General features: G+C 43.2%; 45 protein-coding genes and 1 rRNA gene (1 of these 46 running past the window's edge). 36 read left to right on the forward strand and 10 right to left on the reverse strand.

Features of this window, described 5'->3' with window-relative positions:
* Positions 1-134 precede the first annotated feature (134 nt).
* The 12 genes from rrf (at position 135) to BN3283_RS14575 (ending at position 17,411) form a co-directional block, all read left to right on the forward strand.
* Positions 135-245 (forward strand): 5S ribosomal RNA (rrf, locus tag BN3283_RS00530).
* A 308-nt stretch (positions 246-553) separates the two neighbouring features.
* Positions 554-937 carry a fibronectin type III domain-containing protein gene (locus BN3283_RS14710; protein WP_059025299.1) on the forward strand — a complete coding sequence of 128 codons (384 nt, stop codon included), beginning with the start codon at positions 554-556 and terminating at the stop codon, positions 935-937.
* 61 nt (positions 938-998) lie between these two features.
* Positions 999-2,183 carry a hypothetical protein gene (locus BN3283_RS00540; protein WP_059025300.1) on the forward strand — a complete coding sequence of 395 codons (1,185 nt, stop codon included), beginning with the start codon at positions 999-1,001 and terminating at the stop codon, positions 2,181-2,183.
* Positions 2,184-2,210: 27 nt separating this feature from the next.
* Positions 2,211-5,414, forward strand: a complete 3,204-nt coding sequence (locus tag BN3283_RS00545) for a golvesin C-terminal-like domain-containing protein (protein ID WP_059025301.1) — start codon at positions 2,211-2,213, stop codon at positions 5,412-5,414.
* Between the two features lie 34 nt (positions 5,415-5,448).
* A complete protein-coding gene (locus BN3283_RS00550) occupies positions 5,449-5,829 on the forward strand; it encodes a hypothetical protein (RefSeq protein ID WP_147625507.1) in 381 nt (126 codons plus the stop codon).
* Positions 5,830-5,873: 44 nt separating this feature from the next.
* The gene (locus tag BN3283_RS00555) at positions 5,874-7,040 is read left to right on the forward strand and encodes a hypothetical protein (RefSeq protein WP_286137417.1); all 1,167 of its coding nucleotides are present in this window, start codon (positions 5,874-5,876) and stop codon (positions 7,038-7,040) included.
* A 197-nt stretch (positions 7,041-7,237) separates the two neighbouring features.
* A complete protein-coding gene (locus BN3283_RS00560; RefSeq protein ID WP_082667031.1) occupies positions 7,238-8,770 on the forward strand; it encodes a histidine kinase in 1,533 nt (510 codons plus the stop codon).
* A gap of 154 nt (positions 8,771-8,924) precedes the next feature.
* A complete protein-coding gene (locus tag BN3283_RS00565) occupies positions 8,925-11,495 on the forward strand; it encodes a zinc-dependent metalloprotease (protein ID WP_110688848.1) in 2,571 nt (856 codons plus the stop codon).
* 62 nt (positions 11,496-11,557) lie between these two features.
* Positions 11,558-14,884, forward strand: a complete 3,327-nt coding sequence (locus BN3283_RS00570) for a SusC/RagA family TonB-linked outer membrane protein (protein WP_059025304.1) — start codon at positions 11,558-11,560, stop codon at positions 14,882-14,884.
* Positions 14,885-14,897: 13 nt separating this feature from the next.
* On the forward strand, positions 14,898-16,256 hold the full coding sequence (locus BN3283_RS00575; protein ID WP_041504639.1) for a RagB/SusD family nutrient uptake outer membrane protein: 1,359 nt from the start codon (positions 14,898-14,900) through the stop codon (positions 16,254-16,256).
* Between the two features lie 136 nt (positions 16,257-16,392).
* Positions 16,393-17,127 carry a LytR/AlgR family response regulator transcription factor gene (locus BN3283_RS00580; protein ID WP_041501893.1) on the forward strand — a complete coding sequence of 245 codons (735 nt, stop codon included), beginning with the start codon at positions 16,393-16,395 and terminating at the stop codon, positions 17,125-17,127.
* A 77-nt stretch (positions 17,128-17,204) separates the two neighbouring features.
* A complete protein-coding gene (locus BN3283_RS14575) occupies positions 17,205-17,411 on the forward strand; it encodes a hypothetical protein (RefSeq protein WP_286137418.1) in 207 nt (68 codons plus the stop codon).
* Positions 17,412-17,548: 137 nt separating this feature from the next.
* Here the strand turns inward: BN3283_RS14575 and BN3283_RS00585 are convergent, their stop codons facing one another.
* The gene (locus BN3283_RS00585) at positions 17,549-18,586 is read right to left on the reverse strand and encodes a YeiH family protein (RefSeq protein WP_041501894.1); all 1,038 of its coding nucleotides are present in this window, start codon (positions 18,584-18,586) and stop codon (positions 17,549-17,551) included.
* Between the two features lie 514 nt (positions 18,587-19,100).
* On the opposite strand from BN3283_RS00585, the gene BN3283_RS00590 reads away from it, so the two are divergent.
* Genes BN3283_RS00590 through BN3283_RS00605 form a run of 4 tightly spaced genes read left to right on the forward strand, consistent with a single transcriptional unit; the run spans position 19,101 to position 26,609 of the window.
* The gene (locus BN3283_RS00590; protein WP_059025306.1) at positions 19,101-22,499 is read left to right on the forward strand and encodes a SusC/RagA family TonB-linked outer membrane protein; all 3,399 of its coding nucleotides are present in this window, start codon (positions 19,101-19,103) and stop codon (positions 22,497-22,499) included.
* Between the two features lie 18 nt (positions 22,500-22,517).
* Complete coding sequence (locus BN3283_RS00595; RefSeq protein WP_059025307.1) at positions 22,518-24,137, forward strand: RagB/SusD family nutrient uptake outer membrane protein; 1,620 nt, start codon at positions 22,518-22,520, stop codon at positions 24,135-24,137.
* 18 nt (positions 24,138-24,155) lie between these two features.
* Positions 24,156-24,908, forward strand: coding sequence for a DUF4843 domain-containing protein (locus BN3283_RS00600; RefSeq protein WP_059025308.1), 753 nt, complete (start codon positions 24,156-24,158; stop codon positions 24,906-24,908).
* A gap of 18 nt (positions 24,909-24,926) precedes the next feature.
* Complete coding sequence (locus tag BN3283_RS00605) at positions 24,927-26,609, forward strand: PKD-like family lipoprotein (protein WP_059025309.1); 1,683 nt, start codon at positions 24,927-24,929, stop codon at positions 26,607-26,609.
* A gap of 97 nt (positions 26,610-26,706) precedes the next feature.
* Here the strand turns inward: BN3283_RS00605 and BN3283_RS00610 are convergent, their stop codons facing one another.
* From BN3283_RS00610 to BN3283_RS14375, 6 genes are all read right to left on the reverse strand, one after another.
* Entirely contained in the window at positions 26,707-27,324 is a 618-nt protein-coding gene (locus tag BN3283_RS00610; protein WP_059025310.1) for an outer membrane beta-barrel protein, read from the reverse strand.
* Positions 27,325-27,362: 38 nt separating this feature from the next.
* The gene (locus BN3283_RS00615) at positions 27,363-28,025 is read right to left on the reverse strand and encodes a DUF4136 domain-containing protein (RefSeq protein ID WP_041501899.1); all 663 of its coding nucleotides are present in this window, start codon (positions 28,023-28,025) and stop codon (positions 27,363-27,365) included.
* A 158-nt stretch (positions 28,026-28,183) separates the two neighbouring features.
* Positions 28,184-28,576, reverse strand: coding sequence for an ExbD/TolR family protein (locus tag BN3283_RS00620; protein ID WP_070807428.1), 393 nt, complete (start codon positions 28,574-28,576; stop codon positions 28,184-28,186).
* Between the two features lie 71 nt (positions 28,577-28,647).
* Positions 28,648-29,340: a MotA/TolQ/ExbB proton channel family protein gene (locus BN3283_RS00625; protein ID WP_059025311.1), complete on the reverse strand. Its 693-nt coding sequence runs from the start codon at positions 29,338-29,340 to the stop codon at positions 28,648-28,650.
* Positions 29,341-29,455: 115 nt separating this feature from the next.
* Entirely contained in the window at positions 29,456-30,349 is an 894-nt protein-coding gene (locus BN3283_RS00630) for a LysR substrate-binding domain-containing protein (protein ID WP_041501902.1), read from the reverse strand.
* Positions 30,350-30,422: 73 nt separating this feature from the next.
* The gene (locus BN3283_RS14375) at positions 30,423-30,632 is read right to left on the reverse strand and encodes a hypothetical protein (RefSeq protein WP_147625508.1); all 210 of its coding nucleotides are present in this window, start codon (positions 30,630-30,632) and stop codon (positions 30,423-30,425) included.
* A gap of 219 nt (positions 30,633-30,851) precedes the next feature.
* Between BN3283_RS14375 and BN3283_RS00635 the strand changes: the two genes are divergently transcribed.
* From BN3283_RS00635 to BN3283_RS00710, 16 genes are all read left to right on the forward strand, one after another.
* On the forward strand, positions 30,852-31,460 hold the full coding sequence (locus tag BN3283_RS00635; RefSeq protein ID WP_041501903.1) for an ATP synthase subunit E: 609 nt from the start codon (positions 30,852-30,854) through the stop codon (positions 31,458-31,460).
* A gap of 110 nt (positions 31,461-31,570) precedes the next feature.
* Complete coding sequence (locus BN3283_RS00640) at positions 31,571-32,398, forward strand: DUF2764 family protein (protein WP_041501904.1); 828 nt, start codon at positions 31,571-31,573, stop codon at positions 32,396-32,398.
* A 69-nt stretch (positions 32,399-32,467) separates the two neighbouring features.
* A complete protein-coding gene (locus tag BN3283_RS00645) occupies positions 32,468-34,231 on the forward strand; it encodes a V-type ATP synthase subunit A (RefSeq protein WP_041501905.1) in 1,764 nt (587 codons plus the stop codon).
* A gap of 75 nt (positions 34,232-34,306) precedes the next feature.
* Positions 34,307-35,632 (forward strand): V-type ATP synthase subunit B, encoded by a 1,326-nt coding sequence (locus BN3283_RS00650; RefSeq protein WP_059025353.1) that lies wholly within the window; start codon positions 34,307-34,309, stop codon positions 35,630-35,632.
* 42 nt (positions 35,633-35,674) lie between these two features.
* Positions 35,675-36,040: a four helix bundle protein gene (locus BN3283_RS00655; protein WP_059025312.1), complete on the forward strand. Its 366-nt coding sequence runs from the start codon at positions 35,675-35,677 to the stop codon at positions 36,038-36,040.
* Positions 36,041-36,080: 40 nt separating this feature from the next.
* The gene (locus tag BN3283_RS00660; protein ID WP_059025313.1) at positions 36,081-36,680 is read left to right on the forward strand and encodes a V-type ATP synthase subunit D; all 600 of its coding nucleotides are present in this window, start codon (positions 36,081-36,083) and stop codon (positions 36,678-36,680) included.
* An 8-nt stretch (positions 36,681-36,688) separates the two neighbouring features.
* Entirely contained in the window at positions 36,689-38,521 is a 1,833-nt protein-coding gene (locus BN3283_RS00665; protein WP_286137420.1) for a V-type ATP synthase subunit I, read from the forward strand.
* A gap of 47 nt (positions 38,522-38,568) precedes the next feature.
* Positions 38,569-39,021, forward strand: a complete 453-nt coding sequence (locus BN3283_RS00670; protein ID WP_041501909.1) for an ATPase — start codon at positions 38,569-38,571, stop codon at positions 39,019-39,021.
* Between the two features lie 160 nt (positions 39,022-39,181).
* On the forward strand, positions 39,182-39,709 hold the full coding sequence (locus tag BN3283_RS00675; RefSeq protein WP_286137421.1) for an RNA polymerase sigma-70 factor: 528 nt from the start codon (positions 39,182-39,184) through the stop codon (positions 39,707-39,709).
* A gap of 297 nt (positions 39,710-40,006) precedes the next feature.
* On the forward strand, positions 40,007-41,158 hold the full coding sequence (locus BN3283_RS00680; protein ID WP_059025315.1) for a FecR family protein: 1,152 nt from the start codon (positions 40,007-40,009) through the stop codon (positions 41,156-41,158).
* A gap of 81 nt (positions 41,159-41,239) precedes the next feature.
* The gene (locus BN3283_RS00685) at positions 41,240-44,644 is read left to right on the forward strand and encodes a SusC/RagA family TonB-linked outer membrane protein (RefSeq protein WP_059025316.1); all 3,405 of its coding nucleotides are present in this window, start codon (positions 41,240-41,242) and stop codon (positions 44,642-44,644) included.
* Positions 44,645-44,647: 3 nt separating this feature from the next.
* Positions 44,648-46,102: a RagB/SusD family nutrient uptake outer membrane protein gene (locus tag BN3283_RS00690; protein WP_082667032.1), complete on the forward strand. Its 1,455-nt coding sequence runs from the start codon at positions 44,648-44,650 to the stop codon at positions 46,100-46,102.
* Between the two features lie 8 nt (positions 46,103-46,110).
* Positions 46,111-46,800, forward strand: coding sequence for a DUF4843 domain-containing protein (locus BN3283_RS00695; protein WP_082027463.1), 690 nt, complete (start codon positions 46,111-46,113; stop codon positions 46,798-46,800).
* Positions 46,801-46,820: 20 nt separating this feature from the next.
* Positions 46,821-48,425, forward strand: coding sequence for a PKD-like family lipoprotein (locus BN3283_RS00700; RefSeq protein ID WP_059025318.1), 1,605 nt, complete (start codon positions 46,821-46,823; stop codon positions 48,423-48,425).
* 1 nt (position 48,426) lies between these two features.
* A complete protein-coding gene (locus BN3283_RS00705) occupies positions 48,427-50,736 on the forward strand; it encodes a S9 family peptidase (RefSeq protein ID WP_070807431.1) in 2,310 nt (769 codons plus the stop codon).
* A gap of 142 nt (positions 50,737-50,878) precedes the next feature.
* Positions 50,879-51,481, forward strand: coding sequence for a rhomboid family intramembrane serine protease (locus BN3283_RS00710; RefSeq protein ID WP_059025320.1), 603 nt, complete (start codon positions 50,879-50,881; stop codon positions 51,479-51,481).
* A gap of 3 nt (positions 51,482-51,484) precedes the next feature.
* Here the strand turns inward: BN3283_RS00710 and BN3283_RS00715 are convergent, their stop codons facing one another.
* On the reverse strand, positions 51,485-52,975 hold the full coding sequence (locus tag BN3283_RS00715) for a lipopolysaccharide biosynthesis protein (RefSeq protein ID WP_059025321.1): 1,491 nt from the start codon (positions 52,973-52,975) through the stop codon (positions 51,485-51,487).
* A gap of 381 nt (positions 52,976-53,356) precedes the next feature.
* On the opposite strand from BN3283_RS00715, the gene BN3283_RS00720 reads away from it, so the two are divergent.
* Entirely contained in the window at positions 53,357-53,764 is a 408-nt protein-coding gene (locus tag BN3283_RS00720; protein ID WP_070807429.1) for a DUF6249 domain-containing protein, read from the forward strand.
* 187 nt (positions 53,765-53,951) lie between these two features.
* The gene (locus tag BN3283_RS14580) at positions 53,952-54,077 is read left to right on the forward strand and encodes a hypothetical protein (RefSeq protein WP_262509671.1); all 126 of its coding nucleotides are present in this window, start codon (positions 53,952-53,954) and stop codon (positions 54,075-54,077) included.
* A 72-nt stretch (positions 54,078-54,149) separates the two neighbouring features.
* Here BN3283_RS14580 and BN3283_RS00725 read toward each other — a convergent pair whose 3' ends face one another.
* Positions 54,150-55,145, reverse strand: coding sequence for a GGGtGRT protein (locus BN3283_RS00725; RefSeq protein ID WP_059025323.1), 996 nt, complete (start codon positions 55,143-55,145; stop codon positions 54,150-54,152).
* A gap of 93 nt (positions 55,146-55,238) precedes the next feature.
* Positions 55,239-55,931 (reverse strand): iron-sulfur cluster assembly scaffold protein, encoded by a 693-nt coding sequence (locus BN3283_RS00730; RefSeq protein ID WP_041501924.1) that lies wholly within the window; start codon positions 55,929-55,931, stop codon positions 55,239-55,241.
* 394 nt (positions 55,932-56,325) lie between these two features.
* Here BN3283_RS00730 and BN3283_RS00735 point away from each other — a divergent pair, with 394 nt between their 5' ends.
* Both BN3283_RS00735 and BN3283_RS00740 read left to right on the forward strand, forming a co-directional pair.
* On the forward strand, positions 56,326-56,874 hold the full coding sequence (locus BN3283_RS00735) for an RNA polymerase sigma-70 factor (protein WP_059025324.1): 549 nt from the start codon (positions 56,326-56,328) through the stop codon (positions 56,872-56,874).
* Positions 56,875-56,947: 73 nt separating this feature from the next.
* Positions 56,948-57,671, forward strand: partial view of a FecR family protein gene (locus BN3283_RS00740; RefSeq protein WP_059025325.1) — the 5' portion only. It continues 464 nt past the right edge of the window; 724 of the gene's 1,188 nt are visible here — the first part of the coding sequence; its start codon is at positions 56,948-56,950; its stop codon lies beyond the right edge, outside the window.

Genomic DNA, 57,671 nt, shown 5'->3' on the forward strand with positions numbered 1-57,671 from the left:
AGCCGAGCGGTACTAATAACCCGATAGACTCTGTCGGTTGTTTCATTTCTATGTTCGATGTCCCTCTCCATTCAACTAGCTTTAGGTTTGACGCTATAGACGTTGAATTTTTTTAAAGGTATTTAAAGGTATTAAAAGGTATCTACAGCGACGGTGATCCACCTCTTCCCATTCCGAACAGAGAAGTTAAGCCCGTTAGCGCCGATGGTACTGCCGCGAGGTGGGAGAGTAGGTCGATGCCGAATTTAGGAAGAAGCCACGAGAGATCGTGGCTTTTTTTATTTTAAATTGTAGATTGTAAATTAAAAACGGAATTCAATCTACAATTTAAAATCTACAATCTACAATCGTCAATCCTTTAATCTCCTAATCACGGAATCTCTCAATCCCTAAATCCTTTAATCTACCATCATCAATATTTCTAATATCAGATTTTTTCAATCTATACTTGTTATTATTTGGAATAAAATTCAATAGAATTTATTTGCAAATAACATATTTTTTTTAACTTTACAAGTGATATATTTATTATGAACTTATACACTTTAGGATTATGAAATCAAAAAAGTTAAAATTAATCTTGACCGTATGTATCGGTCTAACCCTTACGATCGTTGCTACTGCCGCTGTGTATGTACTTAATCCGCCTTCGCCTCCTCGAGCGCTTCAGATTGATGATATAACGGAAACCAGCTGTATGCTAAGCTTTTCTCCTCCTTCAAGTGATGGCGGATCACGTGTATTACGTTATATTATTGAAGTTAAGGATGCTCGTTGGGATTTCTCCTGGAGGCCTTACGCTTCAACTCCATCGACTAAATATCTAATTACGGGTAGAAAGCCGGGATCTGTTATGAAGATTCGAGTTTTCGCTGAAAACGCAGTTGGACTGAGTGAGCCATCAAAAATAGTAGTAGAATTCCCAAAAGTAAACTAAAATCTTTTATTTATATTTCGGATAATCCCATGCAAGATAATCCGAAATTAAATTTATAATCATGAAGAAGATGTATAGATTTTTATGGCTTTTGTTCGGCATTTTTATTTTCGATAGTCACCTTGCCGTTTGTTCTTCTCCCCCTACGCGTTTGGATATGAAAAGGGATTTCACGGTGGTTGAAAAAGTGGAACTGAAGCCTTTCAAAACATACGACGGTTTAAAAGCGTGGCATACCTGGATCATCGACGGCTCCCTGCTGTATGTCATAGACCATGATCCCAAGTATGATTTGGGAACTTGTTATGATTTCGACACGGGAAAGAAGTTATCCGTGCTTGCAAAACACGGGAAAGCTCCATACGAATTATCCGATTATATATCCTACAAGACCATTCACGTGACAAAAGATTTTATCGTGTTCGTGCCTGCTGAAACGATTGCAAAGACGGTTTCTCGTAAAGCCGTTTATACTCGAGAAAACGCGATAAAGGTTTTCGCCAAAAAAGATATGATCAACAATGTTCCCCTGAAAGACAGGAAAGTGATCATTCCCGCATTTCCGGACAGCGTTTGGGTAGAGCAGGCGACGATCCTCCCGAACGGGGCTATCGTGGCGATAATGCCTTCTCCTTTCTTTGACTTGCAAAAATTAGAAAAAGATGCCCGAACGGGTATGGAGAAGAAAACCCTGATGGTTCTCGGTCAGAAAGGGGTAACCTATCACGAAACACTCCCGGGTGAGGGTTTCCCGGAATACGAGATGTATTCGAAGCCGAATCCGTACATCTCGATGAAACAGGCTAACGCGAGAGGTCTTTTTAGAACGAGAGGCAACGATATGGCTGTTTTCGCCGTGGATGGTCAATTCATGTTGTACACGTTCGATTTCAACAGCGGGAAGGTCAAAAACGTGAAAAGGTACACGGATATTTTACCTTTGAATGGTGGAAATGAGGTAGGTAACGACATGGGATTGCGTGTCGTGTGCCTGGAAGTGACCGATAACCATATTTTCTGTCTGGTAAGCGGTTATTTTAGCGAGGCGGATAAACAATCGAAGACCGACAGAAGTGCCGTATTCGTGTTTGACTGGAACCTGAAACCTATTAAGAAGTTTGAATTGCCAAAGCTAACCAAGGGGTACTACACGATTCCCATGGATGGAAGCGCGGTTTACTTCAAACAAGTCGACAAGGAAAACGACAAAAACACGCTGTTGTATAAGGCCGATTTGAAAATATAACGACATATAGTCAAAAATCATAAACTTTTGAAAACCGCATTAAAAACAATTGTCACTCACGAGAGCAAACTGGTGAGAAGAAACTGGTTATTCTACCTGTTTATTCTCGGGGTGTTCGGATTCATGGTCGGGTTCTTGATCCCCTGGAATGCCCGAAGCCTCCAGTGGTGGCAGGTGGTCCTCGCCTCGTCCCTCCCCGCGTACGGGTTTTATTTCTTGAACCTCTTTCAATCCATAGTGATCACTTTTTTAGTTTGTGACATCCAGCGCAAGCGGAAAAAAGCCGAAACGCGAGAAGTTCTTTTCACCAGACCCGTTGATAACGAGGAGGTATTCCTCGGGGAGGTATTAGGCATACTGATCCCGTTTCTCGCGGTCGATGTTATCTTCATGATTTCCTGCGGGATTATCCATGTCATCATTCCCGATTCACCCGTGAATCCCGGGGTGTACCTGTTTTACCTGCTGGTGCGCGTGATTCCCGCGCTCGTTTTTATCACCGGGTTAGCGTCGCTCGTGAACCGCTTGACCAAACACCCCCTTGTCAGCTGGATGATCCTGGTTGGGGCGCTCTACTTCTCGTGCGCTTACCTGACAAAACCCCTGCACGGGATGCTGGATTTCCGGGGAAGTTCGCTCACGGACTCTTTTTCCACCCTCGTGGGGTTCATAGACCTCGACGAAACGTTGCTACACCGGGGTGCCTTCTTGCTACTGGGAATTTCCTTACTTTGCTTTGCCGCCCCTCTTGCTAAAAGATTACCCGGAAAACCCCGTCGAAAAATTTATTTCGCTGCGGCCGCTTCCCTCCTCCTCGTGCTTTCCGTGGGACTGGGGGGCATCTACTTGAACAAGTTCCAAAACCGGAAGGAGAACAGGAACGCGTACCGGGAAACTTTCGCCGGGTATAACAAGTACCCCACCGTCCGCGTACTCACCCATGACATCGCGTGTCAGCCCGGGGGAGACCGCCTCACGGCAACAAGCCGGATGGAGATACAAAATCAACGGAAAGTGAAAATGGAGCGATTTTTACTCTTCCTGAACCCGGGTCTTCGGATCAATAAGGTGGAATCCAACGGGCAGAACATTCCCTGGCACCGGGAACATCAAGTCGTGGTCATTGAACGCCCCCTGGAGCCCGGCGAGCGTGCTGAGGTGACGATGGAATACGCGGGAGGCATCGACGAGGAGGTTTACCAGGTGAACCTCCCCGACGAGGAGTTCTTTTCTCCCGTCAGTTACACCATGCACATCGAGAATTTGGGGAGGCGGTTGGGTTTCGTGTCGGGAGATTTCACGCTGCTGGTACCGGAAGTGATGTGGTACCCCATGGCCGTGCCCCCCGTGGGGTTGATGGCCTCCAGGGAGATGAATTTCACGCGTTACAGGCTACGGGTGAAGGAAGCGGGGAACAAGGTCGTTTTATCCCAGGGAAAAACCTCCAGGGAGGGGGAGTACGTCACGTTTGAGAACCTGCAAAACCTGACCGGGATAAGCTTGTGCATCGGTCAATTCGAAAAAAGAGCGGTTACTGTGGATTCCCTGACGGTGGAGCTTTACACCTACCCGGGAAACGACTTCTATATGAAAACCGTTGACGCGTATAAACCCCTGCGAAAAGGGGCGCCGGGACGGGAGCAAAGGATAGAGAGCATATTCCGTTCCTGTAAAGATATCATCGAAAAAGGCCAGGATTACCCCTATCCCTACAAGTATTTGAAATTAATCGAGGCACCGGCCTCTTTCCTGCATTACAACGGGCATTCTCTGTATCGTGATAACGCCCAGCCGGAAATCCTGTTCTTTAATGAGCGATGGCCTCAAGAGGTAGAAAAACCCGGGAGCGGTTGGGAAGAGTTGTTGTCAGACAAGTTGCCCTACGCCTTGAAACACACGGGTATCGACAAGGTTTTCTCGGGACACACCCGTAGCATGACATCCGACAAGTTCCGGGGGATGGATCTCCTGTACCGGCAAATGATGAACCCGCTATCGCAGAGGCTTACTGTAAAACCATACATGTTCGAGCGGATCGAGAAAAACGGCCTGGAAGGATGTATCACGGGAGAGTACAGCCTGGAACAGGAGGTTGCCATTTCTTTAAAGGTTTCCCACTTGTTGAGTTACTTGACGACGATAACCTCTTGGGACTCCTTGAGTCGGTTCATGGAAGAGTTTAACGCGCGAACCTGTTTCCAGGAAGTGAATTTCGATTCGTTTATCGACGAGTTCGAACAATGTTTCGGGAAAAATATCCGGAATTACCTGGACGAGTGGTACATGAGCCGTGAAATACCCCGGTTGCACGTCAAGGATCAATACAATAAAGTCACGGATCGATTAAAAATTATGGATTTTAAGGTGGGTAATATCAGCGAGACGGGTGGTATCGTCTCCGTCATCTCGTACGCGACTGATGACCTTGGAAGAAACCGGATATATCGTTGGCGGAGTTACCCGGTCAACCCCGGGGAATACAAGCGAATCGTCGTTCATGAAGATCGAAGGTATGGATTAATGCTCACGACAAATTTCTCGGGGAACCTGCCGGGAACTTTTTCATTTCAAAACGGGCAAACGATTAAATCCGGCACGATACCCGAAGAGGGGGTTACCCCGCTGAAGCGGGACGAATTCTATCCCCCGGGAGAGATTATCGTGGATAATGAAGATGAAAATTTCCATCTGATCGACTCCCCGGAGAAGCGGATGCAATTGGCGGATCTTATGAACCAAAAGAGAGGCGAGGGAGAATATAATTTGAGCTCTTGGAATACTAAAATAAACACGTGGGGTTCTCCTACTATTCCCATGTTGGTAAATAACTGTTACGGGAAATGTATACGTAGTCTCTATATCAAAAAAGCGGGTACCGGGAAGTTCAAGGCCGAATGGGTAGCGAACCTCCCGGAAGCGGGCAGATACGAGATCTTTATTCATCGACCTCATTTGCTGAGCCATACCCGCGAGAACGAGACATTTCTTGCCGACTACCCGGGGATGAGAAATTACTACACGGTACACACTCCCGAGGGAGAAAAGGAGGTTGTCCTGGAGGTTGAAGAGGGAGATCCCGCCTGGGTATCGCTCGGTGTATTCAGCTTGCCAGCCGGGGTCTCCCGCGTGGTATTGGACGACCGGGGAGCTCCTCCCATCACGGCCAAGAACGGAGTAACGTATGTTCAGCTGGTGGTGGCTGACGCTGTCAAATGGGTGAAGCAAGAGTGATGATAAAGAAAATGAATAGATAAAAAATAACGTTATGAAGAGAAACAACATGAAATCATGGTTACTTACTTGCTTAGGCATGGTTTTCACGATCGTGACAATAGCCGGGGTAAGTGGAGTACTTAAAGCACCCCGGGGATCCGGTGTTCCGGAATATAGACGGACAGAAACGAGTATCAATATCACGTTCAAACCTCTCCAGGGAGACGGCGAGGAACCCGTCTCCCACCGGTATGTCGAATCCCGGGGCCCTTGGAATCTGGCATGGAAGTTCAGGGGGATGACTTCGACGTCCGAATACGAGGTGACGGCGATAAGGAAAGGAGCTTTGGCTGAATATCGCGGAACCGCTTCCAATGCGGCCGGTATGAGCAAAAGGTCAACCGTGAGTACCAGTTTCATAAAAATTCAGTAGATTCATCAAGATTCAAGGTTCGTTGAATTTAACATCAAGTAATCATGAGAAAAAAAAACATACAATCACTTTTAGTTCTTTTAATCGGCCTCTTCATGTTCAGTTGCGACAACGCTGAAAAGTTCCCGCTGTCGAGCATAGACACGGATTTTGTTGTTGTCGGGAAGCTGGATTTTCAACGCTATAAAAATTTGACAGTCAAGCACGACAACTTTATGGATGACGTGATAACTACAAGCAATATTAACGTGATAGAAGACTCGGTGTTGTGGTTCGTCGAGCCCCTTGACCATGATGATTACGATGCTTGTATCTGTTATAACCTGAACACGGGGGAATCGTTGGCGTCGAGTGCGTCACCGGGGAGAGCACCCTACCAGATGGAAGGATTAACGGGGTTCAAGATTGCGGGGGATTCCGTCTACTTTTATGAAGGCCGGAACACGGTCAAGACCTTTAACAAGCAAGAGATTATTCGGGATGTTCCCATGGAGGAGAGGAAGTTCAGCGTAACGACTTTCCCGGATTCGGTTTGGGTATCCCGAATGACGAAATTGCCGAACGGCACGGTGATAGCTACCATTCGCCCGCCTTTTGAATTTGAAAAGAACAACGTGAACGGGATCAATAAAAACTCGGTGGTGGTTTGGGACCATCAAGCAATGAAGGGGTACCAGACCATCGACTACGCCAGTTTCGATGTCAAGAAAAGGAAGCGCACCGAGATCCCGGCGAACGACCTCATCAAGTGGACTTATGCGCAAGGCTTTATCGAGACACGAGGTAACGACTTGGCCGTGATCGCCTCCAGCGACCAGTTCATGTTATACACGTTCGATGTGACCACGGGTAAAGTGGTGAACGAGAAGAGATACACGCCGGTTCAATACTCTAATGAAGAGTTCTGTTTCTTATCAACCAACGACATGCGGCAGAGTATTTTAGCCATGGAAGCGAACGACTCGTACATCGTGTGCAAGGTGGGTGGTTATTTTAATGCAGAAGATAAAGAGTATGAAGTGTATAAAGAGGCCATTTTCGTGTTCGACTGGAACCTGAATCCGATCAAGCGTTTCGATTTGCCCGATTTAGGTCCCAAGGGGTACTTTTCGATATCGAATGATGCCCGCTCGGTGTATTTCAATGATTACGCGGCCGAAGAGGATGAGTTCTTTAAACTCACGCTGCATAAAGCGGATTTAGCGTTATGATTTATCATTCGGGCGGCCATTGTCTGGCCGCCCGACTTTTGAGAAACATCGTCTGTGCAACAAAGCGTCGTGGCATGATTTGTCCATCTTTTTAATCCTCCGATCATTATATCATTCAATCCCAAAAATTCCTTAATCTTTTAATCATTAACCAACATTTGTCATTTGTCATTTTTTTCTTTTATCTTTGATTTCAAATGAAGTTTAGGACCAACAATATTATTTTGATGGGCTTTGTTTTATTAGCCCTTTTCCTTGTGGCCATTTATTTGATCGGAGACAAGATAGGTTCCGTATGGAATCGGTTGAGTAATGATTTTGTTATGGATCAATGTCGTTATCGTTCGCAAACTATTGCTTATGAATTTAAGAAGACGGAGCAATTGCAACGGGTAGTCCGGGAATTTTTTACTTCCAAAAAGTGGCAGGAGGAGGAGGAGTTGTTTTCTTCTTTGATGATTATACCTCAATTGGACACGAAACTGAGCCGGATATGGTATTTTGTGGATGGAGAGAAAATATTGAATGTATTGGATAAAGATACGACCTCTTTTTATAAATATAAATTGTCGGAAAGGAAGCAGTCGGAATTTAGAGAGATGATAGATACGCTCCAGAATGATCGTTATAGCGGGACCTATAATGATGCTGGAAAAATTTATTGGACCACGGTAGATGTTATTAGGAATAAAAAATGGGGAGATGTGCTTTTAGGCTTTGATATCTCTTTACCGGATTTGCATACCTATTTTTCGGAGATAACGGCCATATTCCGGAGTTATGTTTTTATCGTCAATGAAAAGGGTACTATTCTCTCTCATCCGGATGAACGTTTATTGGGGCAAAAGCTGATGGAGAAAGAAGAGTTGGATTCGATAAAGCAGGTATTGAAAGAAAAGAAGGAGTTGCGTATTTTGGCGAACTCTGCTTATTTGAAGGTTCCTGTGGTAAGGGTCTATTTTCCGTTGGAAGTAGGAAATGAACGCTGGATCATAGGAGTGAATGTTCCTCAATTTGTTTATAGCGAACAAACCGAAGAATTCCATCGTTATGCTATTATTATCGCGTTGATTACTATTTTGATATTTACGGTGTTACTCTTCCTCGCGCAACATAAATGGCGAAAGGAGTATCGGTTGAGGCGTAAGGTGGAGCGGGAGTCTGTCGAGTTGAACTTGCAACAGTTGAAAAATCAGATCAATCCTCATTTTCTTTTTAATTCTTTAAATTCGTTGAGTGCTTTGATTGGAACCGATACGGTATTGGCCAAAGAATTTGTTTTGAAGTTATCAAAAGTATACCGTTACCTTTTGGAAAAAAGAAATGTCAGTTTGGCCACCGTCAGAGACGAATTGGAATTTACCCGTCAATACTACTTTTTACAGAAAATACGGTTTGGCGAGTCTTTGGAGTTGATATTCGATATCGATTCCGATGTATTCGACCTGAAGATCCCGACCATGAGTCTGCAAACGTTGGTCGAGAATGCGATAAAACATAATCAGGTAACCGTACAAAAACCTCTCTGGATAAAAATATACGTGTTCGACGATTGTGTCGTCGTTGAAAATAATTACCAGCCTCGTACCGAATCTACGGTTGAATCGATAGGTGTAGGCTTGGAACGTATTCGAAAAATGTATGAATTTTACGGGCGTTCCGGCTTTGAATTCAGTAGTACAGGTGCTTATTTTATATGCAAATTGCCGTTGTTAAGCGTTGATTCATAAGGAGAAACAATGAATTTTCGTTTCGTGGTATTTTTTCTGTTATTCACTCCTTCATTTTAGGCATTCACTCCTTTTTTATTTCGTTTTTTTCAATAATAGGGTATTATTGTAAAAGATGAATAGGCTCATGATAACTATTATAAAGACAAAAACTATGATTACAACGAAAACCTTTATTGTATGTATGACGGTATTGACGTCGTTTTTCTTTCTTCCTGCCGAAGGAGCGGTTAGAAACAGGCATAAGAAAAAGGAGGTTAAAACGGATACTGCGGTTACCAAAAACAAATACGATGAATTATTGAATAAAGCCAAGACGGCGGAAGGTATGATAAAAATTCATACAGTCGGTAATGACTATTATTTTGAGATAGCCGATTCTTTATTGGGACGGGATATTCTGATTGTAAACAAAGTATCCGGAGTTCCTGGAGCTTTGAATGACGCCGGACTGAACAAGGGAATGGAGTACGATGACAAGATTGTTCGTTTTTATAAGGACGAGGCTTTAAATAAGGTTTGGGTAACGACCTACGACCCGAGGGTAAGCGTTCCGGAGGGGGATGCAATCAGTCAGTCGGTCAAAGATAATTACCGGGAGTCTGTGATCGAATACTTTCCGATCGAAGCTTATGGAAAAGATTCGACGACGGTCGTATTTAAAGTGAACAAGATTTTTGACGGTAGCGAGAAAAGTATAAATGATTTGTATAATAGTATCTCTTTGGGAACGTCTGTAAAAAGAGATCTATCGAAAATATTGAGCGTGAAAGTTTTTCCGAAAAATGTGGTGGTAAAGGCGTTAATGACGACGCAGGTGACAGATGGGGCCGTTTCGGTCCCATTAACCGTTGAAACGACAACAAATCTTGTGCTTTTGGATAAAGAGCCGATGAAGCCCCGTTTTGCGGATCCGAGAGTTGGTTTTTTCAGTACGGAACGTATTTATTTTAATGACAAACAACAAGCGGTGGAACGACGGGAGCTTGTACATCGTTGGAGATTGGAACCGAAACCGGAAGACGTGGAAAAATACAAACGGGGAGAGTTGGTTGAGCCGGTGAAACAAATTGTATTTTACATCGATCCGGCCACGCCGAAGCAATGGCGTGAGGAGATAATAGCCGGTGTTTATGACTGGCAGGCGGCTTTTGAAGCGGCCGGATTTAAAAACGCCGTTGTTGCCAAAGAAGTGCCTGCCGATGCGACGGATTTTGATATTGAGGATGTACGTTATTCTGTAATCACTTATGCCGCTTCGGAACAGGCAAACGCGATGGGACCTTCGGTTGTCGATCCTCGTTCCGGAGAGATTATTGAAGCGGATGTGGTATGGTGGCATAATGTAATGAGTCTGTTACATACCTGGATGAGAGTTCAGACAGCAGCAATCGATCCGAGCGTCCGCGGAAATAAATTGAGCGATGAACACATGGCAAGTGCTATTCGCTTTGTTTCTTCCCATGAGGTAGGACATACCTTCGGATTGAAACATAATATGGGAGCCTCCTCTTCTTTCCCGGTAGATTCGTTAAGATCGCCCGAATTTACGTCTAAGATGGGAGGTACGGCAAGTTCCATTATGGATTACGCTCGTTTTAATTATGTGGCGCAACCGGAGGATGGCGTAACGGAGATTACCCCGAAGATCGGCATGTATGATAAGTTTGCCATTCGCTGGGCTTATCGTTGGTTGGATGTTGCGACTCCTCAAGAGGAATTACCTGTTTTGAACGATTGGATACGGGAGCATGAGGGCGATCCGATGTATTGGTACGGAGAACAACAAGATCCCCGGGATCCGATCGATCCCCGTTCTCAGGATGAAGATTTGGGAGACGATATCGTGAAAGCCAACCGTTACGGAATAAAGAATCTGAAACGGATCGTTCCCCATATTCAGGAGTGGACGGAGGAAGAGGGACAAGGTTATTTCGAGGCAGGTAAATTGTTGATGGCCGTGATTAATCAATGGAAAATGTACGGGGATCATGTAACGGCAAATGTAGGGGGGATTTACATTAACAATCCCGTAAAAGGAAGTTCGGAAGACCGTTATATTCCCGTGCCCAAAGGCATCCAGAAAGAGAGTGTAAAATATCTTATCGAAGAGGTCTTTACGGTTCCCGAATGGTTGTTCGGAGCGGAAGTATGGAAAAAAAGCTACCCGATACAATCGGGAGTCGAATACTCTCCGTACACGGTTGTCAGGGAGTTGCAGTACGCTACTTTTTATAATTTGTTGAAAGACGATCGTTTGATGAGAATGTATGATGCGGAAGCGACTTTAGGTAGAGAGAAATGTTATACACCGGAAGAGTTGTTTGCCGATTTGCACAAAGCTGTTTTCAAAGGAACTTTAGCCGGACGTAGTTTGTCCGTTTATGAACGTATGGCTCAAAAAAATTATATCGATGCCATCATCGTGAGTTCAAACAAAGCAGTAGAGAAAACTACGAAAAAGGCTCTTCGCGGGGATGAAACAGGGTGTTGTTTTGCATCCCGGAGGCCCGCTTTCACGTTAGATCTGCAGGAAGATGTACGGATTCGGGTGTTGCATTTCTATTCCATGGGAAGAGTTTCCGAGGCCGTATCCGTGAAACGGGGAGAGTTGCTGAAGGTATTGAAATTGGCGGAGAACCGTCGTGCTACGGGTGATGTGGCGACACGACACCATTATGAGGACTTGATTATACGCGTAAAAGAGGCGTTGAATATGCGATAATAGAAAAGAATAACCAAGATGTGTACTTGCGTTCAGAAAACTACAATTTAAAACAAACGAAAATGAGAAAAATTTTATTGTTAATTGCTCTGTTCTGTCCGCTTATGATATTTGCCCAAAAGGACAAGGATATCAGAATAATTAAAGGCGAGGTGTTGGATTCGATCACCAAAGAACCTTTGATTGGAGCGACAGTATTTATTGACCCTGAAGCGGTCGAGGCGAAAAATTTCACCCCGCAGGGGACGGCTACGGATTTGGAAGGTCGTTTTGAGATGAAGTTACCGAAAGCGGTGAAATACGTGATGGTTAGTTATATAGGATACCTTACCCAGAAGGTGGATGTCAGCAAAGGAGAGGATTTTAAGATTCTTCTGAAGTTGGATCAGAAGCAGTTGGATGAAGTGGTCGTTTATTCGACCGGTTATCAACAGTTGGATAAGAGAAAGGTTACTTCTTCGATGGTAAAAGTGGATATGGACGATATTAAAAGAGTCGGGGTTGCCAGTGTCGATCAGTTGTTGGAGGGACAAGTTGCCGGAATGACGTCAATTCCTACGAATGGCGCTCCGGGTGCTCCTAATAAAATGCGTATCCGCAGTACGGTTTCCTTGACCGGAAGTACCGATCCATTATGGGTGATGGACGGAATGATTCTGGAGGGGAACGATATTCCGGCCAATTTTAGTGATAAAGATAATATTGACGAACTGTATAATACTTCCATCGCGGGAGTGAACCCGGCGGATATCCAGGATATCACGGTATTGAAAGATGCCGCGGCTACGGCTATTTATGGCGCTCGTGCCGCTAATGGAGTAATCGTTATTACCACTAAAAAAGGTGCTAAAGGTAAACCGAGGGTAAACTTTTCAGGAGGTGTTTTTTATACCTTGAAGCCGGATTTGGGTAAGTTGAGGTTGATGAATGCTTCCGAGAAAGTGGATTTTGAACTGGATATCGCTTCCCGGAGTGATTTGGATTATAGGAGCGAATACGGGGAAGTTTCCCGTATCTTGTCCCGGTACGGTCAATTGGATGCTCTTCGTCAGAATGGTTTCAGCGGTATATCCTCTGATGCTCAATCGGAGATAAACGCGTTACGTAATATCAATACGGACTGGGGAGATGTGATATACCGGAATGCCGTGAACCAACAATACAATTTAAGCGTATCCGGAGGTTCTGATTTAGCCAGATACTATTTTTCAGGAGGATATTATAACGAGGAAGGAACAACTCGCGGTACCGATTTCGAACGTTATAATTTAACGATGAAGACCGATTTCGATTTGTTTAAAAATTTCAACGTGGGAGTCTCTTTGTTCATTACAGACAGTAAAAGGAAAAGTTATTTGACCGATGCAGACGCTTTTATTAATCCTGCTTATTACTCTCGTACGGCCAATCCGTATCTGAGGGTAAGAGATGAAAATGGAGACTACGTGTATGATAAGGATATAGAGGGATATAGCGGACGGCACTTGGATTTTAATTTTGTCGAGGAGATGAACAATACCGATTATACCTTGAAAAACCGTTCCATAAAGCCGATGATCTCTATCGATTACAAGGTGGCTTCCTGGTTAAAACTGCAAACTCAATTCTCTATGCAGTTGGAACATACCGCTTCGGAAAAGATTGCCGATCAAAATACCTATTATGTTAGAAAATACAGGGAGAAGGCCAGAAATGGCGAGGGAGTCTCTTTCTTGCCGGATGGAGGTATTATCCAGAATGCGACGACGGATATGAACCAGTATCAGTGGAAAATTCAGGGAGAGTTCGATAAGGTTTTTGCCGATAAACATGCTGTCGATGTGATGATGGGATTGGAAATGCGGGGAAGTAAAACAACCGATATTCAAACGAAAGGCTTCGGTTACGATCCGAACTCTTTGACGACCAAACCGCTGGTATTTCCAGAGGGAAATACGATGATAAACGATGCCTCTTTCCGTCAATATAAGAAGACGTTCAATGAAGATCGATTCCTCTCTTATTATATGACGGCATCCTACACGTATGATTATCGTTATACATTCTTCGGAAGCTTGCGTTATGACGGATCCAATATGTTCGGTGTCGACCGGAAATATAAATATTTACCGTTGTGGTCTGTTTCTGCTGCCTGGAACATCAATCAGGAAAGTTTCTTAAGCAACGTGGAGTGGATATCCGATTTGAAATTAAGAGCCTCTTACGGAATTCAGGGGAACGTAGATAAAAATACTTCACCTGAGATTGTGGGAGAATGGGGCAACATAACGATTCTTCCCGGGAATAACGAGTCCAATATTACCGTGAGTTCTCCGCCTAATCAATATTTGCGTTGGGAAAAAACAAAGAACTGGAACGGAGGATTGGATGTAGCCGTCTTGAATAATCGGATCGCTCTCAGCGTGGATGTATACCATCGGGTGAGTGATGATTTGATCGGTATACGGGCTTTACCCGGAGAAAACGGTTTTAACTACTCGACGATGAACTGGGCGAAGCTGACCAACGAGGGATATGAGTTTTCATTGTCTACGGTTAACGTGAAGACCAAAGATTTCAGATGGGCTATGGATTTCAATATCGCTCATAATAAGAGTAAAATCAATAAAATCAACGTAAGGGAAAATTCGTACGAACCTTCAAGAGAGGGTTATTCCGTGGGAGCTGTATTCTCTTTGAAAACAGCCGGATTGGACGAGAACGGTTTACCCGTATTTTTGAATAAGCAAGGAGAAAAAGTTTCATTCTACGATTTTTATGGATTGGAGTACGGATATATGATGGGAGGCTTTATTCCTTTCCTGAAGAGTAATTTGACGGCGGAAGAATACCGGAATCTGTTTACCTATGAAGGAACAACGGAACCGAAATTTACCGGGGGATGGATCAACCGGTTCTATTATAAAAATTTTGACTTGACGGTATCCGCTTCCTTTATTTTGGACCAGACCGTTCAGGAAACCCCGTTCTACAATCCGACTTCGACCTCTCCGGGACAAAACTATTCCAAGAAAATGCTGGATGTGTGGTCTCCGAGTAACCCGAACGGGAAATACCCCCGGATTTTAGGAACAAACACGGAGGGAGCGGATAATTGGGCTTACCAATGGATCGGAGGAATGGACCAGGGTTCTTCTTTTAAAAATTATGATATCTGGTTTAAGCAGATGAGCTATATGAGAATCAACAGTATCCGCCTGGGATATACAATACCCGAGAATGCCATGAAAAGGATCGGTTTTGCTTCCGCGCGGGTAAGCTTCGAGGCTCGTAATCCATTTGTTTTCGGCGGAAGTTATAAAGGGTATTTCGATCCGGAGACCTATGGAAGTATGTATGCTCAGCCGTTGGCAAAAACCTTCTCTTGTGGCCTTGATTTAACATTTTAATTAGGAAGAATATATGATGAAATATATACAATATATCGTAGTTTCACTGGTTCTGTTTACATCATGTAATTATTTGGATGTGGAACCGGTAGGGAAAGTGATTCCTGATGAGATTTCCGAGTTTCGTGCATTATTGACCACGGCTTACGGTACTTATCCCCAATATAAACGTTTGTTGACGGTTCGTTCGGATGAAGTTTTTCCGGATGCGTACGGGTTATCCTACGAAGACCATATTGACCTGGCGACTTGGAATGACGAAAATCCGGATCCGATTACCCCGACTTATCCTTGGACGGATGCTTATAAGACGATATTTTATGCCAATAGTGTTATCGAAGGCGTGATGGATGCCAAAGAGGATGTGAAAACGGATACGAGAGAACAACTATTGGCAGAAGCCTATTGCCTGAGAGCTTACGTGCATTTCGACCTGTTGAATCTTTACGCGAAATGGTATACCCCGGAAACTGCAACTTCGGACAGAGGCATTCCGCTTTATTTGACGATAGATATCGGACAGGAATTCGTGCCTTCAAGCGTAGAAAATGTATACAAGCAGATCGTATCCGATATCGAGGAGGCCGGGAAATATATGCAGGTAGAGGAACAGCCTGCGGCTACTCGTTATCGTTTTTCCAAGAAATCCTTAAAGGCTTTTGAAGCAAGGGTACGTTTATATCGGGGCGAATGGGAGTTGGCACAAAAAGCTGCCGAAGATATTTTACCTCAATGTCCTTTGGAAGATATTGTAACAGGGACGGTAAAACCTTGGACAAGCGAGTCTAAGGAGGCTATCCTTTCTATGGAACAAGTTTCCAGTACGGTGATTCGGGAGGATATGTATGTTTTGGATAACGTTTTGAGTAAATACAATATGGATAAAGAGGGTGAGGTATATAAAGATGCGCGTATAGGACTCTATCTACGACCCGGTTATGCAGCCGCTTATGCCGGAAAAGGAGGGACACAGGGAGAAAAGGTAAGTTTTCGCAGTTCGGAAATCTATTTGATTGCCGCAGAGGCTGCAGCTCGCCAAGACGGTAAATTGTCGATAGCAAAAAGTTATTTGTTGACTTTGCTGAAAAATCGGTTGCAAAATAGTTATTACAATGAAAAGGCTACTGAAATTGAAGCTATGAATCAACAGCAATTGATCGACGAGATCATGAACGAGCGTGCCCGGGAATTGATATTCGAGGGACATCGTTGGTTCGATTTGCGGCGTACGACTCGCCCCGAGATCGTGAAAGTTTATTTTGATGCCAATTTTGATATGCATACGGCTACGTTGCAACAGGATGATCCTAAATATATTATTCCGTACCCGGAGGAGGCTATCCAGAATAATCCAAATTTGGGTGGAAGATAAGTAGTAATTAAAAACCAAGAGGGAAAAGCAGTGAACGAAAGTTCACTGCTTTTTTAATTTGCGATTGTTAATCGTTATTATTTTATCTATTTTTGCGAATAGGGAGGGTAAAGGCTCTGAATTAAAATCGATAGATATGAATGCTGTTATCATTGAAGATGAGTGTTTGGCTGCAACTGAATTGGAAACGCTTTTAAAAGAGGTTGCTCCGGACATTAAAATAGAGGTGAAATTAGATTCGGTGGCGGATAGTGTGAAATGGTTGAAAAAGAACCGGACGGATTTGATTTTTATGGATATTCATTTGGGTGATGGACAAAGTTTCGATATTTTCGAGCAGGTAGAGATTCATGTTCCGGTCATTTTTATTACGGCTTACGATGAATATGCCTTGAAAGCTTTTAAATATCAGGGAATTGATTATATCTTAAAACCGTTCGACAAAGAGGAACTGCAACGGGCCTTGTCGAAATTAGGTACACTTCGTTCCGATTCAGCCCCTTTCCCGACAGCCTCCTTGTCTGTTTTTCAGGAGCGTTTTCTGGTAACCGTCGGTGCCAAGATGAGATCTGTTGCGGTGCAGGAGGTCGCATATTTTATGGCAGACGGGAAGTACCTTATCCTTTTTACCCGGGATGGACAGAACTATATTCTGGATCAGACCATAAGCGGCATAGAAACCAAGTTGAATCCCCTTCATTTCTTCAAAATAAACCGGAAATTTATTATCAATTTTGCGGCAATTAAAGAGATGGTTCGCTATTCCAATAGCCGGATCAAAGTTATTTTGTCGCCGCTCCCTCCCGACGGTATAGAATCGATTGTCAGTACGGATCGAATACAAGAGTTTAAGCAATGGTTAAACAGATAAAAGAATGACAATTTACAATCGTCAATCTTTTTAATCTCTTAATCCCCAATTACTGAATCCTTTAATCCCAGAATCTTTTGATTCTTCAAATCGTCAATCTACAATCGCAAGGGATAACTCCTCGGGGCGGGGAGGTTCTCGTCGGTCGTGTAGTCGATTTTCGTTCACTACCCTCCGGGACTCGCTACGCTCAAACAATCCGTCGGGTGGCCGTTCCGACACTCGAACCCGACACTCGCCGTTCACTATTTATACCCCTTCGTTTTTCTCCCTTCCCCCTTTAATCAATTGTAAATTTTAAATTGTAGATTGTAAATTAATTTTTGATTTACGATTTATGATTAAGATTCTGATCTTACCCTCTTTAAATCGTAAATCTAAAATCCGAAATCGTAAATCTTTTTAATCTCAGAATCTACAATTAAATAAGGTATGGACTTAAATATTTTACTAATAAATAACCGCCGCCTAAAAGCCAGACATAGAGGACTAATGCCAGAATAAACGGTTTTGCTCCTGCTTTTTTAAATTTTTCAATACTCGTTTCTGCCCCGAGGGCCGTCATGGCCATGGTTAATAAAAAGGTATCGAAGTCATTGATAAAACCGATGACCGGTTGAGGCAAGAGGTTAAAAGAATTGAATCCGATCACGATCAGAAAACCGAAAGCGAACCAGGGCACTGTTATTTTCTGTCCTCCTGTTTGTTGTTTGTTTTTGTTTTTTCTGGCACGGGCTACCAAATAACTTACGATCAGTAAAACGGGAACAAGCATGATGACCCGGATCATTTTGACGATAATGGAAACGGCCGCGATCTCTTCTCCCATGGCATTTCCTGCTCCCACGACGTGAGCTACTTCATGCAGCGTTGAACCGGTATATATTCCCATTTGTTCGGGATTTAAATCCACGATACCGCTTTTATAGAGCATGGGGTAGATGAACATGGAGATGGTTCCGAAGATAACGACAGTAGATATGGCCACGGCCGTTTTGTAAGGTTTGGCTTTTATGGTCGATTCCGCTCCCAGAATGGCGGCCGCTCCGCATATTCCGCTTCCGATAGAGGTCAGCAAAGCTATGCCTTTATCCATTTTGAGCAATTTGCCGATAAGTACGCCTCCGTATATCGTAATCGTTACGACGACAGCATCGATCAAAATGGCCGGTAATCCTACGGCTACAACGTTTTGAAACGTCAGCCTGAATCCGTATAAAATAATTCCTAAGCGCAAGATTTTTTTAGAGCAAAATAAGATTCCCGGGACCCACGTTGCCGGTAATCTGTTTCGTAAACTATTGGCATATAGCATACCTAAAATAATACCCACGATAAGGGGGCTAAAAGACAGTTTTTTTACGAAGGGAAATTCACTGATGTAAAATGCTGCACAGGAGAATAAGGCGATCAACAAAACGCCGTGGAGCATATTGCCTCTTTTTTCACTTAATTTCATTGTATTGTACTTATTAATATTGTTGGTTTAATCTCTTTTAAAAGCCGATGCGAAGAAACTAAATTTTTTTACGAAACATAAGATATAAATTGTTATTCGGTATAACTTTTATTTATGGAGAAAAGATAAAACAAGAGGATATGACAAGTGCTTTTCTATTTGAGAATCTCGACTCTTTATTTTATCACGAATATAATAAATTGATAATTAGTGATATAATATATTTTTTATAAAAAAACGAGTTTTTCATTCCCCATAAAAACGGTTTTTTGTGTTATATAAGTAGTGAGCGATGAGTCATTCTTAAAAGGATCGTTTATTGATGTTATGCTTTTTTTGATATAGAACTCCCCGATACTTCCCTAAAAAAACGCCATTAACTCTAATTACTAAATAGTTAACAAATATTCACGTAATATCCATACTTGTTGTTTTGTCGTGTCAATAAACGATGGTTTATAGCCATTATTTGATGTTCCTTTTAATTAAGTTGCATAACTAAAACAAACAATTTATGAAGAAAATTCTGACATTGTGCCGGAGGTATCCCGGAAGATTAAAAAAAGAGGGAGTCGTCTTCGGTTGGGTATTATTATTCGTTTTGTCGGGTGTATTGAATGTTCGCGGGGCGGAGAGCTTCAAACTCGATCGAGAGGTGAAATTGTCCATGAAAAATGTTTTTTTGAAAGATGTCATGTGGGCGATAGAACACCAGACTAAATTCATTTTCATGTATAACGAAGAGGATCTGGATAAGGTCGGTAAAGTGAATGTCGAGGTACGGGCTTCCGATATCGAGGAGATTTTAAATGTTTGCTTGAGAGGTACGGGGTTGACTTACGTGATTCAGGATGCCGTGATCGTGTTGAAACCCGTGATAGAAGACAAGAAAACCAAGAAAATCAAAGTTGCTGGAAAGGTGACTGACGAGAAAAAAGTACCCTTGCCGGGGGTCACGGTATTGATAAAGGGGACGACTTTGGGAACGGCCACGGGTGTGGATGGAAAATACTCCTTGTCGTTACCGGACGTAAAGAGTATCACGTTGGTATTTTCCTTTTTAAGCATGAAGACCCAGGAGATCAAATACACGGGGCAGGACACGATTAACGTGGTCATGAAAGAGGATTTGCAGAAGCTGGAGGATGTGGTGGTAACCGGTTATTTGAAATTGAAAAAAGAGAGTTTTACCGGGAATGCGACGACCGTGACAAGAGATCAATTGCTGAAAGCCAATAATAAGAACGTTATTGCAGCGCTTCAAGCGTTCGATCCCTCTTTCCGGATCAAGGAGAATAAACTGTTCGGATCGGACCCGAATGCCCTACCCGAGTTTACGATCCGGGGTGAAGGAAGTCTCGGTATCGAGCGGGGACTGGATGTGGAAAAAAATCGTCGAACACAACGTACCGCGTTGAAGGATAACCCGAATCTGCCTATCTTTATCTTAGACGGGTTCGAGGTTGCCGTTCAGAAAATATACGATATGGACATGAACCGGATCGAGAGCATGACCATTTTGAAAGATGCGGCAGCCACTGCCATGTACGGTTCCCGGGCGGCCAACGGGGTCGTCGTGGTTACCACCGTACCTCCTGTACCCGGAGAGTTGCGGGTATCTTACAATTTTACCGGGGGAGCGGAGTTCCCGGATCTTTCGGATTACAACTTGTGTAATGCCGAGGAGAAGCTGGTGGTGGAAAAATTATCCGGAAAATACATTCAGGAGGATGGCGACGCCGGGATGCAATTATTAAAAGACCTTGCTTACAACGATTTGGTAAACGAGGTACGTCGCGGGGTAAAAACCGATTGGTTGGCCCAACCCCTGCAAAACGTGTTCAATCACTCGCATAGTTTGAATGTTTCCGGGGGAGTGGAAAGTATCCGTTACGGCTTGGACCTGAATTACGGGACGCATAACGGGGCGATGGCCGGTTCTTACCGGGACAATGCGGGGGCCGGTTTGACGTTGGATTACCGGAATAAAGGGTGGTTGCAGATCATGAATTCCGTTTCGTTTAACGTGACCCGGTCACAGGACTCTCCTTACGGGGCGTTCGATACTTATGCCAAATTACAACCCTATTACGCTCCTTATTCAAACGACGGGGAGTTGTTGATCAGGCTGAAGAACGATGAGGTTAACCCGCTTTACAAGGCCAAGCGATTGGGAAGCTACACGGGGAGGTCGCGTTTGAACGATTTGACCAATAATTTCAGTATTAATCTTACGATTTTACAGGGTTTCACGTTTAAAGGTCAACTTTCGTTGACAAAAACCGATTCGGAAACGGAATCTTTCCGCGACCCGAAGGACCCTTTTTTCAGCACGGCTCCGACCCGGGAACGGGGTGTTTTGTCTGTTTCCGACGATAAAAGTTTTAACTGGAATGTAAATGCCATGTTTTATTATAACCGTTCAGTCGGGAAACACTTTATCAACGCGACGGCGGGTTTAAACGTGCGGGAGACTCACGGGAAGAGCACCTCTATGCGGTACAAGGGATTTCAGTTGAGTAATTTGCATTCTCCGACCTATGCGGCCATGCAGGACGGTAAGGCAAGTGTCTCTTCCGACAAGAGTCGTTTGTTGGGGATTTTAGCTTCCGTCAACTACTCCTACAATAATATCTACCTGTTCGACGGTTCTTTCCGTTTGGACGGGTCGTCCAAGTTCGGTAAGGACAAGCGTTTTGCTCCCTTTTGGTCCGTCGGGGCGGGTATGAACGTGCATAATACCGAGTGGTTGAAAGATCATTGGCTGATCAGTACCTTACGGGTGCGGGGAACTTACGGGGTGACCGGTAACGTGAATTTTCCCCCTTACGCGGCCATCTCGACCTATAAGACCTCGGACAAGTGGTATTACGCCACCCCTTCCAATACCCTGATCGCCTTGGGCAACCCGAAGTTAACCTGGGAGAAGACCTATACCGTGGATTTCGGAATGAACTTAGGGTTGTTTAACGAGCGGTATTGTCTTGAATTCAGCTATTACCGGAAAGATACTAAAAATCAATTGGAGCAACTCTCGATACGTACCTCTTCCGGCTTCTCCGGTTTTTACACGAATGCCGGTTCTGTCAGGAACAAGGGATTCGAGATCAAGGTAACAGCGACTGTTTTACAGACTCGGGATTGGACGGTGGCCCTGACCGGAACTTTAGCTTCCAACACGAATAGAATCACGAAATTGGGACAGGAAGCCGAGCGATACAACAAAAATATTCAGGATTTTCATAATAGTAAAAATGAGGAGGGAGGAGATGGTGAATATAAAGAGTTGCTTTATATTCCTTTAACCCAGTATTACGTGGGAGCTTCCACCACGGCCATTTACGCGGTTCCATCTTACGGTATCGATCCGTCGAACGGGCAGGAGTTGTTCCGGAAAAGAAACGGGAGAAGTACCTATGTCTGGAACGCGGCGGATGAGGTGGTCGTGGGAGATAAAAGCCCCGATGCGCAAGGATCTTTCGGGATCAACATCGGTTGGAAAGGTTTCTACGTGAATACCACTTTCCTTTACCAGTGGGGAGCGCAGGATTACAACGAGACGTTGATCAAAAAAGTGGAAGAGGCGGATATCGACGGGGGAAACGTGGATCGCCGGGTATTGACGGAGCGTTGGAAACGGCCGGGCGATATCGCTCCTTTCTTTGATTTGAAAGCGAGAAAACAGACACAGCCGACTTCCCGTTTCGTTCAGGACAATGATTACGTGGCATTTAGCGGCCTTTCCTGTGGTTACGATTTCAATCAGGAGCTGATTCGTAAATTCCGCTTGACCTCCTTGGGGCTGCGTTTTAACGCGAACGATATTTGCCGGTGGTCCACGATACGGCAGGAACGGGGAACCAGTTATCCCTATGCCAAGAATTACAGTTTTACCTTGACGTTAGGTTTCTAATTTTAAAATGAAAGGATCATGAAAATAAAGATACAAATCATTCTTTTAATCTCCGGGCTGTTTTTCGGTTCTTGCCGGGATTGGCTCGATCTGCAACCGGAAGGAGAGGCAACCAGTGACGAGTTGTTTACTACCGGCGACGGCTACCGTTCCGTTTTGGCCGGGATCTATCAGGCTATGACGTCCAAAAATTTGTACGGGGTGGAACTTCAATTCGGTATCGTGGATTGTATCTCCCGGCAATACACTTGGAATTGGCAATACTCGGACGACGGGAAAAGCATGTATCGGAGCGCCGGTAGTTTCGACTATTACAATGTTTCGTTAAGGCCGACTATCGATGCGATTTGGAAAGACGGCTTTAACGTGGTGGCCAACGCGAACAATTTGTTACAAAATACGGAGAAGGCCTCCCCGGACCTGTTTGCCGGGGGAGAGACGGAGCGTAGATTGATCATGGGCGAGGCCTATGCCTGCCGGGCTTTGATGCATTTCGATATCGTACGGCTTTTTGCCCCGGCTTTGATCCATGACGACGGAGAAAAGCGGGTTCCTTACGTGGAAGCGACGCCCAATATCCAGCCCGATGGAATCGCGTTAAAACCTTTTCTCGAAAAGGTGATCCGGGATTTGAAAACCGCCCGTGCGCTGACGATTGAGTTCGATACTTCGGCTTTGGGAATGAGCATGAGCGCTACCGGGAAAACCCGTTTCGAGGGCATCGTGGAATCCGGAATGGAGGGGTTTAATAAAGAGAACACGATAGACGGTTTTTATACCGGGCGGGGATACCGGTTGAGTTATTACGCCATTACCGCTTTGTTGGCAAGGGTGTACCAATACGCCGGTATGTACGAGGAGGCTTTCCAGATGGCAGATACCGTGTTGAAATTTAAAGCGAAAGGGGTGAACGGGGCTTCTTATGACATGTTCTCCAGCGAACAGTTCTGGTCGATCCAGAATGACGATAACGAGCGAAAGGAGGATTTGAAACTCACCTCCAATCTGATTTTTGCTCTCTATAACGAGGAGGCTTACAACGACTATAACCTTGGAGATTTTTTCCGGAAAGAGGCCAGTGGAATGACACAAGGCAATTGGCTCGCCCTGGATGAGAGAAAGCAAAAGATATTTCTGAACCCGAGTGATTCCTATGACGAGTCTCAGATGGATATTCGTTCCCGCTATCTTCTGTTTCAACCGGGAGGTTTATGGGGATATAAAATATCGGCCAAATGGTATTGTAGCGACGACACGAAAATACGCCAGAAGAATGTTCAGATCCTTCCTGTTATCCGGGCCACGGAGATGCGCTACATTATGGCCGAGAGTTATGCCCGTAAGGGGCAATTTGCCCAGGCATACGATATCTTAAATACCGTTCGCCGCAACAGAAGTACCTCTGCCGATGTCGGAGGAGGTGTCTGGGCCACGATGAAAGATCTTCCTGTTACGACGGATTATGCCTCTTTTCAACGGGATTTGGTTCGCGATGCGCAACGGGAATGGATATCCGAGGGACAGTTGTTCTATCTTTACAAGCGCTTGGGAACCAAGATATTTATGCAAGAGGGAGAAGAACGCGAATTGAGTAAATCCGAATATATGTTTCCGCTACCGGATAATCAGAGTATGTAATCTTAAACGACACGAGATATGAAAAGATATTTGTTATACAGTATGGTGGTTTGGATCGCCTTTTTTACGGCTTGTGAGGAACAGTATATCGAGCCTTTCGGAGACCGGCACGAGGTGTATTTTAAACGATTTTTTAAAGACGAGGCGGCACCCGGAACAGCGAAGGCCGACTCCACGAACGTGACCTTCTTTTTTGCCAAGCCTACGGACACGTTCGTGATGGCTGAGCTGGTGGTAGTGCTTGCCGGACGCCCCCTGGCCAAGGACTTGCATTTCGGGTTAAAAGTGGTGAAAGAGATGACCACCGCCAACCCGGACGAGTACGAATTGGCGGATTCCTACACGTTTCATGCCGGTCCGATCCCGGAGGATTTGGATATGTTTCAGGATACGATTCGAATCCGGATGAATAAAAGCGGCCGTTTGGGCGATATGGAGAATGGGGTACGTCTGGTCGTGGAGTTAGTACCGGGCGACGGGTTAGCCGTGGGACAGTTCGAGCGTTCCCGGGCGGTAATCCATTTCACGAAAGACGCCGTGAAGCCGGAGTGGTGGGACCGGGAGGTGGAATTTTACTCTCTGGGCTCCTATTCATCTCTAAAATACAGGACTTTCTTGGAGAATATCGAGGGGGCGTACGACTTGAACGCGGAGATGGTCAGGGATCGTCCGGATAAGGTACGGAAATTGGTTATCGCTTTTAAAGAATGGTTGGCCGACCATCCGGTATGGGACGAAGAGAATAATGAATGGATGTCTGTTAATGTTTAACGTGTTAAATAAGATGGTATGAATTATATAAAACTATGCGGTCTGTTGTTTTTTCTTGGCTTTTTGTCGGGATGTTTTAAGGACGAGGGCAATTATACCTATACGGAGTTGAACCCTCCTCAATGGATACAAGATTTTAATAAAACACCGGAGTATATATCCGGTTGGGCCGGTAAGGGAGAAACCATGGTGTTCCACGGGAGTCGTATGTTTACCTGGGGATCGGATTCCGCCGCTCGAGCGAAAGAGGTTCGTTACGAGTGGAAGATCGCCGGTGTCGTGATCGGCGATCAGCTGGATATGGAGCTTCCCACGGATTCGGTGTTTCAAAAGTTGGGTTTGGATGCTTATACCAATTCGAACGCTATCTGGGGAACTTTTACGGTGATCGAGAAAGAGACAGGCGTCTCCTTCCCGGCCCGCCTGTATGTATCGATTTATTCTGCTTTTGCCCCAAATGACTGGTTTATCTTGTCGGAAGACGGAAATAACACGAAGTTTTCGGCCATCTGCCGACGGATCGTGACGGAACAAGGCAAACAAAAAGTGGTGTATGTGTTAAAGGACAACGCTTACGGGGAGATCAATCACGGAAAGCTCCCCGGTAAACCGGTTCAGCTGGGTATGGAGACCGCCCGGGATATCAGCCCGTCGGGAGCCTGCGTGGTGATCACGGACCAGGTGGCTTACGAGGTGAATATCCAGAACATGGAGAAGGTGGGGGAGGTAAAGGATCAGTTTTTGGACGGAACTCCCCCGAACTTCGTGGTTTCCGATTTACGGGAGAAAGCACCACAAACTCCCGGACAGGAGAGTGCCTGTACCTTCGTGGCCTCTGTAGACGGTAGGGTGTTTTATCGAATGAAGTCTCCCAATTATTTGGGAGGACAATACCTGACGGAACCTTACGTGATAGACGACAGAGGGTATAAAATAACCAAGTTCGGGCATTCTAAATACGGGGGTATTATTCCCTGTTACGATGAAAAAAACCGGAGAGTGGTGATGGCGACGACCTGGCGGGACGGAGGGTCTTTCCCGGGAGACAACCCTTCCATATGGCGGACGCGGATGGTTCCGATAAAAACACACTATAATGTACCCGTGTCCGGATTTCCCGAAGGTACGGAGGTGTTGTATTTGACGGAAAAAAACCATATCAGTTGGGGATATGGCGGAACGACGCTCTTGTTTACCGTCTATTACAACGACCCCACGATGGAGAATCGAACGTTGGTCGGAGATTTTTCTTTCAGCACTCAAACCGAAGCAATAACCCGTACGACCTTCGAGCGTTGGTTCTATCTTCCGGTAAGACTGGATGCCTCTTCGGTGTTTTTGGTAAGTGCCAATAACCGTCCTTCACTTAGCTATAATAAAAAGGCCATGTACCGCGATTTTTACACGGTAGGGAGCAAACTTTATTACCTGCAACGCTCAACTTCATGGAGTGCAACTGAAGATGCGAATCAAAGAAAATTTATGACCTTTAACGCCACCTTCCCTTCCAAGATTACGGCTTTGGCGTATGCTTTTTACCAAACGGATCAGATTTTCGTGGGGTGTGAGGACGGAAGTATCTATTGTTACGATATCAATAATATTGAAAACCCGAGACTGTTGTTCCAAAAGAAATTAAACGGGAAGATTTCCGTGGTAAAACAGATCGGTTGGCATACCAGTAATCACGATTGGTATTAAAAAATTCCGGTATGTTGCATTTGTAGATTATGAAAAGAGCTGCCGAAAACTCGGCAGCTCTTGATTGCTTAGTTGTTTTTGTATAGAGTTTTGCGTTTTAATTAACACCTTGCAGAACAATACCTACGCTGATGGCAAAACTTTGTGTCGCGGGAATTCTGCCGTTTCCGGCTTTGGTGCCGTAAGAATATCTGAATCCCAAGTTAAAGGCGAATTGATCGTTTAATTCTATCAAAGTTCCGATTTCCGGGGCAAAGGCGAATTGCCATCTGGACTCCGTCGAAGAGAACTGTCCCACGTCTAATTTCAATTCCGTCCAGCTTGTACCGATTCCTAAACCGAAATAGGGTCTGAAAAGAGTGTTGCTTTCCGTGAACCAATAGCGGCCGATTGCCATAATGGGTACCGTATTTACATAACGGTATTGATGACCGGTAATGGTGTGTATATCGCTATTTCCTTTAAAGTAGAAATCTGCTGTTTGTACACCTTTGTTTTTGTAAAACGTGTTCCAACCCACCATACCTCCGATAGAGAATTGTTCACTTAAGAAATAGTGGTATTCCAAATCAATACCTCTGAAGCTCATTTTACCCGTGAAGTCGTTGATTTTTCCGATTGGAACTGACATCTGGTAGTTTAAATTCAGCATCTGTCCTTTTACAAGGGGACTAAGACCGAATAATATCAATGATATAAATAATAGTTTTCTCATAATCTTTTGCTTTAAAAATTGACAATAAGGATGTTCTTTTACTGGGCGTTACCACTTTTCAGGTAAGGCGATTGAGTGAAGCATTGATTAATGGTGGAGGTCATCCGGTTCAGAATAGATTGCTCAGAACCTTGTAAAATTCCGTCGGCTACGCCGCTCCATAGAACGGGAACTTTTTTAGTACTGGTCGTCGTAGCATCGGTGGCGATCATATCAATCACGATAGATCCGCTTCTATAGGAATAGACAGCAACAGGATACCACGGGTAAGAAGGACCCCAACCCGGACCCCAACCTGAACCCCAAATCCAATTCCATCCTGGATACCATCCCCAGTAATCATACCAATAGTTGGCTCCGTAATAGTAATTTACATTTGAGAAGGCAGAAACCGTCACGATAAAACTCGGTTGATTTATCTCGGTTTGCTCCATGTAGGTATATCCCTTATCTTCAAAATTTTTCTTTACCAAATCTAAAATTTGGGCATCGAACTTGTGATTGGGAGTTTCTCCCTTAGCCACGAAATAAACAATCGTATCCGGGAGTGAAAAGGTGGTGTACTTCGTAAAATCTGCACTCTTGTCATAATTCGTTATGGCAACATCCATCTCATCCACGTCATCCGCACCTCCCGGATAACATGAAATCATCAGCTGTGCAAACAATCCAATGAAAGATAATAATAATAAACGTTTCATACTTAGTTAGTTTTAGTTTAACAATTGTTGCTATTCTATAATTCCAATGTGTTATAACAAGTGTTACCATTAGCACTTGTTTGGTTGTATACGCTTGCCTTAACGATTGGTTTCAGAAAGCAGAATTTTTTTTTGAAAGAGGATAGGAGCGATCTGCCTTATTCCGGGGTAGTTGCTATAATCAGGCGATAGTTGTGATCTTTGGCGATATTCATTACTTTGACGATCTGTTCTAATGGAACCGACTTGTCCGCCTGCAAGGAAATACAGGGTTTGTCCTGATCTTTCAGCTCTTCGACCAACTTACTTTCAAGCTTGGAAAAAGGAATTACCTTTTCGTTTAGGTAGAAAGTATGGTTTTTATCGATAGAAACAACCGTAACCGGTTTTTCAGAAGTCTGATTTGTACTTTCGGGTAATTCCAGGCGTAAAGCATTGGGGTTAATCAGTGTCGAGGAGACCATAAAAAAGATCAATAGCAAAAACACGATGTCGGTCATGGACGACATGTTAAAGTTCGGATTTATTTTGCTACTGCGTTTGATGGACATAATTGATTTAGTGATTCTGAGATTTGGTGATTCTGTGATTTAGTGATTTAATGATTGTGTGATTAAAAGGTTTAGTGATGGGGTGATTCCTGTTTTTTTAACCGGATCAGCAGGTCGATGAGTTCGGAGTTATACCGTTCCATGTGCAGGACGATTTTATCAATCCGGGAAACTAAGTAGTTATAAGCCAAGTATCCGATGATCCCGACGATCAATCCGGCCACGGTCGTGATCATGGCCGTATATATACCCCTCGACAACAGACTGATGTCGATATTGTTGCCGGCCATAGCCATGTCGTAGAATGCCTGTACCATTCCGACGACTGTTCCCAAAAACCCGATCATGGGAGCTGTACCCGCGCAGGTCGCTAAGGTCGCTAAGCCTTTTTCCAAAGTTGCCACTTCGTAATTGGCCGTATTTTCCATGGACTCGCGAATCTCTCCCGGCGCCTCCTGTCTCAATAGAATACCTTTTCTTATGATTTTGGCCAAAGGGGTATTTTCCGTATCACAGTCGGTTAAAGCTCCTTCTATGTCTTTTTTTTGTATTTTTTCTTGAATCAGTTGCATGAATGCTTCATCTCCCGTTCCTGTTTTCCGAAGAATCCAAAATCTTTCGCAAGCGATGTAAATGGCGATAATCGATAGAATAAAGATAGGGATCATTAACCATCCCCCTTTGACAACCAACCCCCATAGGCTCATATCCATATCTGCCGCTTTTGCTGCCGGGGCCGCTATTTGTATTATCCAATTGTTCATGCACTTATTTTTTGATAATCTTTCTTAAAAGTGTTGCGAAGATAATGTGGTTTTTGCGAAAACACAAATTCCCTTATGGAATTGTACGCGCGGATTGGGAGGGACTATCAAAGTACTACCAACTCTTTTTCTTGTTTTTTACACAATATTGCAATAATTTATTGGCGTACGGATCTAAATAGCCCTGTTTATGAATCGCGTACAATTCCCGGGAGATTTCCAACTCTTGTATATCGATGATTTTTAGTTTTCCGGAAGCTAACTCTTCCCGGATGCTGAACACGGAAACGAGAGCATAGCAATCCGAATGTTTCAGGTATTGTTTGATTCCTTCGGTTGTTCCGATCGTAATCTGCTGGTTCAACTCTTCCATGCGGATATTTGATTTGGCTAACTGTTGCTGAATGATTTTATAAGTTCCGGAACCGTTTTCCCTGAACACGAATTTCAGTTGTTTTAGTTCTTCCAAGGTGATGACCTCCTTGCTCGGGTTCCGGGTTGAGGTAACCAATACGATCTCGTCCTGTAAAAAAGGTATGTAGTGAATATCCGGTTCGGAGGGAGATCCTTCGATAAAGGCTAACTGGATGTTGCGGTGTAGGATTTCCTGTTCGATCTGGTTGGTATTTCCGCTGATCAGGTTAATCCTGATATGCGGGAAACGCTCGCGGAACGGGGCTAACATTCCCGGTAAGATGTATTGTGACAGCGTCGTGCTGGCACCGATAGACAGAGTACCGGAAAATTCATGTTTCATTTGATGGATGCCGAATTCGATCTCCCGCTCTTTATCCAATAAATCTTCACTTTTTTCCAATAAATACTTTCCTGCCGGAGTCAACACGAAACGTCCTTTTTCCCGTTCGAAAAGAGTGACTTCCAATTCTTTTTCCAACTCTTTTATGCTTTTGGATATAGCCGGCTGGGAAAGATGCAGCTCTTCGGCAGCCTTTGTCGTGCTCAGGTATTTTGCCGTGTGATAGAATATCGTGAGTTTGTGATCTAACATAATGAGTCGAATTAAATTACGCGACGCGAGACTTTTTAACCGGTTTTGTTTAACAGAGTCCTTATTTCAGGTTTTATTTATTCGAAACAAATATACTATTTTCAAAATAACTGCTGATCTTATGATCGGTATTTCTCCATAAATTATTCACGTTAGCACTTTGGGACGGGGTTAAAGTGCTATCGAATCGACTTTTCTGCATGATCGACCACGAAAGCAATAGATGGAGAAATAGAAAGATTTCATAAACTTTATAAGCACCGCAAACGTTATCTATATTCATGTATTTTGATTTTTGGTATGATATTTGAAGATTAGGATTATCCGAATTATTAGATTCGATCTGCTTGGCGGTTAGAAGAAATCAGCGATTCGGCGTGTTAATTTTCATTTGCTTTTCCCGATAATTTTTAATACCTTGAGGCCGTTTTTTCAGAGAGTTAAGAGACAAAGAAAAGTTAAAAAATGGGGATGGAAAAATACTATTTCAATACACATATATATGGAGAATAAATTAGATGTTTTAACGAAGAAACTTTACGACGAGGGGGTGGATAAAGCACGTCAGGAGGCGGATGAGATCCTCGCGAAAGCAAGACAAGAGGCCGAGAAGATTATAGCCGAGGCCAAGGCTAAAGCAGACGAAATGCATGCTACAGCCAATACGGATATCAGTAATTTGAAGAAAAAGGCAGAATCCGAGATGAATTTAAGCGTGAGACAAGCGATTGCCGCGTTAAAATTGTCCGTTACGGAGCTGATTTCGGGGAAAGTTGCCGGAGAGATGGCAAAAGTCGGATTTGAGGAGAAGACATTTGTTCAGGAGTTGTTGATGACAATCGTAAAAAAATGGGATATCTCATCCGGGAATTTAAATTTGGAAGTGATCCTTTCGGATGATGAGAAAACTCAATTTGAATCTTTTGTCGCGACCAAATACAAAGAACTTCTGGATAAGGGCTTACGTGTAAAAGCCGGCAATGTGGAAGGTGAATTTGTTATTCAGCCGAAAGACGGAGGTTATCAGATTACTTTCTCGGAAGAACTGTTTGAGGCATTCTTCTCTCAATACATGAGGAGTTTCACGAAAGAACTTCTTTATAAAAATTAATGAATCATGAGATGGTGTGATTATGTGATTGAATGATTTGGAGATTATGCGTTTTAATCATGAAATCATAAAATGACAGAATCCAGAATCGTAAAATAAAACTGAGAGGGATGATATTAAAAAATGGTTACTACTGTTTGATTGCCGGTTTGCCGGAGATCGCTTGGGATGATCGGAAATTGGCAATATCTGTCAGTAATCTGCGGGAGTTGGCTCAAAACGATTTGAGTAAAAAAGATATGGAACTTTTGAATCTGTTCTTTCTTCCGGCAGATCATGTACAGATTCTTCGTCTGTTGACGAAGCAGGAGCCTGACCCTACTCTTTCGACGGTATATCCTTTAAAGCAACTCGAAGATGAGATTGCCGAACCTACCTCTTCTTTACTTCCTTATTTGAATCAATTTATAGCTGATTTTAAAGGAGAACATCTGAAATACGATGTAGCTCCTGAAAATGTGTTGAGTTGGATGTATTACGATTATTTATTGAAATCCGGAAACTCTTTTGTGAGACGATACGCGGAATTTTCAATGAATGTCAAGAATCTGATCACCGCATTGAATTGTCGGAAATACGGAAAAGAGATAGAGAAAGAGGTGATCGGGAACAATGCTTTCGCGAAAGCGTTGCGTACGTCCAATTCGAAAGATTTTGGCTTGGCTATGGATTATCCTTACGTGGATAAGGTGATATCTTTAATGGCTAATCCTAATTTGGTGGAAAGGGAGCGGGGGTTGGATTTGTTGCATTGGGACTTTATAGAGGAAGCCGTTGTTTTCGAGTATTTTTCCGTGGAGAAGGTTTTGAGCTTTATGTTGCAATTGATGATTATTGAAAGATGGAGCAAGATGAGTTCGGAGTCCGGACGTAAGGTATTCATGGAGATGGTCGAGAAGTTCAGGCATAGTTTTGAATTCACGGAGGAGTTCAAATGATTTTAAATTTTACAAGGGAAGAATTCCCGGAAATTTAAGATGGAGAGATTAAAAATTAAAAATTGAAAAATGGATAAAACACAAGGAAAAGTTCATAGTATTATATCCAACCTCGTGCTTGTGCGTACCGAAGGCCCGGTTTCCCAGAATGAGATTTGTTTCATTCTGATGGGTAACGAGAGGCTGATGGCGGAGGTCATCAAGGTCGTTGGAGATATTGCTTATGTGCAGGTATTTGAAAGTACGCGTGGTTTGAAACCCGGTACGTTGGTAGAATTTGAAAACCATATGTTGGAAGTCACCTTGGGACCGGGGTTGCTATCGAAGAATTTCGACGGTTTGCAAAATGACCTGGATAAGATGACCGGAGTTTTCTTAAAACGAGGAGAATACACGAATCCGTTGGAAGTCGATAAAAAATGGAGTTTTACTCCTTTGGCTAAACCGGGAGATAGGGTAAAAGCCGGAGACTGGTTAGGAAACGTGAAAGAGAATTGGTTGGACCATAAGATTATGGTTCCCTTTAAGATGCAAGGCGAATACACGGTAGTTTCCGTCGCTGATGCCGGAGAGTATACGATTGAAGATACGATTGCCATCGTAAAAGACGAAAACGGTAAAGAGTTTCCGTTGACGATGACACAGAAGTGGCCGGTGAAGGTCGCCGTAAGAAATTACGTGGATAAGCCGCGTCCTTTCCGTCAGATGGAAACGGGAGTACGGGTAATCGACACGATGAATCCGATTTTAGAGGGAGGTACCGGATTTATTCCCGGTCCGTTCGGAACGGGTAAAACGGTATTGCAACATGCTCTTTCCCGTTTTGCCGATGCGGATATTATCATCATGGCTGCTTGCGGTGAACGGGCTAATGAGGTTGTAGAAATTTTCACGGAGTTCCCCGAGTTGGAAGACCCTCGCTCGGGACGTAAATTATACGAGAGAACGACGATCATTGCCAATACCTCCAACATGCCCGTGGCTGCCCGTGAAGCCTCGGTTTACACGGCTATGACCATCGGTGAATATTATCGTTCCATGGGGATGAAAGTCCTTTTGCTGGCGGACTCTACCTCTCGTTGGGCTCAGGCTTTGCGTGAGATGTCCAACCGTATGGAGGAACTTCCGGGACAGGATGCTTTCCCTATGGACTTGTCTGCCATTATTTCAAATTTCTACGCTCGTGCCGGAATGGTCTACCTGAATAACGGGAAAACCGGTTCTGTCACTTTTATCGGTACGGTATCTCCCGCGGGAGGTAACTTGAAAGAGCCGGTTACGGAATCTACGAAGAAGGTAGCCCGTTGTTTTTACGCTCTTTCGCAGGCTCGTGCGGATGCCAAGCGTTATCCGGCCATCGATACGTTGGAGTCTTATTCCAAATACTTAGAGTATCCGGAGTTCATGGAGTTTGCAAAGAAGAATATCTCGGATCATTGGATCGCCGATGTAAACGAAGCGCGGAATATGTTGGTTCGTGGACGGGAAACTGCCGAACAGATCGATATCCTGGGGGATGACGGTGTACCTTTGGAGTATCATTTGATTTACTGGAAATCGGAACTGATAGACTTTGTTATTTTGCAACAAGATGCATTTGATAATATCGACGGTTCGACCTCTATGGAGCGTCAGAAGTATATGTTGAATGCCGTGTTGGATGTCGTGCGTTCCGATTTTGATTTTGACTCCTTTGAAGAGGTAAATCCCTATTTCAAACGTATCATTAACGGGTTTAAACAGATGAACTATTCCGAGTTCCAGTCTGAACACTTTAAGAAATACGAGGCAGAAGTGAAGGAAATTATTAACGAGAGAAAAAAAAATGATTAAAGGATTTTGTGATTGAATTACTGAATCGCAGAATCTGCAATCACCGAATCGTTAGGTTATAAAAATTAAAATTTGATTATGTCAGTTGCTTTTCAAAAAGTTTACACGAAGATCACCCAGATCACGAAAGCCACGTGTTCACTGAAAGCTCAGGGCGTCGGAAATGACGAGTTAGCTATCGTGAACGGCCGTTTGGCTCAGGTCGTGAAAATCTGGGGAGATGATATAACCCTTCAGGTGTTCTCCGGAACGGAAGGGATTCCGACAAATGCAGAAGTGACATTTCTCGGAAAGGCACCTACTTTAAAAGTCGGAGAAGATTTATGCGGTCGTTTTTTCAACGCGTTTGGAGATCCGATCGACGGGGGTCCGGCTATCGACGGCGATGAACGTGAAATCGGCGGTCCTTCCGTGAATCCGGTACGCCGAAAACAACCTTCCGAATTGATAGCCACGGGTATAGCGGGTATCGACTTAAATAATACTTTGGTATCGGGACAGAAGATTCCGTTTTTTGCGGACCCGGATCAGCCCTATAATCAAGTAATGGCCAACGTGGCTTTGCGTGCGCAGGCCGACCGGATTATTTTGGGGGGAATGGGATTGACGAATGATGACTACTTGTATTTTAAGAATTTGTTCGACAACGCCGGGGTTTTGGATCGTATCGTCAGCTTCGTGAATACGACGGAGGCTCCTCCCGTGGAGCGTTTGTTGGTTCCGGATATGGCGTTGACTGCTGCCGAGTATTTTGCCGTGGATAAAAACGAGAAGGTATTGGTATTGTTGACGGATATGACTCTGTACGCGGATGCCTTGAGTATCGTGTCCAACCGTATGGATCAGATCCCTTCTAAAGACTCTATGCCCGGTTCGCTTTATTCCGATTTGGCGAAAATTTACGAGAAAGCCGTACAATTCCCGGCAGGTGGTTCTATTACGATTATCGCGGTAACCACTCTTTCCGGGGGAGATATTACACATGCTATCCCTGACAATACCGGATACATTACGGAGGGACAATTGTTCTTGCGTAAAGATACGGAAATCGGTAAGGTTATCGTCGATCCTTTCCGAAGCTTGTCCCGCTTGAAACAATTGGTGATCGGTAAGAAAACCCGTAAGGACCATCCGCAGGTTATGAATGCCGCTATTCGTCTGTATGCCGATGCTGCCAATGCCCGGACCAAAATGGAGAACGGATTCGATTTGACGGATTATGACCGCCGGACTCTCGATTTCGCGAAAGAGTATTCGAACGATTTGTTGGCCATCGACGTCAACATCTCCACCGACCAGATGTTGGATACGGCTTGGACTTTGTTCCGGAAGTATTTCAACCGCTCGGAATTGGGAATCAAGGCGGAAATAGTAGAAGAATTTGGAAATTTTCCTGAATGAAAATTTCCGATTGTAGATTGTAAATTGACAATTGTAAATTAAATGGATAGTACCGATTTTCAAAATAGGACGAAAGCATTAGGATTACAAATTATTCGATTGGTTGAGTTTTTTCCTCAAACTCATGTTTCTCGTGTTATTGCGAACCAATTGCTTCGTTGCGGTTTGTCTGTCGGGGCTAACTATAGAGCAGTCTGTCGTGCAAAGTCGGCTAAAGATTTTATCCATAAAATGAAAATAGTGGAGGAAGAGTGTGACGAGACTATTTATTGGTTAGAAATTATAGTGGAAGCTAATGTGATGAAACGTGATGTTGTGATCCCTTTAATCGCAGAAGCTAAGGAGATTCTTGCGATGGTGGTAGCTTCGATAAATACTAAAAATAAGAATATACAGTCGTCAATCTAAAATCTACAATCTACAATTTACAATTATAAATAAGTAAGGTATGGCAATAAAATTTCAATACAATAAAACTTCGCTTCAGGGGTTGGATAAGCAACTGAAGATGCGGGTGCGGGCGTTGCCTACCATCAAAAATAAGGAGTCCGCGTTACGGTCGGAAGTGAAAAAGGCAAAGCAAGTTGCCGACGAGTTTGACGAGAAGTTGGAAGAGACTTTGAATCAGTTACATGATATGTTACAACTTTACGACGAGTATTCGAAAGATATTCTCGTGGTGAAGGAGATAAATATGTCTGTAAAGAAAATTGCCGGAGTAAAAACCCCTGTCTTGGACGGGGTGGAATACGAGGTAAAGGATTTCAGCTTGTTTAACCGGCCGGGGTGGTTCCTTGACGGGGTACAATACATCAAAGAGGTGGTCGATATCGCTTTGGAAAGGGAGTTTTACATGCGTAAAATGGAGTTATTGGATAAGGCGAGGAAGAAGACCACTCAGAAGGTGAATTTGTACGAGAAAGTACAGATCCCCGGATTCCAGGAGGCAATCCGGAAGATTAAGCGTTTCTTGGAGGATGAGGAGAATCTTTCCAAGTCTTCGCAAAAGATCGTGAAAAACCGTAAAATGATGGAGGCAGAGTCATGATAGTACCTATGAAAAAAATATCCCTGTTGATTTTTTATAAAGAATATCAGCAATTTCTCGAGGAACTTCGGGAAAAGGGAGTGGTTCATATCCATGAAAATGTAGAGCGTTCGGCCGAGGATAAAGCCTTGCAGACCAAGTTGATGCTGATCAAACAGGCTGGCGAGATGATTATGCGATTGGAAAATCGGAACGCGACCGATCAGAAGGAAAAAGTCGACGTTGCCGACGATCAGTTGTTGGAGTATTTGGATAACAGCTATCGTCGTTTAGAGCAAATCGATCAGGAATTGGCCTATGTCCAGAAAGAATACGCGCAATATCGTCCTTGGGGAGATTTTTCCAGAAATCGGGTTGAGGGGTTGAAAAAGGCAGGCTGGGAGCTTCGTTTTTTTACGGTACAGGACCAGAAATTCGATACCGCATGGGAAGGGCTTTACAATGCCGTTGTGGTAAACGAGATGATGGGACAGAAGTATTTCGTGACGGTGACACCTGTTGGAACGAAAGTGGATTTGGAGGCAGATCCCTTCGTGTTTCCGACGGAATCGGCGGAAAAATTGGCTGGAGAGATGGAGCGTTTACGAAAAGAGGCTTTAACGTTGAATCAGAAATTAGATCGGGAAGCGGAGGATGCGATCCATCGTTTAAAGGATTATCGGTTGCATGTCGGTGAGATCGTGGACGAATTGAAGGTTGAAGATGCGGCAAGGGCTTTGGTTGAAGAGAAAGTCATCGCTTTGGAAGGGTGGATTCCGGCAGAGAAGGAAGAGGAGATGAGAAAATTTTTAGAGACCAAGGATACTTATTTCGAATTTAGCCGGCCGACTCCAGAGGATGATGTGCCTGTTCTATTGCGTAATAATGCTTATACCCGTTTATTCGAGCCGATCACCCGGATGTTTGCTTTACCGAACTATAACGAATTGGATCCTACCCCGTTTTTAGCTCCTTTCTTCATGCTGTTTTTCGGCTTGTGTATGGGAGACGGAGGATATGGTTTGTTGATTTGGGCCGTATGTTTCTGGTTGGGGCGGAAGGCTAAACCGGAGCTGAAAGGGTATCTCGTGTTAGGACAAATTTTGGGTATTACCACCATTGTAGTGGGTATTCTTACCGGATCGTTTTTCGGTATCGCCCTTGATTCCGTTGAATGGCCTTGGCTGAAAGGCGTGAAAGAGTACTTTTTGACGGAAGCGAATTATGGAAAATACCTCGGGGGCTATAATCCGATGATGGTACTTGCAGTTGTAGTCGGGATTGTACAGATCCTTTTCGGAATGTGCATCAGTGCGGCTAAATTGACGAAGCAGTACGGCTTTAAGTACGCGATGTCGACAATTGCCTGGGTCGTGGTGATCCTTATGGGGATCGTTTTGCTCGGTCTTCCGGCATTGGGAATGACATTACCTCTCGTGTTGACCTATGTTTTGTACGGTATCGTCGGTATATGTGCTATCGTTATTCTCTTTATGAATTCTCCGGGCAAAGGAGTGTTCACGAATCTCGGTTCGGCTTTATGGGGAACCTACAATATGGCAACCGGCTTGTTGGGAGATACCTTGTCTTATATCCGTCTTTTTGCTTTGGGTTTGACAGGTAGTATTTTAGGCGGCGTATTTAATACGCTTGCTTTCGAATTGACCTCGTCATTACCTTTTGTCGTTCAATTTATAGCCGCCTTTTTGATCCTGCTGATCGGACACTCGATAAATTTCGGTTTGTGTATGATCGGGGCTTTCGTGCATCCGATGCGACTCACTTTCGTGGAGTTTTACAAGAATGCCAGTTTTGAAGGAGGGGGTAAACAATATGAACCTTTTAGGAAAAAAGTAGCTTAATTAGAAAATAGAAATTATTAGAAATAACAAATTAATCGTTTTAAATTATGGAACCAATTTTATTAGCTTATTTAGGAATTGCATTGATGGTAGCATTGTCAGGTGTTGGTAGTGCTTATGGTGTTACAATTTGCGGTAATGCTGCCGTGGGGGCTTTAAAGAAAAACCCGACGGCTTCCGGTCAATATATCGGTCTGTCCGCTCTGCCTTCTTCTCAGGGATTGTACGGATTCGTGGGATACTTCCTGTTGAGTAGTCATTTGAATCCTGCTATGGATTGGGGCGTTGCTTCCGCTATCTTCGGTGCGGGTATCGGTCTTGGGTTAGTAGCCTTCTTTTCGGCTATTCGTCAGGCACAGGTTTGTGCGAACGGTATTATCGCTATCGGTAGCGGATACAATGTATTCGGAACCACGATGGTATTGGCCGTGTTCCCCGAGTTGTACGCGATCTTGGGATTGTTGGTATTGATTCTGATTTCCGGTTTGATTCCCGCCTAATCACGGTATAATATAGATGGACGAGGCCGTTTGAAAAACTCAAACGGCCTCGTCGTTTTATAACAGGTCTCTGTTCCTTGTGTTAATATTGTTGTAATACTCGGTAAAAAGCTTACATTTGCATGTATATAATATAATAATTTATTATAAGCATGGCATAATGGAAGAATTTTTTGACGGTCAAACTTTCGAAAAGCTATTTAATAAGCATTTTTCCAACCTTACGGGTTTTGCGTATAATTATGTAAGGGATGAGGAGATAGCGAAAGATATCGTACACGATGCTTTTTTATTGCTATGGAATAAACGGAAATGTTTGAATCCGGTATATCCTGTAAAATCTTACCTGTTTGTTTTGGCGCAGCATAAGGCATTGAATTATTTAAGGCATTTAAGCGTGGTGAAAACAAGCGAATACGAATTGGAAACGTTATTTGATTCGGCAGCCGGGGAATTGGATGAACACGAGAAACGTCTTGTTCGCTTGGAAGAGCAATTGTGTCTGTTATCGGAAATGCAACATGATGTTTTGATCAAATGTGTGGTGGAAGGAAAGAAATACAAAGAGGTCGCGGAAGAACTCGGAATTAGTTTAAATACCGTTAAAACACATCTTGCCCGAGCGTTAAGATTTTTGCGCAATGAATTAGAAGACCGTGTGATTATGTTTTTCATCCGGTATAAATAATCCGGTTTATGCTTCGCGTTCTGTTATATTTGGTGTAGAATTTTAGTTGTTTTGGTATAATTGTCGGGGTCAAATTCTTTCCTGTTACTAAGGAAGTAGGTGTGTGTTGTCAATGTTTGTGATTACAGGTAATGCATATTGCTTCGAATAAAACTCTTATTTTCATGGTGTTATATCTTTTTTGATTGATACTTGCTTATTATTTGTCGGATGGGTTTAATTTTTTTTGAAAAAAGTAGGTTTTGCGTGTCACCCGTTTTTGGGGGGTGGGGGTATTAGATGTAAAAATAGGAGAAGATGAGCTATCACGAGGAAGATATAAGATTTGCCATTAAGATTCTTTCCTGCAGGAAAGCGTTAGAAAACAGGGAGGTTGAGCAGTGGATGAGTATCCCCGAACATGTGGAGTTATTGAAAGAGCTGGTTGCTATCCGGCAAAAGAGTTCGACTGTCGATTTCGAGCAGGATAGGTCGGCTGTTTACTTTCACTTGCGACAAACCATTGGCCGACGAAAGAGGCGTCGGTTGATTTGGTATCGTTCCATAGCGGCTTCTGTCGTGTTATTGGGATTTTCCGCGATATGGGCTGTAAAAGAGTTGCAAATAACGGGGGGAGAAGACTCGACGATACGAACCGAAGCATTTCGCCCGGAAGGTGCGGCGATTGAATTGATATTATCGGATGGTCAAACGATTCAATTGAGTAAAACGGGGAGTGGATGTAAAGATTTGTCGGCAACGGGAATTCGTAACGACTCCTTGCACGGTTTGAGTTACGCGGAGGTGAAGGTTGACTCGGGCGGAGAGGAGATTTACAATACCCTGAATGTGCCGAAAGGAGGTTTTTACCCGATAGAATTATCGGATGGAACGAAAGTCTGGCTGAACTCGGAAACGAGTCTCCGTTACCCTGTAAGATTCACGGAAAGGGAGAGAAGGGTATATTTAAGGGGAGAGGCTTATTTTGAAGTGGCGTATGATAATCGGTATCCTTTTGTTGTAAATGTCGGAGGGATGGAAGTGAAGGTGTTGGGGACGAGATTTAACGTGAATTGTTATGATCGTGATACCATACGGACGACGCTGGTAGATGGAAGTGTTTGCATAAAGGATGTTTTTTCGGATAGAGAGACCCTACTTTGTCCGGATGAGATGGCAACGTATTGTAGAAGTACGCGGTTAGTCACCAAAGAAAAGGTCGATCCGTTTGTTTATACTGCCTGGAAAGAGGGTAAGTTCGTGTTTGAGAATGAGACTGTCGAGGAGATCATGAAGCGTTTAAGTCGTTGGTATGACATTGAGGTCGTCTATGAGAATCAGGAGATAAGGTATCAGACTTTTACGGGTATTATGGAACGTTTTTCGGATGTCCGGGATATCCTTCATTTGATCGAAGAGACGGCTACGGTAAAATTTGATATTGAAAATCATGTAATTGTAGTAAAATAAAAAACCGAAAGTTGTTCCAGCAACTTTCGGTAGAAGATGGATGTTTACACATCCGAGTGTTAAATAGTAATATACAAATTTATGGAAAAAAATCGAAGATGGTTTTGTCTTGGGCGGCTTTTATGCCTAAAAAATGGAAAAACCAGGGTTTTTAAAGTGATTTTGTTGTTGTCCGTGATCTTACTACCGGGAGTGGTAGCGGCTCAACAGCAAAAAGTAACGATTTACCTGACAAAGGTAGGTGTACAGGATGTATTTAAAGAGATCAACAAACAGACCCGGTTGAATTTCGTGTATAATGCGGAACAATTGAAAGAGATCGGATCGGTGACCTTAAACTTGAAAAACGTGACGGTGGATTCGGTTCTGACCAGATTGTTTGAAAAAACTTCTTTTACCTACAAATTTGAAATGCAGTCGATTATTATCAAAAAGAAGACGGTATCGCCTGCTGTTGAGAAGATGATTTTGACGGGAGAAGTGACCGATTCCAAGGGGGGTCCGCTTCCGGGAGTCACCATCGTACTGAAAGGGACGACTTTGGGAATTACAACCGATGCAAAGGGTAAGTTTACGTTTGCACTAAAAAAATCGAAAAATCCGGTATTGGTATTTTCGTTTATCGGAATGAAAAAGGTAGAACATGCGGTTGTGCCCGGAGAGCCTATTCTTATAAAAATGGAGGATGATGTTGAAGAGATGGAGGAGGTCGTGGTTACGGGTTACGGAAATATCAATACCAAAAGTTTTACCGGAAACGCGAGAACGATACGGGGAGACGATTTGTTAAAGGTATCGAGAACGAATATTATAAAAGCCTTACAAATATTCGACCCGTCGTTTAAGATTACGGAGGATAATTTAGCCGGTTCCGATCCGAATAAATTGCCAGAAGTAACGATTCGGGGGCGTTCGAGCTTGGGTAAAATGGAGTTGGATGAGTTGGGAGCGAATCCGTTTGCGAAATCTTCATTGGAGGCGAACCCGAATACTCCCACGTTTGTGATAGATGGGTTTGAGGTGGATATACGTAAGATTTACGATTTGGACCCGAACCGGATAGAGTCGGTGACCCTCCTGAAAGATGCTGCGGCAACGGCCATGTACGGTTCGCGGGCTGCAAACGGGGTAGTCGTTATCACGACCCGTACCCCTAAAGAAGGTGGGTTACAGGTCAGCTATAACGTGACGGGATCCGTGGAATTTCCTGATTTGTCCGGATATAATCTGATGAACGCGAGGGAAAAGTTGGAGGCAGAGAAACGTTCCGGTGTCTTTGATTATGATCCGAATTCAAACTCTCCCATGTATGATGGGCAGGAGTTGTATATGAAAAGGTGGAATGCCGTCTATGTGGAGGGTGTAGATACGGATTGGATGGCTTTGCCTTTGCGTACGGCTTTTCGACACGATCATAGTTTACAGGTTGAAAGTGGTTCGAAGGCTATTCGTTATAGCCTTATCGTGGATTATTCGCAAAACGATGGCGTAATGAAAGGTTCCGAGCGAAATACTTGGGGAGGCGAGTTTAATATTCATTTGAAATACGGAAAATTATTCTTACGTAATTCTGTTTCTTACCATTATACTTCTACGGCCGATTCTCCTTATGGAGCGTTTCGGGATTATTCCCATCAATTGCCTTATGTAAAGTATAAAGATGCGAACGGGAACTTGTTGAAAGAACTCACGACATTCGCATCGGGGGGAGATTCTCCTAACCCGATGTATGAAGCTCGATTGGAGAGTTTTGCGAAAACGACTCAACATGAACTGATGGATAATTTGCAGTTGCGTTGTAACGTGACGAATTATTTGATGATTCAGGGATCATTGGGAGTGACTCAAAAATGGAATGATGACAGTCGTTTTATAGATCCGCTTTCGAAGTACAGCTCCCGGAAGATTTCGGTAGATAATTTGGTTGCCGGGGATTTGTATACCGATGTCGGAGGTTCCAGTAGAGTCAATGTTCGTTTGGGGATAAGTTTAAATAAAACGATAGAGAAACACGATATTAATATTGCCATTAACGGAGAGTTGACAGAGAATAAGAGTCATTCGGTATATACACACTATGTCGGTTTTCCTTCGGGGCATTTGTCTTCCGTGAATTATGCGTCGGAGGTTAACGGGAAGCCCAGTAAGAGAGAAACTACTTCCCGTTCTGCCGGAATAAACGGTATTTTGAATTATAGTTGGAACGATATTTACCTGATGGATTTTTCTTTTCGTTACGAGGGTTCTTCGGTTTTCGGGACGGAGAAAAAAGGTTCTCCTTATTGGGCTTGTGGCCTTGGAATTAATATTCATAAATACAGTTTTTTGGAAAACACGGAATGGTTGGATCGATTGAGGTTGAGAGGCTCTTACGGGATGATCGGAAATATTAATTTTCCGGCTTATGCTGCCCGGAACTATTTTGTAAATATGTTCGATGATTGGTATGTGACGGGTTTCGGGACTAAAATCACCTATTTGGGGAATCACTCTTTAAAGCCGGAAAAAACAAGTACTGTAGATGTGGGGGTAGATGCCTCTTTTTTGAGGGGTAAGATCAATCTGAAGTTATCTTATTATAATAAAACAACCGTCGATATGGTAAATGATGTCACTATTCCTTCCACTTCCGGTTTTAGCGTGTATAAAGATAATTTGGGCAAGGTTCGGAACGAAGGAGTGGAGTTCGATATCTACGCGAGTGTGTATCAGGGGCGGGATTTCTCATTAGCTCTGAACGGTAACATCGCCCGGAATAAGAACCGGATGCTTGAAATCGGTAAATCGTTGGAAGATTATAATCGGAAAGTAGAAGCGTATTATGACAACTCGGATAAAGCATTGGGGGAGCAGTCGGATGAACGGAAAATCTGGACGAAATTTTACGAGGGAGGTTCTTTAACGGCTAAATACGGGATGCGTTCTTTGGGAATAGATCCGGCTACCGGACAAGAGGTGTTTTTAGATAAAAAAGAGGCCGTGGTTTTTGAAAATGATCCGAAGGAGTATGTCGTTATCGGAGATACGGAGCCTTTGGGATCGGGGTCTTTAGGATTACATGCAACCTATCGGAATTTTACCTTGACGGCCAATTTTTCTTATGAGTTCGGTAGCGAGCGGTACAATGAAACGTTGGTATATTATGTCGAGAACGCGAATATAGAAACTGAAAATGTGGATAAGCGGGTGTTGAGCCAACGGTGGCAAAATCCCGGCGATAAAGCTCCGTTAAAAGATATTAAGGAGAGATATAAACAGACACGACCTACGTCCCGTTTTATGCAGGACTATAATATGTTTTCATTAAGCTCGATGTCTTTGCAATACGAATTGGGTAAATCTTCCTCGGAAAAATTGGGACTCGAAAGAGTGCGTTTGGAAATCGGATGCGGAGAATTGTTTCAACTGTGTAGCGTGAAACGGGAGAGAGGATTGGATTACCCTTTTGCCCGGAGTTTTAATTTCAACCTAATGATTAATTTTTAAATTATGCTAAATAGATGGTGTGTTTTAGGAATATGCTTGGCATTTATGTCTTGTAATTCATGGTTAACCATAGAGCCTAAAGAACAGATTTCAGAAGAAGATCTATTCTCCCGGGTAGAAGGATTTTATACTCAATTGGATGGACTTTATAAGTCGATGGCTGAACAAGGTATGTACGGGCAGGAATTATCTTGGGGATTTTTGGATATCTTGGCACAATATTATGATACGGAGAACACGAAGAATCATGCTTATGAAGAGGCGTCCAAATATAATTACGAATATACCCGGGTGAAAACGATAATCAAGACTTTTTGGACAGAAGGATACAATATTATTGCCAATTGTAACGTGTTAATAAAGAATATTCTAATCGCCGATCCTAATCTATTCTCGTTGCAAGAGAGAGAACGGGATCTTATTTTAGGAGAAGCTTATGCGGTCAGGGCTCTCGTGCATTTCGATTTATTACGTTTGTTTGCTCCCAGTATAAAAGTAGATGGTGAAATAAAGGCTTTACCTTATGTAACCGAGTTCCCTGTTTATTTTCCGGATAAGGTAAAAAGTTCCGTCTTTTTGGATTCTGTTATTAGTGATTTGAAAAAAGCGCATGAATTGGTACAAGAGTATGACTGGAGTAAATTGGAAAGGGTAAAGGAACTTAAAGCGAGATTGGAATTAACGAGTTTTGAAAGCAATCGTTTTTTAGAATTCCGGGGATACCGGTTAAATTATTGGGCTGTTAAATGTTTATTGGCCCGTGTCTATATGTACAAGGGAGATGAAAAGAGTGCATTCGCTTATGCTAAAGAGTTGATCGATCTGCATGAACAAGAGGATTGGATCGAATTTACAACGAGAGACGATGTGGAGTCTCAAAGTAATCTCAAATATTATGACGATGTGTTTTTTGCTTTATACAATAATAATCTGACGGATTATTCGACCGGATACTTCGAGGAGAACAATTATATATGTATGCAAGATGTAGACGGCTTGTTTTCTAATAGTGATAAAAAATACGATTACCGCTATGAAGCGTGGGAAGACCACCCGCTATACGGATCAGATCAACCGCTTCCCAAAAGATTAAAAGAACTGACACAAGGTAAAGGGAAGTATTGCAGTAAAATGATACCCATGATTCGTTTAAGCGAGATGTACTATATTGCTGCCGAAGCCGTTTTTGATGAAGATCCGGAATTAGCTGAAGATTACGTGTATTTTGTCGTTCGTAAAAGAGGTTCCCGTGCAGGTGTGGCAGGGTATAACACGAAAGAGGAATTTATAAAGAATATTATATTGAAAGATTTGCGTCGGGAAGTGTACGGAGAAGGTCAGTTGTTCTTTTTTTATAAACGTCATCATATGCCTGTCGTTATAGATGCTTGGACCGAGAAGACGTTGGAAAAAGAGTTTGTATTACCCTCGCCGGAAATAGACGAAATGAATAATTAAAAATTTGGATGATGAAAACGAAATATAAATTAATGGGAATGTTGATTTTTCCCCTTATGCTTTGGGCTTGCGAACAGCGGAAAATAGAGCTTTATAATTCTCCCCGGTATCTTTCTTTCGAGTCGAATGAAAAGGATACGCTCTATTTTTCCTTTTTCTTTACCTTAGACGAAGAGTATGAATATCCTGTTGTTGTTAATTTGACCGGTGACCTTCTTGAGGAAGATAGAGAATTTATCGTGAAGGTGGATACAGCATCGACGCTCGCGAGTGATATGTTTGTACTACCGGAGCGATTTGTTTTCAGGCGAGGGGTTGTATCGGATACGTTCAGTATAAAATTAAAAAATCATCCGTTATTGCGAACGGAAAAATTATTTTTAAAGTTGAAGTTGGAAGAATCAGAGATCTTTTTATCTACAGGAGGCGTTTGGAGTCATTCGATTCTCTCTGTTACGGATATTGCTATAAGACCTTCCTGGTGGGATGAAAGGGTCGTCGAACGGTTTTACTTGGGGACCTATTCCAAAAGAAAATTTGAGCTTTTCATGGAAGCAACTGGAATAACGGATATGAGTGAAATGAGCGACGGCGAGAGACGTATCGCCGCCTTGAGATTTAAGCATTGGTTAGCTGATCGGGAGCCTATCCCGGATGAAGAGAACGGTGGATTTATATCAGTACCGGTTATAGGTTAGTCATTTAAAACATAAACATTATGAATACGATAAAATACATATTTATCCTTGCTTGCCTTTTGAATTGCATGAGCTGTTTTGAGGATAAAGGGAATTATGATTACGGTAAAATTTATACCATAGGGATAAAGTTGCCTAATAGTGTTACTATGGTCGTCAACGAATCGCGTACTTTTAAACCGGAACTCACCTTTGACGAGAAAAATCCGGCGGGCGTAAAATACGAATGGCAAATAGAGAGTAAGGTCGTTTCACATGATTCTGTCTATACGCACGTGGCAAAAGAGTTAGGTTCTTTACGAGGATTGCTGACCGTGGAGGATGAGAAAACCGGAGCGAAATTTTACAAGGAGTTTTCGATCGAGGTGAAACCCCTCTATGAAATGGGATTTTTGTTATTGACGGAAAATGGAGAAAATAGTGATTTGGGATTTGTGAAGGCGGGTAGGATTCCGAGTAATTCTCAGACCGGGACAAACGATACGGTTGTGTATATAGCGGATTATATCAATTGTTACAGTGATTTGTACGGGGAACCTATAAATGGAAAACCTTTACAATTAAGGGAACATTACGCTTTCGACGATTATAATCGGGTATTCGGGGAAGTTACTGTTAAAACGGCCCTACCCGAAAGAAATCAATTTATGGAGTTGAATGGAGAGTCGTTGAAAAAAGAGACATTTATAGAAGAGGAGTTTAGTAACGGGTTATTACCTGTTGCTTTCCATCCCGTGGATTTGCTTCATACCTGTTTCGATAGTTTTTTATTAGATAAAGACGGTTTATTGTATACTCGAAGGTGTAATCCCGCCACGGGTTATCATTTGGGATATTTTTCCAAAGATGTGGTTTATTTAGGTGGAAAACGAAAAATATCGAATATTATATTTAGCGATTACGTGGAGTCCGGAACGATTTATGCCATAGAAGAAGATGCTGCCGGAAAAAAGAGGTACTTGGGGATCTATTCCGATTATTACAGTAATAGACGGAATCTTACGGAGATGGAGTTGGTTTATGAAGAAGAGGAGTTTGCCGCACATTTTACGGATTTAACGGATGAGGTTATGGAATCGGATTATTTTAGGGTAAAGGAAGAGGGAGTTTCCGGGAGTGCAGTTGTTTCTAAAAACCCGGAAGGGGAATATATGTTACATCTGTTTGTCGGAGGAGCGCCTTCTTCCGCGAAGCACGTGAAAATATACAGCTCGCAGAAGATTAATTTGACGCGGGAACACGGAATTACCGATTTTGTAAAACTCGGTACTTTTCGGAATTGCAATATGGTATATGTTTGCGATAAACAGAATATCTATTATTTTGAAGTCGACGAGACCTTCCATAAATATGAATTCGGTATTGTCCGGACGTTCGATAAGGAGATCGTTTCTATGGCCACTCAGTCCATGTTCGGTTATGGGGCAAAGAGTTTCGAACATCATATCGGAGTCGCATTTGAAGATGGATTCTTTGATATATACGAATTGCAGTACGACGGTAAGGATATGAGTAGCTTGTATAAGTTCAGCAATAAAGTTTACGGTTCGACTCGGAGCTTCGGAAAGATACGCGATGTTATTTGGAAATTGGGTGTCGGAAACTATTATTTTAACGGAAGGTAAGATGAGGAAGGTATTTATTTTGTTAGCTTGTATGGCGGTGATGGCTTCGGCTGTTGCGCAAGCAGACTACGAACAGGTTTTTCGGTTTGAAAAAGAGTTTAAGGGATTCGGGGGTGGATTTTCTATTGTTCCTTATTTTATTAACGGCACGGATAATTTTTGGTTTCGATACAAAGATGGCGGTAGTATGAAATACTATATTGTCTATCCGCAACGAGGAAAACAAGAGCTGTTGTTTGATAACCGGGATATAGCAACGAAGGTAAATCGATTGACGGGGAACAAGGTAAATCCCGATAATCTGGGGCTGGACGGGATAACTTTTGATCGTTCGTTGAAAAAGATCTCATTCTATCTCGGTGATGAAAAATTTTCCTATCATTTGAAAACCGGAGTGATGAAATCGGAAGCGGAAGAGTGGGAATATTACGGCCAGCCTTCTGCCTGGGAGTATTCTCCGGATAGCTTATACATTTTGTTTGTAAGGGATCATAATCTGTTTTTAGCGCATAATCCGGAAAAAAGCGGTGATTCTACGCTTGTCCGACTTTCGGATGATGGTTCGAGATTCAACTCTTACGGTCAGTATTTTAAAGGAATGGAAGAACGGGAGGTAAGGCCTAACGGTTGTTGGTTGCCGAATTCGACTCATTTTGTAATTCAATCTGAAGATCGACGCTGCTTGGGAGAGATGTATCTTACGGATTACCTTCATTGGAAACGCCCGAGTTTGCGAACCTATCGCTATGCCGTCGCCGGAGACAGCTTGGCCTGTCAATATGGTTTGAAGCTAGTTGATGTGACGATTCCCGCTATTCGGGAATTGGATGTTTCCAAATGGAAAGATCAATATGTCGAGTTTTTATACGCTTCTCAAAATGGAAAAAAGATCTATTTCCAACGTATCAAACGCACGTGGGACGAGAAGGAGTTATGCGTGTATGATATGGATACGGATAGCGTACGGGTATTGATTCATGAGGTGGATAAACCTTTTTTCGATTATGTTTTGGCTCAGGTTTTTTTCTTGAATGACGGTAAAGAGATCGTTTATCGATCGGAGCGTACGGGATTCGGGCATTTTTATTTGTATGACGGGGAGACGGGACAATTGAAACGAGCACTGACTTCCGGAGAGTATGTGACGGGACATATTCAGGAAATCGATTCAAAGACACGGGATCTTTATTTTTATGCTTATGGTGTTGTTCCGGACAGAGATCCCTATTATAAAGTTTTATGTAAGACAAATATTGATAAAGGCGGATTTCAGATCCTTACTCCGGAGAATGCCACACATAAGATAGAGCTATCTCCGGTCGGAAAATATATAATTGATAATTTCTCCCGGGTCGACACGGTTCCCCGTAGCGTTCTTCGGGATGCTAAAGGTAGGATTGTGTTGGAATTGGTTAAACACGATATTGATCCTTACCTTGAAAAAGGATGGGATATGCCGATTCGTTTTAAGGTGAAGGCGGCCGATTCGATTACAAATCTTTACGGGGTAATGTGGCGGCCGATGAACTTTGACCCGAACCGGAAGTATCCGATCATCTCGGAAGTATATCCCGGACCGCAGGGAGAATATGTACCGGTATCGTTTGGTTTAAGCTCAAGTTACGCCACCAAATTGGCTCAGTTGGGTTTTGTGGTTATTCAGGTCGGCCATCGGGGTGGAACGCCAATCCGGGGAAAAGAGTATCAGCGTTTTGGTTATGGGAACATGAGAGATTACCCGTTGGCGGATGATCGGGCTGCGATTATAAATTTAGCGAAGCAATATCCGTTTATCGATACTACTCGGGTTGGAATCTACGGACATTCCGGGGGAGGTGCTATGTCTACGGCTGCTTTACTGACCTATCCGGATTTTTATTCGGTAGCCGTTTCCGTATCGGGAAATCATGATAACCGGATTTATGCTCTTGATTGGGTGGAGTTAAACAATGGAGTGCAAGAGATCGTCGATAGCGTAGTCCGAGATAATAAACCCTATGATAAAAGGACGAACTTTAAGGTTCGGGAAATTCGTACCAATATGCAATTGGTTGAGAATTGCCGGGGACATCTTTTGCTCGTTCACGGAATGCAGGATGATAATGTTCATCCGGCTCACGCGATGCGGATGGTACAATCATTAATAGATGCCGGAAAAAACTTTGACATGCTGATTCTCCCTCGAAGCGGACATGCAATAGATGGGAGAGAGAACCGATTGTTGGAACATAAGATGCGGGGATATTTTGCCAAATATCTGTTAAACGATTTTTCAGGCGATATGTATATTGATATAGAAGAGCGTAAATAGACCGAAAGGTAAATTCGGTTAAGATTTTGTATCATTATCATTCTTTACGGCAGGGAGAAATTTTGTTCTCCCTGTTTTTTTAGCCGGAAGAATGGAAGAAAACGTAAAATGTTGTACATTCGTAACCTAAACGAAGAGAATTATGTTGACATTATTGATCATTATTGCCACGGTGGTGGTTTCGATGGCTTGTTTTAATAATCACCAACTGTTTGATAAACTGGCTTTTTCTGCCTATCGGGTGATAAGAGCTAAAGAGTGGTACCGTCTGATCACGCACGGTTTTGTACATGCCGATTGGGTACACCTGTTCGTGAACATGTTTACTTTTTACTCTTTCGGTTCTTATTTGGAACAATGGTTTGAGGTAAACGGTTTCGGTTCGGTAAACTATTTGTTGCTTTATTTCGGGGGAATGATAGCAGCTTCTGTCTATGATTTGTTCAAGTATAATAAAAATCCGTATTATTCTTCTATCGGAGCGTCGGGAGCGGTTTCCGCTGTTCTTTTCGCGGCGATTTTTCTAAACCCTTGGGATAAGATCTATTTCTTTGCGATCCTGCCCATTCCCGGAATTTTATTCGGTTTCCTTTATCTTTTTTATTGCCAGTATATGGCGAAGCGGGATAGTGATAATATAAATCACAATGCTCACTTTTACGGGGCTGTTTATGGTTTTATCTTTCCGCTATTGGTAGAGCCCTCTTTATGGCATCAATTCGTTCAAAACCTTTTGGGCCGCTGAATCTTATTTTTTGGCCCATCGGTTGAGGTAGGGGATTTGTTTGAGCGGCAAATCCTTCTTTATCACGTATAACAGGTATAGGGCGAGAAGGATCGTCCGGAAACCGAGACGCGGGATTTGATTCTCTATGGGAATCCATAAAGCTAAGGCGTACAAGGCTAAGGCTAACAGGAAATATTTTCCGATTCCTTTTAAATCGTACCGGATCGGGTAATAGTGTTGTCCGATAAACCAGGAAGCCACCATCATGGCAAAATAGCAGGTGAAAGCGGCCCAGGCACAGGCTATATAACCGTAACGGGGAACGAAAGCGATATTGATGGTCAGGGTTATGGCTAAACCGAAAAGAGAAAAATAAGCTCCCCATTGAGTTTTATCCGTTAATTTATACCAGAGAGAGAGGTTGAAGAATATGCCGAAAAAGAGTTCTGCGATCATCACGATAGGAACAACCTGTAAACCGGAGAAATAGTCCGGATCGATAAAATATCGGAGTATTTCGAGATAGAACATCACTCCCAAGAATATGAAAAGCCCGAAAATAATAAAATATTTCATGGCTTCGGCGTAAGCTACCCGTTTGTCTTCTCCTTTGTTCTGGGCGAAAATAAACGGTTCGTAAGCGTACCGGAAAGCTTGCGTGAACATTACCATGACGATGGCTATTTTGTAATTAGCTCCGTATATTCCTAAGCCGCTTTTGGCTGCAGCAGGATCGGCAATCAACATAGGGTAGAGGATTTTATCGAGGGTTTGGTTCATGATACCGGCTACTCCCAAAATAAGCAGTGGGAAAGAGTAACGTAAAATGCGTTTTAGTAGATCCGGGCGAAACCGCCAGGGAATACGTACAATCTCGGGAGCAAGGGCTAAAAGAACGATGAATGTGCCTAATAAATTGGATATCAATATATATCCTACGCCGTAAGTCGGATTGTAGAACCAATCGATCCATTCCGGAGCGTGTTTCCATATCCAGGGACACGCGACGAGGAAAAACAAGTTAAGAGCAATATTTAAAGCGATAAATAGAAGTTTCAGTGCGGCAAATCGTATCGGGCGTTTCAAATAACGTAAATAGGCAAAGGGAAGTGCACAAAAAGCATCCATAGCGATAATGGCTGCCGTAATCAGAATATACTCCGGATGTTCCGGTAACTTGATAAGCCGGCTGATAGGTGCTTGAAACAAAAAAACGAGTCCCATAAATACAAGGGAGGTCGTGGCCAAAGAGAAAAGACAGGTGGAGTATACTGTTTGGGGATCCCCTTCCGCCGAATCGTTGGCAAAACGGAAAAAACCGGTTTCCAGGCCGTAGATTAAAATGACCAGTAACAAGGCCATCCACGCGTAAAGATTGGTTACGTCTCCGAATTCTCCGGTTGCTAATTTGTACGTGTAAAGCGGTACCAGACACCAGTTCAGAAATCTTCCGATAATACTGCTCATCCCGTAGATAGCCGTATCTTTTGCTAAGCTTTTTATTCCTGCCATGCTCTTTGTTTTACAACAGATCGTCTCTTGCTATTAAGTAATCAGACTCGGCAAAGATATTAAAAATGACGGAAAAGAATGGAAATATTCGGGAAAGTCCATAGAGCCAAAGTTCATAGAGATGAAGTCCTAAAATCGTAAGTCTACTCCCAATCTCCTAATCCGTCTAATTGTAAATTGTAGATTGTAGATTTTAAATTTTAAATTGATTACTGATTAATCTACAATTTTAAATCGTCAATCTACAATCGCGACGGGGGACAACCCCTCGGGGTGGGGACGTTCTCACCGATCGTGTAGTCGATTTTCGTCCACTACCCTCCGGGTCTCGCTACGCTCAAACAATCCGTCGGGTGGCCGTTCCGACACTCGCCGTTCACTATTTACGCCCTTTCGTTCTTTCTGTTGATCTATAAATTGTTCGAGTTGTATGCCAAAAGACGCGAACGCTTATTGGTGCTTGATAAGGTTGAAGTGCTTGGTGAAGCTGAATGGTCAGGCAAAAAACTTCAATTGCCGGGTTTTTCCAGTTTCTCGTTTAGTGCCCTAAAAGGAGGCTGCTTGTTGATCGGTTTGGGGTTGGGTATCTTTATTGCTTTTTTGATCTGTTCCTTAGGTTTTGACTTGTATGCTCCGGGTAATGACAGTTTTTTAAACATGAAAATAGAAACTGTCATTTATAGTGCCTCTGTCCTTTTGTTCGGTGGTATAGGATTATTGGCCGCTTTTTTATTAGAATTAAGAATGGAACGCAAGGAGCGGAAAATAACGGTCCCTCAAAGCAAATGAAGTAGGATTTAAAACGTGCGTTCGCTTTTATAGGAAAGATCATGATTCGACCAATCACGATCTTTTTTTTATTATAAAATATAAAAGTCTATCTTATCGTTAAATAATCTTTTTTAGTTTTTTTACTAAATAAATTAGTTCGCAAACTAAAACTTTTAGTTGTATTTGAGATAAATGAGTCAAAATTATGAAAGGGTTAACAAATAAGGAAGAAGAAATACAACTCTCTTACGATCGAATCGAATCCATAAACATGTCGGCAACCAAAGAAGGTAAAAAGGTTTTCCGGGTAGAGACCGGTAAAAAGAAGTAAACCGGTTTTTTACTTGAGATTCAGCCTGCCACAAAATACCTGCTGTGGCAGGCTGAATAGTTTAATTGTAAATTATTTTGTTTCTTCGATAGCGACAGCGACGGCGACTGTTGCACCGACCATGGGGTTGTTGCCCATGCCGAGGAATCCCATCATCTCCACGTGAGCGGGTACGGACGAGGATCCCGCAAATTGGGCATCTCCGTGCATACGGCCAAGCGTATCGGTAAAACCGTAACTGGCAGGGCCTGCTGCCATATTATCGGGATGGAGGGTACGTCCGGTACCGCCTCCGGAGGCTACTGAAAAATATTTTTTCCCGGTTTCCATACACTCTTTTTTGTAGGTTCCGGCTACCGGGTGTTGGAATCGTGTCGGATTGGTTGAGTTGCCTGTAATGGAAACGTCCACTCCCTCGTGACGCATAATGGCTACTCCTTCTCGGACGTCGTCTGCCCCGTAACATCTTACCTGGGCTCGTTCCCCTTTGGAATAGGCTTTTTCTTTCACGATTTTCAATGCTCCGGAATAGTAATCGAATTCCGTTTGAACATAGGTGAATCCATTGATACGGGAGATGATCATAGCGGCGTCTTTTCCCAAGCCATTGAGGATGACTTTCAACGGTTGCTTGCGTACCTTATTGGCCGATTTTGCGATCCCGATGGCTCCTTCTGCGGCAGCAAAAGATTCGTGTCCGGCCAAGAAAGCAAAACATTTTGTCTCTTCCCGAAGCAGCATGGCTGCCAGATTTCCGTGTCCTAATCCTACTTTTCTGTCGGCGGCGACGGAACCGGGGATACAGAATGCCTGCAAGCCTTCTCCGATGGCTTCTGCCGCTTCTGCCGCCTTTGTGCAACCTTTCTTAATGGCAATGGCCGCTCCTACCACGTAGGCCCACGCTGCATTTTCGAAAGCAATAGGTTGAATTTCTTTACACATTTTGTAAGGATCGATTCCTCTCGCGTCGCATATCGCTTTCGCTTCTTCGATGTTTTTTATGTTATAATGGTTTAAAACCGCGTTAATCTGATTAATCCGGCGGTCGTAACTTTCAAATAAAGCCATGTTGATTTTTATTATTCTGTGATTTTGTGATTACCTGATTCTGTGATTTGTTGTAATTTGCAATTACTTAATCTCATAATCGATTAATCGTTTTTATTCGTGTCTCGGATCGATGTATTTAGCGGCTTCGGCGAAACGACCGTATGATCCTTTTGCTTTTTCGAGTGCCTCTTTGGGTTCGATACCTTTCTTCAACATATCGGTGAATTTTCCGAGATGGATGAACTCGTAGCCGATGACCTCACCTTCTTCGTCTAATCCCATGCGGGTAACGTATCCTTCAGCCATTTCTAAATAACGGGTTCCTTTGGCTCGCGTACCGAACATGGTTCCTACCTGGCTGCGAAGTCCTTTCCCTAAATCTTCCAAGCTGGCTCCGATGGGAAGACCTCCTTCGGAGAAAGCGCTTTGACTGCGTCCGTAGACGATTTGCAGGAAAAGTTCCCGCATGGCCGTATTGATTGCATCACAAACTAAATCCGTGTTTAAGGCTTCCAACAAAGTTTTTCCCGGAAGAATCTCCGAAGCCATGGCGGCAGAGTGGGTCATACCGGAACAACCGATAGTCTCTACCAATGCTTCTTCGATAATTCCTTCCTTTATGTTCAGAGTCAGTTTACAAGCTCCTTGCTGCGGAGCACACCAACCGATTCCGTGTGTTAGACCGGAAATGTCTTTGATCTCTTTTGAACGTACCCATTTTCCTTCTTCCGGAATGGGAGCCGGACCATGATCCGGTCCTTTTTTTACAACACACATGTGTTGCACCTCTTGTGAATAAATCATCTTTCGTTTGATTAAGATATAATTATTATACTCCTGTTGTTAAGATACGCGGGCAAAAATAGTACAATTGTTTAGATTAAAAAACATCTTATACAACATATAATTATGCATACGTTTGCGATGTAACTTTCTGAAAATGTGATAGATATGTAGAATAAACAAGGCGGTTTAGAATCTCAAAAAACGAACTTTTTTTGAGATGGCAGTATAAGTAGACTGTGGTTTATTATTCAATAATGTAATATTTTGATTGTTAATCATATAAACATCGCATGTAAATATTGCATAATGAGAAATTTTGTTTAGTTTTGTATCTTTATAATCGTTCTTTTTAAGAGTCTGATGTTACATTGGTTGTCAGGATGTTGTTTTATTAAAGATAAGGGAAAATTTCATGTATTCGTCTGTATATAAGATAAATATAGAAGATAAGGCCGTGTTTAAAAGTCTGTTCAACGATTTTTTCGTGACCTTGTGTCTTTTTGCGGAGAGATACGTGGAAGAACCTGAAATGGCTGCCGATATTGTACAGGAAAGTTTCGTTAAATTATGGCAGAATCGAAAGAATTTTAATTACTTACATCAGGTGAAATCTTTTTTATACGTATCTGTCCGAAATTTGGCCCTCAATGAAATAAAGCATAAACGTGTGGAGGAGGCTTATCGGGATTGGGCGGGAGAGGGTTTCCGACTTTGGGGGGAAGAGGTAATAGAAGAGGAAAGTTATCGGTTGCTGATGCAAGCGATTCAAAAATTACCGGCGCAGTGCCGGCGGGTGATTATGTTGGCCATGGAAGGCAAGGCGAATAAAGAGATTGCCGAAGAATTGGGAATATCGGACGGTACGGTACACTCTTTAAAAAAGACGGCTTATAGACGTTTGCGAGAAGAATTAAAGCATTATTTTTATTTGTTTATCTTGTTGATGCACAGCGTACAATAAAAAAACTGCAAAAAAAATTATTTTTAACTACCCCATTTTTGACTTTCAGTTGTTATAGAGAAAAACTGAAAAAATGTTACATCGGGAATTTGATATTGCTTCTTTCATCGCAAAATCGTTAGCCGGAACGATGAACGAGGAGGAACATGCTTTATTGGAAGCATGGAAAGAGGAGGATATTGCCCATCGGCGATTATTCGAAAGATTATCTTCTCCCGAAAATTTGGCCCGTAGAAACGAGCATGCCGAACGTTACCGGAAATTACAACGTTGGGAAGATCTGGAGAAACGAATAGACAATCGGCGGTTTGTAACGGTAAGGAGAGTGACGACCTATGCGGCTTTATTGATTGTTTTATTTGTAGCATCCTATTTTGTTTTTCGTTTGTCTGAAGGACCGAATGAAAAGGTCGGACAAGCCCGGCTTATTCGTCCGGGTGAAGCTAAAGCTGTCTTGGTTTTAGCCGACGGGCAGCATGTTACATTGGAAACCCGTTCCTCTTTTACTTTTCAGGAATCCGATGGGACGGTGATTTGTAAAGACTCTTCCGTGTTGGATTACCGGGGGAAGGATGAAAGAGAAACGAGCGGAGAAAAGGTTATATATAATACGATAAAAACCCCTCTTGGGGGAGAATATTTTTTAGTGTTGAGTGACGGTAGCCGAGTACATCTTAATGCCATGAGTTCCTTGCGTTTCCCGGTTCGATTCACGCGAGAGAGACGGGAAGTTGAATTAACCGGGGAGGCTTATTTTGAGGTAGAAAAGGATAATCGTCTTTTTATAGTGACGACCG

The organism is Gabonibacter massiliensis, from assembly GCA_001487125.1.
Classification (GTDB): Bacteria; Bacteroidota; Bacteroidia; order Bacteroidales; family Marinifilaceae; genus Gabonibacter; species Gabonibacter massiliensis.

Bases quoted from the DNA above. Each gene is read 5' to 3' on its own strand.
- BN3283_RS14710 (WP_059025299.1), top strand. From the start codon at position 554: ATGAAATCAAAAAAGTTAAAATTAATCTTGACCGTATGTATCGGTCTA.
- BN3283_RS00540 (WP_059025300.1), top strand. From the start codon at position 999: ATGAAGAAGATGTATAGATTTTTATGGCTTTTGTTCGGCATTTTTATT.
- BN3283_RS00550 (WP_147625507.1), top strand. From the start codon at position 5,449: ATGAAGAGAAACAACATGAAATCATGGTTACTTACTTGCTTAGGCATG.
- BN3283_RS00555 (WP_286137417.1), top strand. From the start codon at position 5,874: ATGAGAAAAAAAAACATACAATCACTTTTAGTTCTTTTAATCGGCCTC.
- BN3283_RS00560 (WP_082667031.1), top strand. From the start codon at position 7,238: ATGAAGTTTAGGACCAACAATATTATTTTGATGGGCTTTGTTTTATTA.
- BN3283_RS00565 (WP_110688848.1), top strand. From the start codon at position 8,925: ATGATTACAACGAAAACCTTTATTGTATGTATGACGGTATTGACGTCG.
- BN3283_RS00570 (WP_059025304.1), top strand. From the start codon at position 11,558: ATGAGAAAAATTTTATTGTTAATTGCTCTGTTCTGTCCGCTTATGATA.
- BN3283_RS00575 (WP_041504639.1), top strand. From the start codon at position 14,898: ATGATGAAATATATACAATATATCGTAGTTTCACTGGTTCTGTTTACA.
- BN3283_RS00580 (WP_041501893.1), top strand. From the start codon at position 16,393: ATGAATGCTGTTATCATTGAAGATGAGTGTTTGGCTGCAACTGAATTG.
- BN3283_RS00585 (WP_041501894.1), bottom strand. From the start codon at position 18,586: ATGAAATTAAGTGAAAAAAGAGGCAATATGCTCCACGGCGTTTTGTTG.
- BN3283_RS00590 (WP_059025306.1), top strand. From the start codon at position 19,101: ATGAAGAAAATTCTGACATTGTGCCGGAGGTATCCCGGAAGATTAAAA.
- BN3283_RS00595 (WP_059025307.1), top strand. From the start codon at position 22,518: ATGAAAATAAAGATACAAATCATTCTTTTAATCTCCGGGCTGTTTTTC.
- BN3283_RS00600 (WP_059025308.1), top strand. From the start codon at position 24,156: ATGAAAAGATATTTGTTATACAGTATGGTGGTTTGGATCGCCTTTTTT.
- BN3283_RS00605 (WP_059025309.1), top strand. From the start codon at position 24,927: ATGAATTATATAAAACTATGCGGTCTGTTGTTTTTTCTTGGCTTTTTG.
- BN3283_RS00610 (WP_059025310.1), bottom strand. From the start codon at position 27,324: ATGAGAAAACTATTATTTATATCATTGATATTATTCGGTCTTAGTCCC.
- BN3283_RS00615 (WP_041501899.1), bottom strand. From the start codon at position 28,025: ATGAAACGTTTATTATTATTATCTTTCATTGGATTGTTTGCACAGCTG.
- BN3283_RS00620 (WP_070807428.1), bottom strand. From the start codon at position 28,576: ATGTCCATCAAACGCAGTAGCAAAATAAATCCGAACTTTAACATGTCG.
- BN3283_RS00625 (WP_059025311.1), bottom strand. From the start codon at position 29,340: ATGAACAATTGGATAATACAAATAGCGGCCCCGGCAGCAAAAGCGGCA.
- BN3283_RS00630 (WP_041501902.1), bottom strand. From the start codon at position 30,349: ATGTTAGATCACAAACTCACGATATTCTATCACACGGCAAAATACCTG.
- BN3283_RS14375 (WP_147625508.1), bottom strand. From the start codon at position 30,632: ATGAATATAGATAACGTTTGCGGTGCTTATAAAGTTTATGAAATCTTT.
- BN3283_RS00635 (WP_041501903.1), top strand. From the start codon at position 30,852: ATGGAGAATAAATTAGATGTTTTAACGAAGAAACTTTACGACGAGGGG.
- BN3283_RS00640 (WP_041501904.1), top strand. From the start codon at position 31,571: ATGATATTAAAAAATGGTTACTACTGTTTGATTGCCGGTTTGCCGGAG.
- BN3283_RS00645 (WP_041501905.1), top strand. From the start codon at position 32,468: ATGGATAAAACACAAGGAAAAGTTCATAGTATTATATCCAACCTCGTG.
- BN3283_RS00655 (WP_059025312.1), top strand. From the start codon at position 35,675: ATGGATAGTACCGATTTTCAAAATAGGACGAAAGCATTAGGATTACAA.
- BN3283_RS00660 (WP_059025313.1), top strand. From the start codon at position 36,081: ATGGCAATAAAATTTCAATACAATAAAACTTCGCTTCAGGGGTTGGAT.
- BN3283_RS00665 (WP_286137420.1), top strand. From the start codon at position 36,689: ATGAAAAAAATATCCCTGTTGATTTTTTATAAAGAATATCAGCAATTT.
- BN3283_RS00670 (WP_041501909.1), top strand. From the start codon at position 38,569: ATGGAACCAATTTTATTAGCTTATTTAGGAATTGCATTGATGGTAGCA.
- BN3283_RS00675 (WP_286137421.1), top strand. From the start codon at position 39,182: ATGGAAGAATTTTTTGACGGTCAAACTTTCGAAAAGCTATTTAATAAG.
- BN3283_RS00680 (WP_059025315.1), top strand. From the start codon at position 40,007: ATGAGCTATCACGAGGAAGATATAAGATTTGCCATTAAGATTCTTTCC.
- BN3283_RS00685 (WP_059025316.1), top strand. From the start codon at position 41,240: ATGGAAAAAAATCGAAGATGGTTTTGTCTTGGGCGGCTTTTATGCCTA.
- BN3283_RS00690 (WP_082667032.1), top strand. From the start codon at position 44,648: ATGCTAAATAGATGGTGTGTTTTAGGAATATGCTTGGCATTTATGTCT.
- BN3283_RS00695 (WP_082027463.1), top strand. From the start codon at position 46,111: ATGATGAAAACGAAATATAAATTAATGGGAATGTTGATTTTTCCCCTT.
- BN3283_RS00700 (WP_059025318.1), top strand. From the start codon at position 46,821: ATGAATACGATAAAATACATATTTATCCTTGCTTGCCTTTTGAATTGC.
- BN3283_RS00705 (WP_070807431.1), top strand. From the start codon at position 48,427: ATGAGGAAGGTATTTATTTTGTTAGCTTGTATGGCGGTGATGGCTTCG.
- BN3283_RS00710 (WP_059025320.1), top strand. From the start codon at position 50,879: ATGTTGACATTATTGATCATTATTGCCACGGTGGTGGTTTCGATGGCT.
- BN3283_RS00715 (WP_059025321.1), bottom strand. From the start codon at position 52,975: ATGGCAGGAATAAAAAGCTTAGCAAAAGATACGGCTATCTACGGGATG.
- BN3283_RS14580 (WP_262509671.1), top strand. From the start codon at position 53,952: ATGAAAGGGTTAACAAATAAGGAAGAAGAAATACAACTCTCTTACGAT.
- BN3283_RS00725 (WP_059025323.1), bottom strand. From the start codon at position 55,145: ATGGCTTTATTTGAAAGTTACGACCGCCGGATTAATCAGATTAACGCG.
- BN3283_RS00730 (WP_041501924.1), bottom strand. From the start codon at position 55,931: ATGATTTATTCACAAGAGGTGCAACACATGTGTGTTGTAAAAAAAGGA.
- BN3283_RS00735 (WP_059025324.1), top strand. From the start codon at position 56,326: ATGTATTCGTCTGTATATAAGATAAATATAGAAGATAAGGCCGTGTTT.